Source organism: Chryseobacterium sp. UYP7 (assembly GCF_056279225.1).
The window spans coordinates 1-57,241 of the sequence record NZ_JBWBQW010000010.1; the positions used below are offsets into that span (position 1 = coordinate 1).

The 57,241-nt window shown below is 34.0% G+C and carries 56 protein-coding genes and 1 pseudogene; 35 read left to right on the forward strand and 22 right to left on the reverse strand.

Going from position 1 to position 57,241, the window contains the following annotated elements; genetic code table 11:
• Positions 1-187: 187 nt before the first annotated feature.
• The 4 genes from ACZ9HT_RS16160 to ACZ9HT_RS16175 all read right to left on the reverse strand — a co-directional run bounded on the left by ACZ9HT_RS16160 (position 188) and on the right by ACZ9HT_RS16175 (position 3,682).
• Positions 188-1,927, reverse strand: a complete 1,740-nt coding sequence (locus ACZ9HT_RS16160; protein WP_476041532.1) for a DUF2326 domain-containing protein — start codon at positions 1,925-1,927, stop codon at positions 188-190.
• A complete protein-coding gene (locus ACZ9HT_RS16165) occupies positions 1,920-2,153 on the reverse strand; it encodes an ABC-three component system middle component 6 (RefSeq protein ID WP_476041533.1) in 234 nt (77 codons plus the stop codon). Before ACZ9HT_RS16165 ends, ACZ9HT_RS16160 begins: the two co-directional genes overlap by 8 nt.
• A gap of 1 nt (position 2,154) precedes the next feature.
• Complete coding sequence (locus tag ACZ9HT_RS16170; protein WP_476041534.1) at positions 2,155-3,108, reverse strand: SMEK domain-containing protein; 954 nt, start codon at positions 3,106-3,108, stop codon at positions 2,155-2,157.
• Between the two features lie 166 nt (positions 3,109-3,274).
• Positions 3,275-3,682, reverse strand: coding sequence for a helix-turn-helix domain-containing protein (locus ACZ9HT_RS16175; RefSeq protein ID WP_476041535.1), 408 nt, complete (start codon positions 3,680-3,682; stop codon positions 3,275-3,277).
• 170 nt (positions 3,683-3,852) lie between these two features.
• On the opposite strand from ACZ9HT_RS16175, the gene ACZ9HT_RS16180 reads away from it, so the two are divergent.
• From ACZ9HT_RS16180 to ACZ9HT_RS16215, 8 genes and pseudogenes are all read left to right on the forward strand, one after another.
• Complete coding sequence (locus tag ACZ9HT_RS16180) at positions 3,853-4,389, forward strand: hypothetical protein (RefSeq protein ID WP_476041536.1); 537 nt, start codon at positions 3,853-3,855, stop codon at positions 4,387-4,389.
• Positions 4,390-4,498: 109 nt separating this feature from the next.
• Complete coding sequence (locus tag ACZ9HT_RS16185; protein WP_476041537.1) at positions 4,499-5,032, forward strand: hypothetical protein; 534 nt, start codon at positions 4,499-4,501, stop codon at positions 5,030-5,032.
• Between the two features lie 100 nt (positions 5,033-5,132).
• Positions 5,133-5,657, forward strand: a complete 525-nt coding sequence (locus tag ACZ9HT_RS16190) for a hypothetical protein (RefSeq protein ID WP_476041538.1) — start codon at positions 5,133-5,135, stop codon at positions 5,655-5,657.
• 252 nt (positions 5,658-5,909) lie between these two features.
• Positions 5,910-6,254 carry a DUF3024 domain-containing protein gene (locus ACZ9HT_RS16195; RefSeq protein ID WP_476041539.1) on the forward strand — a complete coding sequence of 115 codons (345 nt, stop codon included), beginning with the start codon at positions 5,910-5,912 and terminating at the stop codon, positions 6,252-6,254.
• 117 nt (positions 6,255-6,371) lie between these two features.
• A complete protein-coding gene (locus ACZ9HT_RS16200; protein WP_476041540.1) occupies positions 6,372-7,814 on the forward strand; it encodes an ATP-binding protein in 1,443 nt (480 codons plus the stop codon).
• 1,052 nt (positions 7,815-8,866) lie between these two features.
• The gene (gene rhuM / locus ACZ9HT_RS16205) at positions 8,867-9,088 is read left to right on the forward strand and encodes a RhuM family protein (protein ID WP_476041585.1); all 222 of its coding nucleotides are present in this window, start codon (positions 8,867-8,869) and stop codon (positions 9,086-9,088) included.
• Between the two features lie 150 nt (positions 9,089-9,238).
• A pseudogene (locus ACZ9HT_RS16210) lies at positions 9,239-9,421 on the forward strand (AAA family ATPase); the annotation flags it as partial.
• A 562-nt stretch (positions 9,422-9,983) separates the two neighbouring features.
• Positions 9,984-10,670, forward strand: a complete 687-nt coding sequence (locus ACZ9HT_RS16215; protein ID WP_476041541.1) for a hypothetical protein — start codon at positions 9,984-9,986, stop codon at positions 10,668-10,670.
• A gap of 1 nt (position 10,671) precedes the next feature.
• On the opposite strand, the gene ACZ9HT_RS16220 is transcribed toward ACZ9HT_RS16215, so the two are convergent.
• Positions 10,672-11,223: a WG repeat-containing protein gene (locus ACZ9HT_RS16220; protein WP_476041542.1), complete on the reverse strand. Its 552-nt coding sequence runs from the start codon at positions 11,221-11,223 to the stop codon at positions 10,672-10,674.
• A gap of 131 nt (positions 11,224-11,354) precedes the next feature.
• Between ACZ9HT_RS16220 and ACZ9HT_RS16225 the strand changes: the two genes are divergently transcribed.
• The 3 genes from ACZ9HT_RS16225 to ACZ9HT_RS16235 all read left to right on the forward strand — a co-directional run bounded on the left by ACZ9HT_RS16225 (position 11,355) and on the right by ACZ9HT_RS16235 (position 12,865).
• Positions 11,355-11,585, forward strand: a complete 231-nt coding sequence (locus ACZ9HT_RS16225) for a beta propeller repeat protein (RefSeq protein ID WP_476041543.1) — start codon at positions 11,355-11,357, stop codon at positions 11,583-11,585.
• Positions 11,586-11,600: 15 nt separating this feature from the next.
• Positions 11,601-11,867 carry a hypothetical protein gene (locus ACZ9HT_RS16230; RefSeq protein WP_476041544.1) on the forward strand — a complete coding sequence of 89 codons (267 nt, stop codon included), beginning with the start codon at positions 11,601-11,603 and terminating at the stop codon, positions 11,865-11,867.
• Positions 11,868-11,965: 98 nt separating this feature from the next.
• Positions 11,966-12,865 (forward strand): WYL domain-containing protein, encoded by a 900-nt coding sequence (locus ACZ9HT_RS16235; RefSeq protein ID WP_476041545.1) that lies wholly within the window; start codon positions 11,966-11,968, stop codon positions 12,863-12,865.
• Between the two features lie 30 nt (positions 12,866-12,895).
• On the opposite strand, the gene ACZ9HT_RS16240 is transcribed toward ACZ9HT_RS16235, so the two are convergent.
• The 3 genes from ACZ9HT_RS16240 to ACZ9HT_RS16250 are packed head-to-tail and all read right to left on the reverse strand — an operon-like array spanning position 12,896 to position 15,803.
• The gene (locus ACZ9HT_RS16240; protein ID WP_476041546.1) at positions 12,896-13,933 is read right to left on the reverse strand and encodes a hypothetical protein; all 1,038 of its coding nucleotides are present in this window, start codon (positions 13,931-13,933) and stop codon (positions 12,896-12,898) included.
• 47 nt (positions 13,934-13,980) lie between these two features.
• Positions 13,981-14,841 (reverse strand): ATP-binding protein, encoded by an 861-nt coding sequence (locus ACZ9HT_RS16245; RefSeq protein ID WP_476041547.1) that lies wholly within the window; start codon positions 14,839-14,841, stop codon positions 13,981-13,983.
• A gap of 11 nt (positions 14,842-14,852) precedes the next feature.
• Positions 14,853-15,803: a hypothetical protein gene (locus tag ACZ9HT_RS16250; protein ID WP_476041548.1), complete on the reverse strand. Its 951-nt coding sequence runs from the start codon at positions 15,801-15,803 to the stop codon at positions 14,853-14,855.
• Positions 15,804-16,012: 209 nt separating this feature from the next.
• Between ACZ9HT_RS16250 and ACZ9HT_RS16255 the strand changes: the two genes are divergently transcribed.
• The 6 genes from ACZ9HT_RS16255 (at position 16,013) to ACZ9HT_RS16280 (ending at position 20,875) form a co-directional block, all read left to right on the forward strand.
• Positions 16,013-16,933, forward strand: a complete 921-nt coding sequence (locus ACZ9HT_RS16255) for a helix-turn-helix transcriptional regulator (RefSeq protein ID WP_476041549.1) — start codon at positions 16,013-16,015, stop codon at positions 16,931-16,933.
• Between the two features lie 7 nt (positions 16,934-16,940).
• On the forward strand, positions 16,941-17,174 hold the full coding sequence (locus ACZ9HT_RS16260) for a hypothetical protein (RefSeq protein ID WP_476041550.1): 234 nt from the start codon (positions 16,941-16,943) through the stop codon (positions 17,172-17,174).
• 60 nt (positions 17,175-17,234) lie between these two features.
• Entirely contained in the window at positions 17,235-18,428 is a 1,194-nt protein-coding gene (locus ACZ9HT_RS16265) for a DUF2779 domain-containing protein (RefSeq protein WP_476041551.1), read from the forward strand.
• Positions 18,429-18,468: 40 nt separating this feature from the next.
• The gene (locus ACZ9HT_RS16270) at positions 18,469-19,440 is read left to right on the forward strand and encodes a virulence RhuM family protein/type II toxin-antitoxin system death-on-curing family toxin (RefSeq protein ID WP_476041552.1); all 972 of its coding nucleotides are present in this window, start codon (positions 18,469-18,471) and stop codon (positions 19,438-19,440) included.
• A 296-nt stretch (positions 19,441-19,736) separates the two neighbouring features.
• A complete protein-coding gene (locus ACZ9HT_RS16275) occupies positions 19,737-19,949 on the forward strand; it encodes a helix-turn-helix domain-containing protein (protein ID WP_476041553.1) in 213 nt (70 codons plus the stop codon).
• A 407-nt stretch (positions 19,950-20,356) separates the two neighbouring features.
• Complete coding sequence (locus ACZ9HT_RS16280; RefSeq protein WP_476041554.1) at positions 20,357-20,875, forward strand: thioredoxin family protein; 519 nt, start codon at positions 20,357-20,359, stop codon at positions 20,873-20,875.
• A 109-nt stretch (positions 20,876-20,984) separates the two neighbouring features.
• On the opposite strand, the gene ACZ9HT_RS16285 is transcribed toward ACZ9HT_RS16280, so the two are convergent.
• Positions 20,985-21,551 carry a tetratricopeptide repeat protein gene (locus tag ACZ9HT_RS16285; protein ID WP_476041555.1) on the reverse strand — a complete coding sequence of 189 codons (567 nt, stop codon included), beginning with the start codon at positions 21,549-21,551 and terminating at the stop codon, positions 20,985-20,987.
• Positions 21,552-21,749: 198 nt separating this feature from the next.
• Between ACZ9HT_RS16285 and ACZ9HT_RS16290 the strand changes: the two genes are divergently transcribed.
• The 5 genes from ACZ9HT_RS16290 (at position 21,750) to ACZ9HT_RS16310 (ending at position 27,231) form a co-directional block, all read left to right on the forward strand.
• Positions 21,750-22,766, forward strand: a complete 1,017-nt coding sequence (locus tag ACZ9HT_RS16290) for a nucleoid-associated protein (protein ID WP_476041556.1) — start codon at positions 21,750-21,752, stop codon at positions 22,764-22,766.
• 44 nt (positions 22,767-22,810) lie between these two features.
• Positions 22,811-25,000 (forward strand): ATP-binding protein, encoded by a 2,190-nt coding sequence (locus tag ACZ9HT_RS16295; RefSeq protein WP_476041557.1) that lies wholly within the window; start codon positions 22,811-22,813, stop codon positions 24,998-25,000.
• A 6-nt stretch (positions 25,001-25,006) separates the two neighbouring features.
• Entirely contained in the window at positions 25,007-25,555 is a 549-nt protein-coding gene (locus ACZ9HT_RS16300) for a biliverdin-producing heme oxygenase (RefSeq protein WP_476041558.1), read from the forward strand.
• A 70-nt stretch (positions 25,556-25,625) separates the two neighbouring features.
• Positions 25,626-26,294, forward strand: coding sequence for a phosphatase PAP2 family protein (locus tag ACZ9HT_RS16305; protein WP_476041559.1), 669 nt, complete (start codon positions 25,626-25,628; stop codon positions 26,292-26,294).
• Positions 26,295-26,496: 202 nt separating this feature from the next.
• On the forward strand, positions 26,497-27,231 hold the full coding sequence (locus ACZ9HT_RS16310) for a DNA-formamidopyrimidine glycosylase family protein (RefSeq protein WP_476041560.1): 735 nt from the start codon (positions 26,497-26,499) through the stop codon (positions 27,229-27,231).
• Positions 27,232-27,452: 221 nt separating this feature from the next.
• Here the strand turns inward: ACZ9HT_RS16310 and cysK are convergent, their stop codons facing one another.
• Both cysK and epsC read right to left on the reverse strand, forming a co-directional pair.
• On the reverse strand, positions 27,453-28,385 hold the full coding sequence (gene cysK, locus ACZ9HT_RS16315) for a cysteine synthase A (RefSeq protein ID WP_476041561.1): 933 nt from the start codon (positions 28,383-28,385) through the stop codon (positions 27,453-27,455).
• A 93-nt stretch (positions 28,386-28,478) separates the two neighbouring features.
• Complete coding sequence (gene epsC / locus ACZ9HT_RS16320; protein ID WP_476041562.1) at positions 28,479-29,294, reverse strand: serine O-acetyltransferase EpsC; 816 nt, start codon at positions 29,292-29,294, stop codon at positions 28,479-28,481.
• A gap of 432 nt (positions 29,295-29,726) precedes the next feature.
• On the opposite strand from epsC, the gene ACZ9HT_RS16325 reads away from it, so the two are divergent.
• Positions 29,727-30,653 (forward strand): malate dehydrogenase, encoded by a 927-nt coding sequence (locus ACZ9HT_RS16325; RefSeq protein ID WP_476041563.1) that lies wholly within the window; start codon positions 29,727-29,729, stop codon positions 30,651-30,653.
• Positions 30,654-31,133: 480 nt separating this feature from the next.
• Positions 31,134-32,774 carry an alkaline phosphatase PafA gene (gene pafA, locus ACZ9HT_RS16330; protein ID WP_476041565.1) on the forward strand — a complete coding sequence of 547 codons (1,641 nt, stop codon included), beginning with the start codon at positions 31,134-31,136 and terminating at the stop codon, positions 32,772-32,774.
• Between the two features lie 897 nt (positions 32,775-33,671).
• Here pafA and ACZ9HT_RS16335 read toward each other — a convergent pair.
• Both ACZ9HT_RS16335 and ACZ9HT_RS16340 read right to left on the reverse strand, forming a co-directional pair.
• Positions 33,672-34,205 carry a DUF4136 domain-containing protein gene (locus ACZ9HT_RS16335; RefSeq protein ID WP_476041566.1) on the reverse strand — a complete coding sequence of 178 codons (534 nt, stop codon included), beginning with the start codon at positions 34,203-34,205 and terminating at the stop codon, positions 33,672-33,674.
• Positions 34,206-34,276: 71 nt separating this feature from the next.
• On the reverse strand, positions 34,277-34,477 hold the full coding sequence (locus tag ACZ9HT_RS16340) for a DUF5522 domain-containing protein (RefSeq protein ID WP_476041567.1): 201 nt from the start codon (positions 34,475-34,477) through the stop codon (positions 34,277-34,279).
• A 39-nt stretch (positions 34,478-34,516) separates the two neighbouring features.
• On the opposite strand from ACZ9HT_RS16340, the gene ACZ9HT_RS16345 reads away from it, so the two are divergent.
• On the forward strand, positions 34,517-34,849 hold the full coding sequence (locus ACZ9HT_RS16345) for a hypothetical protein (protein WP_476041568.1): 333 nt from the start codon (positions 34,517-34,519) through the stop codon (positions 34,847-34,849).
• A gap of 237 nt (positions 34,850-35,086) precedes the next feature.
• On the opposite strand, the gene ACZ9HT_RS16350 is transcribed toward ACZ9HT_RS16345, so the two are convergent.
• Together ACZ9HT_RS16350 and ACZ9HT_RS16355 are read right to left on the reverse strand one after the other, a co-directional pair.
• On the reverse strand, positions 35,087-36,640 hold the full coding sequence (locus ACZ9HT_RS16350; RefSeq protein ID WP_476041569.1) for a tetratricopeptide repeat protein: 1,554 nt from the start codon (positions 36,638-36,640) through the stop codon (positions 35,087-35,089).
• Complete coding sequence (locus ACZ9HT_RS16355) at positions 36,633-37,694, reverse strand: protein kinase domain-containing protein (protein ID WP_476041570.1); 1,062 nt, start codon at positions 37,692-37,694, stop codon at positions 36,633-36,635. The genes ACZ9HT_RS16350 and ACZ9HT_RS16355 overlap by 8 nt, the downstream gene beginning before the upstream one ends.
• A 152-nt stretch (positions 37,695-37,846) precedes the next feature.
• On the opposite strand from ACZ9HT_RS16355, the gene ACZ9HT_RS16360 reads away from it, so the two are divergent.
• From ACZ9HT_RS16360 to hemL, 3 genes are all read left to right on the forward strand, one after another.
• Complete coding sequence (locus tag ACZ9HT_RS16360; RefSeq protein ID WP_476041571.1) at positions 37,847-38,752, forward strand: 1-aminocyclopropane-1-carboxylate deaminase/D-cysteine desulfhydrase; 906 nt, start codon at positions 37,847-37,849, stop codon at positions 38,750-38,752.
• 174 nt (positions 38,753-38,926) lie between these two features.
• Positions 38,927-39,976 (forward strand): glucosaminidase domain-containing protein, encoded by a 1,050-nt coding sequence (locus ACZ9HT_RS16365; protein WP_476041572.1) that lies wholly within the window; start codon positions 38,927-38,929, stop codon positions 39,974-39,976.
• 103 nt (positions 39,977-40,079) lie between these two features.
• Complete coding sequence (gene hemL, locus ACZ9HT_RS16370) at positions 40,080-41,363, forward strand: glutamate-1-semialdehyde 2,1-aminomutase (protein ID WP_476041586.1); 1,284 nt, start codon at positions 40,080-40,082, stop codon at positions 41,361-41,363.
• 153 nt (positions 41,364-41,516) lie between these two features.
• Here hemL and namA read toward each other — a convergent pair whose 3' ends face one another.
• Positions 41,517-42,563, reverse strand: coding sequence for an NADPH dehydrogenase NamA (gene namA, locus ACZ9HT_RS16375; RefSeq protein WP_476041587.1), 1,047 nt, complete (start codon positions 42,561-42,563; stop codon positions 41,517-41,519).
• Positions 42,564-42,769: 206 nt separating this feature from the next.
• Between namA and ACZ9HT_RS16380 the strand changes: the two genes are divergently transcribed.
• Positions 42,770-44,605 carry an FAD/NAD(P)-binding protein gene (locus ACZ9HT_RS16380; RefSeq protein ID WP_476041573.1) on the forward strand — a complete coding sequence of 612 codons (1,836 nt, stop codon included), beginning with the start codon at positions 42,770-42,772 and terminating at the stop codon, positions 44,603-44,605.
• A gap of 57 nt (positions 44,606-44,662) precedes the next feature.
• On the opposite strand, the gene ACZ9HT_RS16385 is transcribed toward ACZ9HT_RS16380, so the two are convergent.
• The 3 genes from ACZ9HT_RS16385 to ACZ9HT_RS16395 form a co-directional block, all read right to left on the reverse strand.
• A complete protein-coding gene (locus ACZ9HT_RS16385) occupies positions 44,663-46,801 on the reverse strand; it encodes a catalase (RefSeq protein WP_476041574.1) in 2,139 nt (712 codons plus the stop codon).
• A gap of 29 nt (positions 46,802-46,830) precedes the next feature.
• The gene (locus tag ACZ9HT_RS16390; protein WP_476041575.1) at positions 46,831-47,397 is read right to left on the reverse strand and encodes a YciE/YciF ferroxidase family protein; all 567 of its coding nucleotides are present in this window, start codon (positions 47,395-47,397) and stop codon (positions 46,831-46,833) included.
• A 561-nt stretch (positions 47,398-47,958) separates the two neighbouring features.
• Positions 47,959-48,516, reverse strand: a complete 558-nt coding sequence (locus ACZ9HT_RS16395) for a YciE/YciF ferroxidase family protein (protein ID WP_476041576.1) — start codon at positions 48,514-48,516, stop codon at positions 47,959-47,961.
• 360 nt (positions 48,517-48,876) lie between these two features.
• Between ACZ9HT_RS16395 and ACZ9HT_RS16400 the strand changes: the two genes are divergently transcribed.
• Positions 48,877-49,356: a cytidine deaminase gene (locus ACZ9HT_RS16400; RefSeq protein ID WP_476041577.1), complete on the forward strand. Its 480-nt coding sequence runs from the start codon at positions 48,877-48,879 to the stop codon at positions 49,354-49,356.
• A gap of 20 nt (positions 49,357-49,376) precedes the next feature.
• A complete protein-coding gene (locus ACZ9HT_RS16405; protein WP_476041578.1) occupies positions 49,377-50,261 on the forward strand; it encodes a Ppx/GppA phosphatase family protein in 885 nt (294 codons plus the stop codon).
• 11 nt (positions 50,262-50,272) lie between these two features.
• On the opposite strand, the gene ACZ9HT_RS16410 is transcribed toward ACZ9HT_RS16405, so the two are convergent.
• Both ACZ9HT_RS16410 and ACZ9HT_RS16415 read right to left on the reverse strand, forming a co-directional pair.
• Entirely contained in the window at positions 50,273-50,746 is a 474-nt protein-coding gene (locus ACZ9HT_RS16410; RefSeq protein WP_476041579.1) for a hypothetical protein, read from the reverse strand.
• A 274-nt stretch (positions 50,747-51,020) separates the two neighbouring features.
• Positions 51,021-51,512 carry a metallophosphoesterase family protein gene (locus ACZ9HT_RS16415; RefSeq protein WP_476041580.1) on the reverse strand — a complete coding sequence of 164 codons (492 nt, stop codon included), beginning with the start codon at positions 51,510-51,512 and terminating at the stop codon, positions 51,021-51,023.
• Between the two features lie 404 nt (positions 51,513-51,916).
• Between ACZ9HT_RS16415 and truA the strand changes: the two genes are divergently transcribed.
• Positions 51,917-52,648 (forward strand): tRNA pseudouridine(38-40) synthase TruA, encoded by a 732-nt coding sequence (gene truA, locus ACZ9HT_RS16420; protein WP_476041581.1) that lies wholly within the window; start codon positions 51,917-51,919, stop codon positions 52,646-52,648.
• A gap of 89 nt (positions 52,649-52,737) precedes the next feature.
• Positions 52,738-54,483, forward strand: coding sequence for an ABC transporter ATP-binding protein (locus tag ACZ9HT_RS16425; RefSeq protein WP_476041582.1), 1,746 nt, complete (start codon positions 52,738-52,740; stop codon positions 54,481-54,483).
• Between the two features lie 57 nt (positions 54,484-54,540).
• On the opposite strand, the gene ACZ9HT_RS16430 is transcribed toward ACZ9HT_RS16425, so the two are convergent.
• Positions 54,541-55,827: an aldehyde dehydrogenase family protein gene (locus ACZ9HT_RS16430; RefSeq protein WP_476041583.1), complete on the reverse strand. Its 1,287-nt coding sequence runs from the start codon at positions 55,825-55,827 to the stop codon at positions 54,541-54,543.
• Positions 55,828-56,076: 249 nt separating this feature from the next.
• On the opposite strand from ACZ9HT_RS16430, the gene gcvH reads away from it, so the two are divergent.
• Both gcvH and ACZ9HT_RS16440 read left to right on the forward strand, forming a co-directional pair.
• Positions 56,077-56,454 (forward strand): glycine cleavage system protein GcvH, encoded by a 378-nt coding sequence (gene gcvH / locus ACZ9HT_RS16435; RefSeq protein ID WP_476041584.1) that lies wholly within the window; start codon positions 56,077-56,079, stop codon positions 56,452-56,454.
• Positions 56,455-56,509: 55 nt separating this feature from the next.
• Positions 56,510-56,806 (forward strand): VanZ family protein, encoded by a 297-nt coding sequence (locus ACZ9HT_RS16440; protein WP_476041588.1) that lies wholly within the window; start codon positions 56,510-56,512, stop codon positions 56,804-56,806.
• Positions 56,807-57,241: the final 435 nt, after the last annotated feature.

Below are 57,241 nucleotides of genomic sequence, written 5' to 3' on the forward strand. Positions count from 1 at the left end.
CAGGACTGAAAATGCTTTTTTTCATGATAATAATTACGATTTAAAGTTAATAATTTTTATACTTTTGAATCGTACTGTTTTCGGGGGAGCTTACATAAGTTTATAAATTTGGAGAAGGGCACAAGATTATTAATATTGCCCTTAAGTTTTTCATCTTCTATATTTGCTTAAATAATGTTTGATGTCTTTATAATTGTATTTCAGAATATTTATCTCCTATAATAAATCTATTTGTCTTAGTAAATATAGCTCTAGCAAAATCGTGAATATCAAAATCGAGACTTTGGGTTGCTTCTTTATTCTCAAATTTATCACTATTTAAAGTGAGTATATATTGAAATGAGTCTTGGTTTTCTAAAGAATATAAATAGTTTAAACTTCTGAAAAGTGTATCTTGGTCAACATCAAATATATTATCGTGTATTAAAAAATTAGGGTGTTTTTGTTTTGTATTTTCATTAAATAATAATGCTAAATCGTAAATGAAAACTTTGATTCGCTCTACACTATGGCTACCACCATAATCTATACTCATATTAAATTTAACAACATCTTTGTAAGTATCTTTGTTTACGGTTACAATATCAAACGAACATGTTTTGTTTCCCATTATAAATTCATGAATGTCTGATATAGAATTATTGAAACTTTCAATTTTTTTGTCATTTTCAACAATTAATGTATCAATTCTAGTTACAAGAGAAGACTTAACTGATTTTAATCTATTCTTCTCTTTTATATTTGCATCATAACTTTTCAATTGGGTTCTAGCTAAACTTGATTCTTCACTTTTTTGGTGATATATCGCTAAACTCTGTTTTAAATCTTTAAAAATGCCGTCCTTATCAAATGTATTTAAAATTTTAGATCTTTCGTCATCTAGCGTTTTAATATCTGAACTGACTTTTTTTTGTCGGGCAATTAAATTTTTGAGTTTTTCATTAACAATATAATTTTGAAAATTTTCAATTTTATTTTTAAAACTATTTACTTCTTCAAAAGTTTTCTTTAGCTGATTTCCAAGACCTTCCTTAAATTGTTCATATACAAACAACACATCTTCCTCATTTATTGTTTCAATTTCAGGAAGTGAGCGAATCTTATGAATGCTTAATTTTAAGAAAGAATTTTCAGTCCTAAGCTTATCTAACTCTGAATCAATATCAACAAGTTGATTTTGAATTACGTCAAAAGATTCAAAAGTTTTTAATTCCTCTAATTCATCTTCAAGTTTTTTTAACTCTCCTTCAGATGAATTTACATTCGCACGAACATCACTTAAATTTCTGGTATTATTGTGTGTTAGGCTATTTTTCAAATTACTAATTACTGATGAAATTTTATCTACTTCTTTAATTGTCGTTTTTGCAAGACGATACACTGCTACATCAAAGCCTATCATATACAGCGTTGGCATGTGATCAGAAGGTATTCTTTTTTTTGTATCGAAATAACTAACGATATCTTTAAATTCAGATCTTTCGTCCCTTATAGATGGATTTACTAACTCACGAAATGAAGGGTTTAAATTAATTACTGATTTGTTAGTATAATACAGATCGTTTAAATAATGTAAAGCATTTTCTGCACTGTCAAAAATTACTTTATTTCCCTTATTAGTAATAATTTCTGGATTATCTGCGTTTTTTAATGATCTTAATATAGTAATTTCATAATCGTTAATAACTAGATCCAAACATATTAAAGTTTCAGGTGGTAGCACATTACTTGGTATTTTTGCTACTCTACTTGATTCAATTCTTGTGAGTAGGCAAAAATTAATAAATTCTATTGACATCGATTTACCAACACCATTAGTTTTTTGTGATGAACCGTCACGCTCACCCAAAATAAAATTAAGACCATTTTTAAAAATGATCGGCTTTGTAATTTCAGGAAATGTATATAACCTTTTTAATCTAATCATTGAGAAAAATATACGGTTCTTCAAAATCAATAATACCTGCGGAATATAAAAACATTAAAGAGTAATTAAATTGTTCACTAATTAATAAGTTATTCTTTTTTAAAATTGTAGCAATTTCATAGATAGAAATTCTCCTATTCTTTTTTAAACTTATTTCCTTTAGTATAATGTAACCAATGTATACTATCGAATGTTTAATATTTTCATCTTTTGATATTAGTCCCATATTAATTTGGAAAAACGTTACATTTTATTAACTGATGAATTAGATAGAATTTTATTGCCATTTCATCAAAGGCTTTACCATCAGAAACAAATATACATTTAAAAAAATCACACAAATTGTCCAATGCTTCTTCAGGATTATTTTGACTGCTTTTTAAATATTTATTACTTATATCTTTTAGATAAATACCAATCTTTCTAATTTTCACTGAGGAAACCTCCATACTATTTTCGGTTAATCCTAAAGCATATGCATAGTCAATATATAGATCCGTATATAGATTTTTTAAATATGGTGCATAATCTGCAAATCTTTTTTCAATCTTGTGTTCTGGATCTGGTGCATTTTCACTTTCATATTCTTTATGATTATCTTCATTACTTATAAAATCAATAAGTGTGATAAAAGTTAAAATTTCGTTTGGTTTAGATCGTTCTTTACTTTTGTAATATTTTTGAACCAATTCATTACTAAGCCATCTTTCAATTTCTTCTAATCTATCGTAATCATCAATATTAGAAATTGCCTTTAAAATATAATTAACGTCGATTACATCACTATTCATATCAAAAGAAAAATTGTCGTACTGGATAATGTCTTTTCTATCAATTTTATCTTTTATGATTAAAATTTTAAGTTTGTCATATTCTTTATATAATTCTTTTTTTTCGAAGGCTTGAACAGTTTCTAATATTTTTTTTTTAGTATTGTTTGAGGTTACTTGAATAGCTTGCCTTTTTTTGCTGTCAGCCAAATCTATTACAGCAACATTTTGAGCAACGATATTTATGTTTTCTAAATTGTAGTTGAAAATTTTATTTAAAAGAATTTTAAAGAATTGTTCTGCATGAACATTTATATCCTGCAAATTTAAAGTACTTCTTAAAGTAACCTCCGTCTTTAGTATTGCAAAATGGCTGATAATACTATTAATAATAGATTGTCGGTTTCTCATCTAAAATTTGCTTATTTTTCTGGATGTTGGGATTAAATTATTATAAATACTTTGTTTCTAATAATTTTTAATTTATTGGAAATACTATGAGTGAATTTATAAAAAAAGAGCTAGAATCTTGTGAGTTTTCCTGTCTCTTTTTATTTACTTTTTAGAATGATTGAAACTATTTGGTAATTAATTTCTCCAATCTAACCATCATCTCATCTTTCTCCTTAAGCATCCTTTCATATAAAGCAATCTTTTCTTCGTGCAATTGAATAAGTTTCTCCACAGGATTAACATTAAAGGTACCCGTATGTCCGGTATTTAAGAAAGCACCATTGTCAAAAGTATTAGAAATAATATTAATAGCCTGCTCCTCATCAAAATTCTGAAAAGCCTCCACTGGGATTTTCAATACCTCAGATATTTTAGCCAACAAAGGATCTTCAATCAACTCCTTTTGCTCCAACAAAGAAATTTTCTTTTGGTTCCATTCTTCGCCAAGGTCAAAAGCCAAAGCTTCCTGCTTAATACCGAGCATTTCTCTGAATCGTTTTACGTTGCGTCCCTGATGTATTTTCTGTTCCATGTCTGCTTAGTTTTTTTCCGCCGTAAAGATACAGCCATTCTCTTAAAAATCTGAAAAGTAAAGTTAATTATTATCTCTTAAATATCCTATTCTAGGGATATATTATTCCCTTTGAGAATAGAGTAGACACTATTCTTTTCGCTACTTCGCACTACCATAAATTTAAAACGATGAAAAACAAAAAAATTCCTTTAGAACCCGGCTTTTGGACAGCCGACTGTATCACAAGTCCATTTGAACTGATCGATGCTTTTTTCGATTATGCGCATCATGATGCTTACCGCAAAGTATTATCTGAAATGATGTCAGTGATGTACAAAAAAGAAATCATACGCAAAGAATATCCCGGTCAGATATTTGTGTTTTATACCGCCTTCCGTTCATTTATTCGTGCTTGTTACAGATTACAGTTTAAAACACACCAATGGCAAGTAAAAGCAGATGAAACCCCACAGAACTATTCAAAATTGTGCCTTGGTTCTTTAACTGAAGAGGAATTTCAAAATCCATTTACTGTTTTTGAAAAAGCATTTACAGAGAAAAGTTTAGAAGAATATGATTTTTTTCTCTGCGAAATCGTGCATCTTTCATTATGTCCCTGCCCTGATGTTTCTGATTGGGATGTGATGACCCCCTTCACTTATTTAACAAAAATGTTAGATGCTGCTCAACTTATGCGAGAAAGAGGGCTTGAGAAAATAAAATGATAGAACTGCCCACCTATTAACTATTCAAAACCACGGATATCATATCCTTATTTAAAATAGAATAGCTGGTCACAATTCCGCTACTTCGTACCACAGTAAATTTGATGTGATGAAAACCAAGAAAATAGATTTTGAAGCTGAGTTTTGGGATTGCCACACAAAGCATTCATGTTTGACACTGATCGATGCATTTTTCAAAATGGATGATCTCACCGCTGTTAAAGATCAATTATTTGAGGTGATGAACTATTCCGTAAAACCTCAGGTCTTGCTGAAAGAAGATCCTGCATTGATTTTTAATTTTTACTTGTGTCTTCTTTCATTGATTAGGGCAAGTTCTGTTTTACCCCTCAAAACAAAAAAATGGAAAGTGAATGACGCTCCTGTATATTGCTCGAAATCATTGCAAAGTTCGCTTTCAGCTGACGAATATAAAAATCCTTTGCTCGTATTCCAAAAAGCGTTTACAGAATTTAGCTTAAAGGAATTTGAGTATTTTATCAAGGAAATCATTTATTTCTCTTTAAGTTCCTATGCTAATGACGCTGAATCGACTACGATCACATTTTTTATTCATTTAATAAAAATGCTGGATGCCGCCCAACTGATTCGGGAAAGAGGAATGGAGAAAATAGTAGAATAGCTCATCGTAAATTATTTGAAACCGCGGTTATTTTATCCCTTTTCAGAATAGAATAGCTATTCACTATTCTACAACTTCGTATCAAATTAAATATAATGTTATGAAAAAACAGAAAATAGATTTTGAAGCCAGATTTTGGGCAAGCTACTCAGGAACCTGCCCATTAAGAGTAATTGATGAATTATTCAAGAGCGATACCTTAAGTGATACTAAAAATCGGTTATATGAACTCATGCATTTTGCGATGAAACCAGAAGTATTCTTACCCAATAACCCATCCCTTGTTTTCCATTTTTATACCTCACTAAAATCATTTTTGCGTGCGGCTTACGTCTTCAATTTAAAGTCCAAAAACCTTAAATTGAATGAACATCCTGATTATGTTTCTCACGTCATGCAAGGTTCATTGTACGACGATGAATTCAATGATCCGTTTTTTGTATTTGAAAGAGCTTTTGAGAACTATTCTCTTCAGCAATTCGAAGATTTTTTAACCGAGGTGACCTATTATGCCTTGGGTCCACACAGTGATCATCCAGAAGGAAATATCATCTCCCCATTTTTACATCTTCAAAAAATGCTCGATGCGGCACGGATCATCAAAGAAAGACAAATCGAAACGTAATACCACAGAACGGTCACCACTAATGGTACAAAAACTCAGATATTGGATCTCTTCCGGGATAGAATAACTGCTCGCAGTTCTTCAATATCGCATCCAGATCAACCAACGAGCAGTAAACAGCCATACTATTGAACCGAAAAGGGACAAAACCCATGAATACACCGAATCTAAAATAGAATATTATATCTGTCACAAATATTTAGTAAATTTATAATAATTTCATTTTTAAAGAGTAACATTGAAAAAACAGAAATGGAGAAAAAAAATACAGCTATTCAGAATCAATATTTAAAAACGTTTGTAGAAACATTGCGTCCAGAAGATGCCGAAATCCGTAAGCAAGTCGACATCGGTTATACCTGGGAAAACAATACGGCTATTCTATTTGAGATTCGCCCAAAATGGGATCATCCAGAAGAGTTGCTCCATACAGAATTTGCAAAAATCCGCTACACAAAAACCCAAAAGGAATATAAATTATATTGGATGCGCAGCAGTGGAAAATGGGAAATTTATGAACCTTTTCCGACCGCCACTAATTTACAGGATTTATTAAACGAAATAAAAGAAGACACCCATTCGTGCTTTTTTGGATAAAGATAATTTAAATAAAGCTAAATTATACATTAAAATATCTTATTTGCTTTAATAATGAGTAAATAGGCACATTGTAATCTATCTATTTTGTATATATTTGTATAAATAAACAAAATAATGAATAATCCACGTCTTATTCCCACAGAAAAAATCATCGAACGATTGCGTTACGAAAATCCCTGGTGGATAACACAAGAGATTCCATCAGTCTATAAAGAAATGTCCAGACGTTTATATTTTGATTTATTTTATCCTTTCGTCATCGAAAAAGAAATTCGAAGAGCGGTAGTTTTAATGGGACCGAGACGGGTAGGAAAAACAGTAATGATGTTTCATACGATTGATCATTTGATTGGAATTGACAAAGTAAATCCACAGCGCATATTCTTTGTGGGAATTGATAATCCTATTTATATACACCTCAGTTTGCAGGAAATTTTAGATTTGTGCAAAGAAGCTTTAAAAGTAGAAAACCTAAATGGTTGTTATGTTTTTTTTGATGAAATACAATATTTGAAAGATTGGGAAAGACACTTAAAAGTATTGGTAGATTCGTATCCTGAAATCAAGTTTGTGGTTTCTGGTTCTGCTGCCGCCGCTTTGAAGTGGCATAGTACAGAAAGTGGAGCTGGACGATTTACTGATTTTATGTTGCCACCTTTGACTTTTCAAGAATTCATTCATTTAAAAAATAGAAATCATTTGATTCACAATGGTTTTATACAATATGGAAAAAAAAATATCCCTTATCGTGTGACTCACGATATTGTTGAATTGAATAAAGAGTTTTTGCAGTACTTAAATTTTGGTGGATATCCTGAAGTTGTTTTGTCAGAAAAAATTCAAGGTGATATGGGACGATACGTAAAAAATGATATTGTGGACAAAGTTCTTTTGCGAGATTTACCAAGTTTGTACGGTATAAAAGATGTTCAGGAACTCAATCGTTTTTTCACCTACATCGCCTACAATACAGGGAACGAATTTTCTTATGAAACTATGTCAAAGGAAAGCGGAATACAAAAAGAAACTTTAAAAAAATATTTAGAATATTTAGAAGCGGCTTTTTTAATTAAAGTATTAAATAAAGTAGATGTAAACGCCAAAAGGCTTAAAAGAATTACCAGTTTTAAAGTTTATCTCACTAATCCTTCGCTGCGAACGGCTTTGTTTTCGCCTATTAAAGAAACAGATAGTGAAATGGGAAATATGGTAGAAACAGCTATACTGTCCCAATGGATGCACCGTGAGAACTTGGATTTAGCGTATTCTCGGTGGAAAGATGGTGAAGTAGATTTGGTTTTGGTTGATGATAAGAAATTTAAACCAGTTTGGGGTGTAGAAATTAAATGGAGCAATCGCTACTTTGAGATGCCTCAGGATCTTAGCAGTCTTATGCAGTTTTGTAAGTCGAACGAATTTGAAAATGCTTTGGTAACTACGATTGATAAGCAAGGAACAAAACAGGTGAGTGATTTAAACTTTACGTTTGTACCTGCATCTGTTTATGCTTACAACATTGGCGAAAATACTTTACGAATGAAATCAACAAATTATTAGGATAGAAAAAACTGAAATCGTAAAAAGCCATTCTCGCATTAATTTGTCAAAATCAATTATTTCCTTTCCTTACAATATTTGGAAAGTTTCGGGAAAGTTTTGATAAATGAAATTACCAAGAATTATAAAAGAGATCGTCCTCGATCCAAATATATTAGATTAGAAAAAGGAATGTTGTTTCATGTGGCTGATTATTTTGGTAGATCATTATTTTGAACCGGAGATAGAATTGCTCTTGACAAGATTTCAATTAGATCTGAATTTATCTCCATGTTATTTTAGGATGGGTCAGGCAGGTTGCTCATCTAAAAATTGGCAGAGGATCCTTCCGGGAAACGGATCAAATACGCTAAAATACGTTTTACCGGCAAAATTCTAAATACAAGTCAATTTCTTAAAGAAAAATACAGCAATTGTTTATCAGAAATTTCAATAACTAGATTGAGGATACAATCTCAGGTTTGTGAACTTGATACCCTTGCAATGGTGATGCTTTACGAACATTTAAGATATGCTTTTTAATATTTTTTGAACAATTCATTTAAAATTAAGTCGGTAACACTGAGCATTAATTATCTATTTAGTCTTATAAAAGCTGTGTTGTAGAAGTTATTTATACGAATCTCCCCTAAGATAAAAATGCAAAAGTGGTATGTCGGGATTTCCGACTCGTCACATAATATTTTTGCTACAAAAGGAAAATGACGGTTGTTTCAACTTGTGCAAAAACCCCACAAGTTCGAAAGTTGGAATAGAATCTTCTTCTGTACTTTTTATGAATTGAAGAAAACCGATATTTACATTGCGTTTTTTAGATTATGGACATTAAAAACCAAATAGAAATTTATCAAACTAATTACAGCACTTCTCAAATAAATGCACAACTTGAATAAGAAACAGTTTGGCTTAAGCAAGCACAAATTGGAGAGTTTTTTGAGACTTCACCTCAAAATATTACGATGCACTTGAAAGGTATTTTGAAAGAAGAAGAACTTAACGAAAGATCAACTTGTAAGGAGCTTTTACAAGTTCGAAAAGATTGAACGAGAACTATAAAAAGAAAAGAATTGCACTACAATTTAGATGCGATTATTTCAGTAGGGTATAGAGTAAAATCAGTAAGACCAACCCAATTCCGTATTTGGGCAAATAGTATTCTAAAAGAATATCTAGTAAAAGCTTATTCCATCAACGAAAAATCATTAGCGCAAAAAAAACAGGAATTCCAACTCCTAAAAAATGGACTTCAGATTCTAAGCAGCGAACTTTTTTAACCGTCACATTTCGGCGTGTTGGTTTTCCATCTTTGTGAAAATAAATTTCAAAACATGGAAACAAAAATCACTCTCAACGTTTTAGAATGCATCTGAATATTCCGCTGTTAACTACACCACACAGAAAGTGTATATTAATTAGCAAAAAATTCTGGATGGAATATTTTTAAAGTTGATATTTCCGAAACCAAAAGCATGTGGTTTGGCGAAAGTCAGAAATTAATAAAGAAAATTTTCACGCAATATAAATACATGAAAATAACAGAAAAATTGTGTCCCATGTTGCTCTTCAATGAAGCAGATGCCAATATTGGCAAACGAAAATCTTTGTAGAAATTCCAGGTGCAGAATAGAATGTAGAAAGAAAACTTGAGTGGAGAATGTTCCTTCCAAAATCTACGGATGTGATAGAATTAGCATTGTTAAAAGGACTCTTGCTTTTCTTCCGTATACTTTTGGTGTTATTTTTCATCCGTTGTAATTGCTGTGCTATTCAAAATATTATGAAAAATCATCTATAACTTCTAAAATATAATTCGGTCACAAATAATTTATATCGGAATTAAGTTTATAAAAGTATCATCCGAAAATCCTTATCAATTACTAATTTCTGACAATGCAGGGATTTCTTGGAGTCTTGTTTTTAATGGTTCAGAAGTTTTAGGAGAGTTCTTCGAATTAGGAAAAAGAGATCTCACCGTTTTTGCCAAAAATTCAAAAGGTAAATTTCGTTCCATTTCGGAAGTGAAAGAATGGTCGAAAATAAATTACTGAAAGTGTAGAAGAGAAAGAAAAAATACCTTCTATCATATCAAAAATATATCAAAGAATAATTAGAAATTGAATGGTGTAGTATTTAGTTAATAAATGTATTTTTAAGAAAAAATTGATAAATATGAGTTTAGACTTATTTAAATTGGCAGAAGAAGAAAATGACCAACTTTTTGCAGGTGAAAATGTGATTTTTGACGGCATTGTTGATTATGAACAATACAGTAATGCATCCCCTAAAATTCTTTGGATTTTGAAAGAAGCAAATAGTGAGGATTCTGATTGGACAATGCGAGAAGCGATTAGAGATTTAAAAAATAAATCTGGTAAAGGACTTAAAAATGGTTGGGCAAATACTTTTACGTCAATTGTATATGCTACAAACGGTATTTTTACTGGCGAAGATTGGGGTTCTATGGGAAACTTTAATGAAGATCAATCAATTATTGACGTGATGGAAAAAGTAGCATATATCAACGTAAAAAAAATTCCGGGTGGAAGTGAAGCAGATTGGAATTTGATTAAGGGTTATTATTCCGAAAATAAAATTGCATTACATAAACAAATAAAATTAATTAATCCCGAAATCATAATTTTTGGAGGGACTTATAATTTTTTTGATGATGATTTTTTTGAATTTTTCGGTGAATTAGAGACAAACGTAGAAAATAACTCATTACATATTTATCAAAATAATAAGCATTTGCTTCTCAACGCTTATCACCCTAATAATCGTGTAATAAAGCATGAGACTTATTGTAACTTAATTTTGGATGCAGTTAAAAATTGGCAATTAAAATACAGAAAGTAAATCACAACCTAAGCCACTCTCGAAGTGGCTTTCTTCTTTTCAAAAGCAAAAGTACAACTTCGGTAAAAGTAGGAATTTCATTAAATTGGAATGGAACAATGACCTCATTTTGCAGGTTGATAATTCCATATTTCACTTTTCCTTGAATATCTTTTCCCACAGCAAAAAATATATTTCCCAAATGTTTACCTTTTAGATATTCTGCTGGAATTTTAAAATTTTCATTTCGGTCGATGAATCCGAAAGTAATTCCGTTTTTACTCACACAAGCGAATCCATTATAGAATGACGCAACTTCTTTGAAATGCATTGAATTATTTTCAACATTTTTAAAATTATAAAGTTTCCATTTTTTATTTTTTCTTCCCCAAAAGTGAAATGTAAATGCAGGAATGATTTCATCATAAATCGGAGGAATAATGGTTTGGAATTCGTCTGTAATTAAACCAAATAATCCATTTGAAGCATATGTAAAAACATCGTCAATTACGAATATTTTTGTTCTTTCCGATTCAAAATTCAATCTTTCAATTTTTAAAACAGAGTATTTCATTTTTCTTCAAAATTAACCGGTGAAGCGGACAAAATAAGTCATTCAACTATTGCTGAAATTTATATTTTTAAGTGTCTCAGTTTGTCTTAATCACAGTTTAAATTTGCTAAATAATTTAAAACAATATCAACATGAGTACAATGATTAACTATGAAAAAGAATTAATTCGAATCAGTCCAAAAGATTCTAAGAAAATTGAAGTTTCAACAAATGATGGACGAACTTGGAATTCGCGTTATGGTGGTTCTTCAATACAAGGAAACTTTCAAGATTTAACAGGCAATGGCAAAGAAATCTTAGCAACGACTGAAAAAGGATTGTTTGTCTCAAAAAACGCAGGAAGAACCTGGAATAAAAGATAAGCTAAAATCTTTTTTATGCCACAATTAATAGAATTTAAAAACCATTTTATTAGAATCTGTCCTACGAATTCTTCACATTTATTGCAATCAAAAGATCGTGGAAAATCGTGGGAATTTCTTTTTGATGGCTCAGTTTTAATGGGTGAAATAATGAATATCGCAGCAGATAGTAACCTTATTCTTGTAGATACTTGGAAAGGTTTTTTTATCTCAAGTTGCGGTGTTTTTTGGACGAAGATTGAAAACTTAAAACAACTTGAAGATTTGAAAGTGAAATATTAATTTTATTTGGAGATGTTCCAAAAATATTAAAAGGAAAGCTTTCAAGTTTTTTGTCTTGCAGCATCTTTTATGTTTAATTTTGTTTAAAATGAAAAAGAATGAGTAAGAAGTTTTTGCGAATGATTATTTTAGTGCGGACAATTTTAAATGATAATGGTAAACTTACTGCTGCTGAAATTAAAACTAAAGTTGAAAATCAATTTAAATCTTATCAGGATATTAAGAGTTTAAAGATGGATAAATATTCTGATACTACTTTTAGTACTGATAAAACTGCAATTAAAGATGTTTGGAAAATAGATTTAGAATGTGATAACTTTAATCGATATTCGATCAACGCCAATTTTGAAGGCCTTTTTCAAAATGATTTACTCAATTCTGTCATCTTTTTATCTTCTTTAAATTCCGATTTGTTGCTTCCAGGGTTTGTAATTCCTGAAACCAGAAAGAATACGGGTCTGGAGCATTTCTTTAATATTTCTAAAGCAATTGAAGAAAATTCGGAACTAAAAATTTCTTATTTCGATTATGTTTCGGAGCGAGAAAAAAATAAAACTATTCAACCGTATCGTTTGAGGCAGAAAGATTTTAAATGGTATGTTTTAGCCACAGATTCTACGGAAGTTCCGTTTAAAAGTTATGCTTTAGAAAGAATTCGGGACATAGAAGTCTTAGGAAAATTTAAGCCGAAAAAAATTGATTTTGAAACCCCGTTTCAAAATGCAATCGGAATGTTCACTAATCATGACGCTGTAAAAGTGGTTTTGGAATTCGACCATCGAGACGGACATTATTTGAAAGCGAACCCAGTTCATCATTCCCAAAAAGTATTTTCTGAAAATAAAGAAACCATTCAGTTTGAATTTTTCGTAAAACCTACTTTAGATTTTATCATGGAAATCATGAAACGAACTTGGTCGTTAAAAGTTATTGAACCAGAGTTTTTGAAGGAGAAGTTTTTGGGTTATTGGAAAGATGCGATTGAGAAGAATAAATAGAAAAGCCACTTTTTTGGAGTGGCTTTTTGATTAAATTTTTGCTCTTTTGAAATTATTATGTTTTTTATGCATTAATTCTAATTGCATTTTGTTGATAATCATCTCAAACTCAATTTTCAATTGATTTTCATTAATTTCTTTAATCAAAATTATATTTTCTGAGTATTTTGTTCCTCTTGCGATTAGTTTTTTGTAAGTTATAGGATTGTTTAAACCTTTTTTAAGCAATTTTGAAATTTTTAATAATTCAGGAAAGTCTTCTGGTTCTTTTTTTATTTTTTTTAAAATTGAATCCATTGGTTCTGTATGATCAATGGCAATCTCGGATAAAGATTGAACGTTCATAATTGAATATTTACTTTCTTTTAGATCATGTGAAAATATGTTTTTTCCATTAATCAAAACATCATTATTTTCACTAATTATCAAATAATTTAAACTCTTTAGAGTTGAGAATTCATTTCCTTTGTCATTGATTTTGAAAGTAATATTTTCGATTTGGGTATTAATTATATCATTAAAATATTTCTTGTTGTTGGTTTTATAAAAATATTGCTTCAAGAAAGAAATTGGGTAGAAAACTCCACATTTGTTAAATCTATTTTGTGTAATTAACCTCAGAAAAAATATTTCTTTAATTTTTTCATATGAAAATTCATAATTAGAATTTGAAAAAATACATTCGATATCAGGCTCAATTAATTGGTCTGCAGTTTTTTCATCTTCAATTTCATCACTCAAAAAAACATCATTTATTTGATTTGTAAAATTAAGCAACATTTTTTCACGGATAAAATCAATATATTTATTAAAGCCAGCTTTGTATTTTTCTTTTGATTTTTTATCCGAAGAAATAATAATTTCATTTGCATTAATTTTTAAATAATCCAACTTTTCAATGTCATTATCTACAAATATATTTTCAATTATTTCAAATAAATTATTGTTTAAAATTATATTGCAGTTTTTTACATAATTAATATAATCACTTATATTCTTATCTTTTTTTATATTATTTTTTTTACAATATTTCTTAAATTCTTTTTCTAAATAAATAGTTTCGTTCATAGTTTGTTTCTTTACTTCAAATATACATTTTAACTTAAAGTTTTCTACTACAAGCAATTCTTATCCATATCCAAAACATTCCCAAGTAAGTTTCGGTAGTAGTAATGACCATTGTAGAAGCAATCAGTTACAGATTTGTTGATAATGATTTCTAAAAACTGACAACCCAATAAATTTCGTTTATTAAAGGTGAATTGATGCTTCTCTTTGTCAAAGGTTGAAGTCAAAAGTTTTTCTATAATAAAACCGTTATCCTCTTTTTGAAATAGACTGTTTTTAAACTCCATATTTTGATTTTGACCAAAAATTATTTTGCCTCCGGCCGTATTCAAAAACGCACATGCACTTTCTAAAAGTCGTTCTACACTTTCTGTTTGATTCTCATAATCTATAAATTCAATTTTACTAGTTGGTTGATTTTTGAGTTTATTAATTTCTGCAAGTTGCTCTAATCTTTTGCCCGTAGTTGCGATGGTAATCTTTGGATCGTGCTCGAATTGTAATTTTAGTAATTTAAAATATTTTCTCTCCGTATTTTCTCCGCTTTCTAGTCGTTTTCGATCTCGACCTAAAAGATTGTAATGTGCTTTTATCAGATATTTAGTATCTGCTTTATCTGTAATTCCAAACTTATTTACGTCTTCATTAATTCGTAGATAAATTCCAATCCCTTGATCGTAGTTTTCAGGATTTTTATAAATAATTTTGCCAGAATGATCATCTTTTACAATTTCACCTTCGTGTTCCAAAATATGAATTGCAGCATTGTAATATTCAACAGCGTTCTTACGTGCATTCACAATGTTTTCATCGGTAAATACTTTTTGATAAAGTGTTTTCAATCCAGCATTATTGGTAACATATTGTGTTTTTACAACATAACTAATTAATGGTTTTTGGGTCTTCATAATTTTAAATTTTAAATGATTTTGATAATATTTTTTAACTCTTGGTCGTTTGTTTTGATTTCTATAATGTCAGAAAAAGTAGTGTGTTCGTCAACTTCTATCACTCCATTAAAATCTCTTATAAACAGTTTTCCGGTTTTCGAATAAGTTAGTGAGCAAGAAATATTTTCGTGGGTATAAACATAGAAATGAATTCCCTCTATTTCTAAATCAGTAAAAAACTCAAATTTATTTTCAGTTGAATAAGTTTGAACCAACAGGTCTATAATCTCAATTGAATATTTTTGGTAATCTTTTGAAATAAAAAGATATTTTGTAATGAAGAACGTATTTTGAATGGAGAGAAAAATCTTTTCAAATTCTAAAAAACAATCTGTATTTAGTATCTCTTTTTGATAGTTATTTTCTTTATCAAAATAGAGTTCTTTAGCTTCCTGTATTTTCAGTTTTTCAAAATAATTTAATTGATAATTTTCTTTCGCTCTGCGAGCCAACGAATTTCTGTTACTACCTTTTTCTTCATTTTTAATTTTGAACACAACTGATTTAATATGTCTGTCAGATTGACTTGCTGCTAAGGCAAAAAACCCGTAAGAATCTAATCTCTCTTTGGCGCTCCCATGAATATGCTGATTAAAGACTGCGTTTTTTCTAATGTACTTATTAAAGGTATATTTAATTTGACATTGTAGAATTCTCTCAAAATTTAGATTTCCATTTTCTTCTGTATAAATGGACTGATTCAGATTTGTAATTTTTTCCAATTCTGAAGACTGATCATTCTCAAAATCCCAAATTTCCATCACTTCTTTTTCGACTGCTCTTCTCAATACTTCTGATAGGTAGCAAAGTGCTTGTTCTTTTGCAACTTCATGATTTTCATTACTGAAGTTTTTTGTTTCCAATTCTAATAGTAAATAATGAATTGGTGGTATTTCTACGGTGTAAATTGTTGTTGACATAATTTTGTTTTTAATATTCTTGTGCAAAGAAAAGCGGAGCGACTTCCAAAAACAGAAAGTCGGAAAAATAACTTTGATAATTTTTAAGTCTAAATAATCTATTGATTTTTATTTCACTTTATTTAATTGTAGTAGTTACTGTTAAAGTCTTTTAAAACGTCACATAATGGCGTTCAACTTAGGTACCTTTACGTCCTAAAGAAAACCCAATGGCTAAAAAAGAACAAATGCTTCGCTTGAAATTTATTGAAGAATTTTTAAGAAGAAGAAAAGATCGAGGTGCATCTTTCGAGGAAATTAACGAATATCTTGAAAATAAATATCAAGATCGTGGATTGGAACTTGACGATTTAAAATTTACAAAACGCACTTTTCTTCGCGATAAAGAAGCTATTTTTGAAGTCTTTGGCGTCCTTATTATTTACAAAAGATCAACTAACTCTTATGTCATTGATGCTGATGAAATAGACGAATATCACGAAGATGTTTTTGATAATTTGTTACTCGTTGAAGCATACAGAGAAGTGAAGGGCAAGAAAAATGTGATGTTTTTTGAGCAGCGAAAATCCCGTGGATTGCATTGGTTAAATGGTTTGGTTCACGCAATTACGCATCAAAAAATTATTACTTTAAATTATACGAAATTCTGGGAAGGTGTTTCTCATCAAAAAACGCTAGAACCTTATGCCTTAAAAGAATTTCGGAATCGATGGTATTTACTAGCGTATGAAAAAACTGGTAAAGATTTTTATTTAAAGACTTTTGGCTTAGATCGAATTTCTGATTTAGAAATATCAAACTCCACTTTTAAACCACAAAAAATTGATATCGAAAAGTATTTTATTAACTCTTTTGGTATTATTTATTCCGAAGATGAACAGCCAGAAGAAATCGTCTTATCATTTGATTCGGAACAAGGGCAATACATAAAGACGCTTCCTATGCATCATTCTCAAAAGGTTTTAATTGATAACGATAAAGAATACAGAATTCAATTGACCTTGTTTCCGACTTACGATTTTGAAAGAGAAGTGCTTTCACACGGAGAAAGAGTGAAGGTGATTTCGCCTAAAAGTTTTAGAGATCATTTGCAAAATGAAGTGAAAAACATGTTGAAGAATTATAAATAAATTACAAATGAAATCAATTTCCAAATCACGTTTTCTTTCTGGAGTGCAATGTTCCAAGAAAATCTATTTTGAATATTTTAGAAAAGATTTGAAACTTCCTGTAAGTCCATCAACACAACAGATTTTTGATTTGGGACATACTGTTGGTAATTTAGCGCAAAAGAGTTTTCCCAATGGAAAAGATGCAACACCAGAAGATTTCTCTGATTTTTCGAAATCACTTGAACAAACCAAACAATGAATTGCTGAAGAAACAGAAACTATTTACGAAGCAACATTTGCAACGGAAAATACTTTGGTAATGCTCGATATTTTACACCGAAAAGATGATGAAATTTGGGCAATTGAAGTTAAAAGCAGCACTTCTGTAAAGGATTATCATTTCACAGATGCATCTTTTCAATTTAATGTGATGTCAAAATCTGGTTGCGTTCCAGATCGATTTTTCTTAATGCATATTAATAATCAATATTTTAAAAATGGCGAACTTACTTCAGAATTATTTCACTTAGAAGACATTACAAAAGATATAATAGATATGCAACCTTGGGTTGAGGAAAATTTTCATAATTTATTGAAAGTTCTCGAGCTTAAAGAAGAGCCTATTGTAGAAATTGGCGCACATTGTAGCAGTCCTTTTGAATGTGAATTTACTCATCATTGTTGGAAACATGTTCCTGAAAATTCAGTTTTTGGATTGACGAGAGCTGGAAAAAGATCATGGCAACTGTATGAGGAGGGAATTTTAAAATTGGAAGATATTCCAGAAGATTATCATCTTACTTTTTCTCAGCAATTGCAGGTGAATGGAATCAAAAATAATGAATCATATAAAGATTTACCAGCCATTCGAGATTTCTTACATACGTGGAAATATCCACTTCATTTTTTCGATTTTGAAACCATATTTGCGGCAATACCAGTTTTAGATGGAACAAGACCTTATCAACAAGTGCCTTTTCAATATTCTTTGCATATTTTTAATGGTGAAAATATTATTTCTCATAAAGAATTTCTTGCCGATCCAAGAGATTTTATCAATTTAGAGATGGATCCGAGAAAAAAAATGATTGAGCAAATGAAATTGGATTTTTTGGATTGTGGAAGTATTGTTACTTATAATAAGAGTTTTGAAGTTGGAAGATTGAGGGAATTAGCTAAAGATTTCCCGGAAGACGCTGAATTTCTTTTCGGTTTAATTTCAAGAATTGTAGATTTATTGGTCGTTTTTAATAAACGATGGTATTATTTACCTGAAATGGGAAATTCCGCTTCCATTAAATCTGTACTTCCAGCAATTGCACCGGAATTTTCTTACATCGATTTGGAAATTAGTGATGGTGGAAGTGCAAGTACATTATTTCATGCAAGTATTTTAGTCGATACCCAAAATACGCCTGAATTAAGGGAAAACCTTTTACAGTATTGCGAAAGAGATACTTATGGAATGGTAGTGATTTTTCAGTTTTTAAAACTTGAATTGGATAAGTGTTAATTTTAAAATTTTCCGACCTTTACATTGTATATTATAAACTATGGAAATTAAAGACCAAATAGAAATTTATCAAGCGACTGATGGTTCAACTCAAATCAATGTGCAATTTGAGCAGGATACTGTTTGGCTTACACAAGCGCAGATGGCAGAACTGTTTGGCAAAGGCAGAACTACAATTACTGAACATATTAATAATGTATTTTCGGAAAATGAATTGGTTAAAGAATCAACATGTCGGAAATTCCGACATGTTCGAACCGAAGGGAATAGAACCATCGAAAGAGAAATAGAACATTATAATTTAGACGTCATAATTTCTGTTGGGTACAGAGTGAAATCCAAGCAAGGAACACAATTCCGTATCTGGGCAAATAAAATTTTGAAAGAATATTTGCTAAAAGGTTATTCCCTGAACGAAAAAAGATTAGCTCAAAAAGAACAGGAAGTTCAACTTTTGAAAAATGGTATTCAGATTCTAAGCAGAGCTATTGAAGAGAAATCTGAAGAAAATGAATGGCTATCGATTTTTTCAAAAGGATTGCAATTATTAGATGATTATGATCACGAAGAGCTGGATGCTAGTGGTTTAACTAAAAAACAAGCAATTTATCCGACCAAGGCTGATTATCAAGAACTCATTAATCAAATGGTTGTTGATTTTGATTCGCAAGTATTTGGAAAAGAAAAGGATCAAAACTTTGAAAGTTCCATCGCTCAAATAGAAAAAGGTTTTGGAGAAAACGATTTTTATCCAACATTGGAAGAGAAATCCACGATGCTTTTGTATCTCGTGGTGAAAAATCATTCTTTCGTAGATGGCAACAAAAGAATTGCTGCAGCATGTTTTCTCAAGTTTTTACAATCCAATGAAATGCTTTTCAACGCTCAACGGGAATTAATTATTGGCAATGATACTTTAGCAAGTTTAACGCTCTTCATTGCTTCGAGTAAACCAGATGAAATGGAAACCGTGAAACGGTTAGTAATTAGTGTACTAAATAGAAATAAATAGACAACTATACTGCTCCAACTAAGATTAGCACATAGTACCTCTGTCGCAAATATATCCTAAATTTGCGACAGAATAAATAGAAAGTAGTAACGTAAAGTTTTGATAATAAAATAGTTGAAAAATTTAAAAAAGCGAGTAGGGGTTCGCTATTTTATACTGAATATTTTTTAAAACTTACTCTAATATTTTCTGTATTTTATATCACCTCACATATAAACATGCTTTAAAATTTTTAATATATGTAATTGCATATATTTTTCTATATTTGCTGTAAATACTTGCAAAAGCATATAACAATGTATAAAAATTTAGCCCAATTTACCAAAGATAAACGCAAAGAAGCAAAACTTACACAGAAGGAGTTTGCTGAAAGAGCTGGTGTTGCTTTGACGGTGGTTCGGAAAATAGAGCAGGGAAAGGATAACTTAAGTTTAGCAAAAGTGAATCACGTACTACTAATGTTTGGCAATAAATTAGTTCCGGCATCATTAAGGGAAATTGAGAAATAAGAATGATGGATCTTTACTCGTCATCCCGATACTAGAGAAATATTAATTTTAACTCCAGAAAATGATAAAAATTATAAAGTTTTGATTATTAGTCGATTAGACATTTTTAGATAGAAATACACCTATTATTCAATACCTTATTTGTACCATTAAATTATAACTATTTGATTTTCAGTACCTGTTATTTTCGAAGAAGTGAAATAATCACTTAGTCAAACAATACTTATATTAGAAATTCCCCGGGTGAAAACCTGGGGAATTTTTCATTAATAAACTATTTTTTCTTCTTGCGAGTTCTCCGGAATCTTAACTTCGAGGCGAAGATTTTTCAAAGCTAATATTTATAATTTCTCTTTAATAACATCACCATTCTCAAAAAACCTATTTTTACCTTAAATAATAAACAAATGAATTTCACAAAGATCTTAATATTCACATTGGCTTTTGGTTTCATGCAAAATTTTGCGGCTCAGGAAAAAGCTGAAGTAGTGATTGCAAAAGCCCAAAAGAAAGCCAAAGCAGAAAATAAAAATGTCCTGGTTTTCTTTCATGCATCCTGGTGCAGTTGGTGTCGGTTAATGGACAAAAAAATGAATTTACCCGAAACAAAAAATCTTTTCGACAGTAATTATGTTTTAGCTTCTCTGGATGTGCAGGAACACGGTGAAAAAGAAAAATTAGAAAATCCAGATGGCGAAGCGTGGATGGCAAAATATGGAGGAAAGGACGCAGGTTTACCCTATTTTGTTTTCATTAACAGCAAAGGCAAAGTGCTGGAGAATTCTCTAACGGATAAAAATGAGAATTTAGGCTGTCCATCTACAGCAGCAGAAGTTGCCTCCTTTATTGGGAAATTAAAGAAAACTTCTAAATTAACTGTTGAGCAATTAAGCGTCATTAAAAAAGTTTTTGAAGAAAGATTGTAAACGCTTTGTTTATTGCGCACAAAGTATTGTGATTGTCAAAGTAACTGCGATTAACGATCAAAACAAAAACAGAATTAATTCAAAAATAATGCCTCTTTCGAGGCATTTACTATTTATTGATAAATTCACTTACTTTAAGTGCATCTGCGTTCATCGGATCATATTCCAGTGATTTTGCAATATGCATTTTTGCCTGCTCTTTATCGGTTTCCTGAAGTTGGTAAGCGATGAAGAAATGAGCGTAAGCCAGATTCTTTTTATTGGCTTCTAATTCTGTAGGTTTTACAGCAGCAATATATTTTTCGTACATCGCTTTCGCATTTGCATCATCTTTCATGTTTTGATAAACATAACCCAGGCTGTAATAAGAAGGAGCCCAATCCGGGAGTAATGTCGACATTTGATTCCAGGTGGCTAAAGCATTAGTCCAGTCTTTCGCGTCCTGATAAGCAGTTGCCAGTTTTACGATGGCATCGGTATCTTTTGGATTGGCTTCGATCTGTTTTTTCAACGCGTCAATCGCCGGATCTTGTTGAGGTGTAACCACTTGTGCCGTTGCAGTTCCTATAGTTTGCGTCGCAGTAGTTTTTTCCTGCGCGTATCCTAAACTCACAGCCCCGAAAAAGAAGGCAGCGATCACCGCTTTCTTCGTGTTAATCACTATTTCCTTTTTCATATTCAATTTTTTGATTAATATTTAATTGCGGTTGTGACTAGCAATAATAACTCCACGATTTAGGAAATTTTGAAACTTTAGCACTATTTATAAGAAGTTAACTTTTAACAGATCTATTAATAAATTAAGATTTTTCTTCAAAAATTTCCTGCTTCAATCTTTTAAAAATTATCTTTGCACCCACAAAAAAATTCAAAAATGCTCTCTAAAATCATCGTTCATAAAGTCGGAAATAAAATCAATCAGGAAAATCTTTTTCTCTCAGAAACAGAGTTGCAGTTAGAGGAGGATATGAAAGAAATTTTAACCGATTATTTCCTTAACGCTTTTAAATCCGAAGAACAGTTTCAGTTTTACAGCGATTCTTACCTTTCTCTAAATCCGATTTATTCTTCCGCTTCAGAGATTTTTGAAGACAAAGATAAATTCCGTTTCGAATCCGAAAATATTGCGAAACATCTTTTTGAGATCAGCGATAATCCCCGAATTCAGGGCGGCGAAATTTTTGTGGTTTACTTTGAAGGCGGCATTACAGAAGAAGGAAATCAGATTGATTCCATCGGAATTTTCAAAACTGAAAATAAAAATCCTTTCCTCAAAATATTACCCATCGACGAAAATTACGAGATCCAGAAAGATTACGGAATTTCCCTTTCAAAACTCGACAAAGGATGTTTGATCTATAACACCGACAAAGAATCGGGTTTTGCGATTTCTGTGGTCGATAATAATAAGAATGGCGACGCCGATTATTGGTTTGAAGATTTTTTGAAAGTAAGACAGCGCGACGATGAATATTTTCACACGCAGGAAACGCTTTCTGTGTTCAAAGATTTCGTGATTAAACAGTTGCCACAAGAATTTGATGTCAACAAACCGGATCAGGCAGATTTTTTAACCAAATCGCTCACTTTCTTCAAGGAAAAAGAAACGTTTGATTTCGATGAATTTACGAATGAAGTGTTAGCGGATAAAAACGTGATCGAAAGTTTTGTCAATTTCAAAACAGATTATGAGCAGGAAATGCAGGTTTCTATTTCCGAGGAATTTCCGATTAACCAAACTGCAGTGAAAAAAAACCAGCGTTATTTTAAAAGCATTATTAAATTAGATAAGAATTTCAGCATTTATGTTCATGGCGACCGAAAAATGATCGAGCAGGGACAGGATGAAAATGGCAAGTATTACCGACTGTATTTTGAGGAAGAAAAATAAATTATGTTAAATAAAAACTTATCTTTGAACCTTTGAAATTTCAAATGGATAAAGATTTTGTCGCCTGCCACGAAGAAAAGATTCATATTCCCGGTCACATTCAAGATTTTGGATATTTGCTCGGTTTAGATTCTGTAACGAAAAAAATAAAATTTCTGAGCGAAAATCTTTCAGAAATTTTTAACGTAAACGCCCCCCTCTTTGGCGCGGGGATGGACGATTTTCCAGAAATTTTTGCACCCGTTCTTTCTTCCGAAAACTATAGAAATCTGAATGAGATTTCTGTCGAGGAAAACGCCTTTGCTTTAGAGCAGATCACACTTCACAGCAATGCTTATCATTTTACAGCTTTTCGTACGGGAGAAAATATTTTTCTGCAATTCGAAAAAGTAAAGGTGATCGTGCATCAAAAAAATTATGTTTCCCACATTTACGAAAGCATCAATAATTCTAAGACAGAAAGCGATGTTTGGACTAATCTACTTAATGCCTTTGGTGATACGATCAGTTATGACCGAATGATGGTTTATCAATTTTTAGAAGATGGAAGCGGAGTCGTTGTTGCAGAAAAAAAGAAGGAGGATATCGAAAGTTATCTCCATCTTCATTATCCCGAAAGCGACATTCCACAACAAGCGAGAGCACTCTATTTAAAGAATAGAAAAAGGATTCTAAGCAACGCAGATTCAATCCCAGTCGCAATTTTAAGCAACACGGAGGAAAAAATAGATCTTACTTTTTCCAGTTTACGCGCGATGTCTCCGGTCCATGCTCAATATTTAAAAAACGGAAATGCGATCTCCAGTTTCAGCACGTCTATTATTGTTAATGATAAATTATGGGGTTTGTTGACCTGTCAAAATATCACCAGCAAACATATTGATCTGCTCAGCCGGATCAGAGCAGAAGTTTTTACCATTCTTGCCGCAAACACTTACACGGCCTTACAAGCCAAACATAACTTAAGGCTCAGCATTGCTTTCGATAAAAAAAATGCTTTACTCATGCAAAAGCTCCTTCAGTTTGACGATCTGGATGTTGCGCTATATGAAAATATCGAGGAGATCTGCGGATATCCCGATGCAGATGGTCTTGCCATTGTAATTGGTGACAAGGTTGTAACGGCAGGTCTGGTTCCGGATGAAGAAAATATTCTGAAGATCAGAGATTGGGTACAAGCAGAAACGAAAGAAAATTACTTCTCCAGCAACGAGTTTCGTAATAAGTACTTCCCCGAAATGGAAAATGCAGCTGGAATGAGCATGGTTTATTTAGACAGTACCAAGAAAGAACTGTTGATCTGGTTTCGTCAGGAATTTGAAAAGGATATTCTTTGGGCAGGAAATCCAGAAAAAACCTTTGAAGCAGTTATTCAGAATGGACAGGAAAAAATGATGATCTCGCCCCGCAAATCTTTTGCGATCTATAAAGAGAGCGTTAAAGGAAAATCTGCGCCGTGGCAAATGAAAGATTTCCTGGCCATGAAAAAGATCACCGAGATCGTTTTAGAAGCTTCTCACAATCAATTTGTAAAAGTAAAAGAACTGATGGCAGAATTGAAGGAGGTTAACGAGGAGTTAGACAGTTTCTCTTATTCTATTTCTCATGATCTGGGCACGCCTCTAACCGTGATGAAACTGAATGCACAAATGCTTTTATCAAAAAATAGAGACAATGCAGATCTTCAGAAAAAATTGACGGGAATCGTGAATGAGATCGACGATATGGCGAATATGATGCGCGATGTATTGCAATTAAGTCGTGCAAAATCGATCGAAATTGTATTGAACAAAATACCGACTAAAAATATTATCGAGAAGATCAACAGTGACGCAAAAATGACTTACGGGACATCGCAAACTCAGATGTTAGTGAAAGATTGTCCCGATGTTTTCGCCGATAAAACGCTGGTTCATCAGGTATTTCAGAATGTGATCACGAACGCCGTAAAATATTCTTCGCAACATGAAAATCCAGTCGTAGAAATAGCTGGAGAAGTAGTAGATGATGCGGTGGTTTATCGAGTTTCAGACAACGGAATAGGAATTCTAAAAGGCCAGGAAGACAAAATGTTTAAGATCTTTAACAGAATGGATAATGCGAAAGGTTTTAAAGGAAATGGAGTAGGTTTGTCTATTGCAAGCAGAATTATGAAAAGACTCGGCGGCGATATTTCTTATGAAAGCGTTCCAATGAGTGGAACGACCTTTATTCTTACCTTCCAAAAGCCTTAATTTTATATGATCGCGATCCTTTTAAAACAGCAGACCCAAACATTACATGATTTTGTAGAAGAAAAACTGCAGTCTGCCAAAATAATGGATAAAAGTTTTACTTTAAAAGAGTATCACCAGATTCTTCGCTACAACTACTCCTTTATTCATCATTTTGAAAACTCGGTCTTTTCTAAAATTTCTGCAAAAAATGCTCAAAAATTAAATCTTGAGCACCGAAGGAAATTACCTTTCATTCAAAAAGATCTTTCGGAATTTCAGGATATTCAATCTGAAACCCTCGAAAGCTTAGAAATTATAAGTGAAGTTGAGGCTCTGGGAATTCTATATGTGATGGAAGGCGCAACGTTGGGCGGCAATGTGATCGCGAAAAATCTTTCTAAAAAACCTGATTTTGTGGGAATGACATTTAATTATTTCGGATGTTATGGCGATCAAACCGGTATTCTCTGGAAAAATTTCCGGGAAGTTATCGAAGAAGAAGCAAACGCTTCTAATTCTGAAGATTTTTTAATTGGGGCGAAAAGAGCCTATCAATTCTTATTAGATCTGTAAAAATCGATAACTTTGATTCAGTTTTAAATGACTTTGGAAACTGAATAACAGATCAAGATTTTTATACCCTATGAAAATTCAATTTTTTAAAAACTTTTACGTCAATAATTCAGCGAAACTTTTGCTGTCTTTACTGTTTCTGATCTTAGCCTTGATCGTGCTCGCCGCAATTACAGATGAAATGATTCTCGAAAAAGAAAATAATATTGATTTTGTGATCTTTAAATTCTTCGATGAACATTTTGTCAGAGAGCGTTTCACGGGATTTATGTATATGATTACGCAATTTTCTTCAACCCCGTTCATTAAAATTGCTTATCCTTCTGTCATTATCATTTTACTTCTGTTTAAATTTTACAGAAAAGCTATTTTTACTTTCGCAGCCGGCGTTGGCGGTTTGCTTTTGATTTATGGAATGAAAATGTTTTTTGCCAGACCAAGACCTGCGAATCCCTTATTGTATAAAGAAGAAACCTTTAGTTTTCCCAGTGGACATGCTACTTTCAGCTTTATTTTTTATGGAACTTTGGCTTATTTTATCTGGCTCACCGATTTGCCAAAAGTCTGGAAGTATATCGCAATGACATTTTTAATCGCCTTATCTCTCACCATCGGGTTTAGCCGTGTTTATCTGCGCGTTCATTATCCAAGTGATGTTATCGGAGGATTTTGTCTGGGTTATTCCTGGTTATTTCTAATGATCTTTGCTTTTCGGAGATGGCTACCTTTAAATAGATAACTTCCTTTTTAAAATTTATCAAATGAGTTACTTTGATTATTTCTGAATGAATTTAGCTTTACTATTATAGGAATAAAGTCTGCAACCTTTGTTTACATGTCTCACAATTTGTAAATTTGAAAAAGCCTGAAATTTCAGTCCTAATGATCATCTTTTTTGATGATTTATCCTCCTTATTAAATTCACTTATAAATAAATTCAAATGCCAGAAGGTCCATCCATACTTTTTTTGAAAAATAAACTGCAGCGTTACAAAGGCAAAACCGTTTCCGAAGCTTCCGGCTATGGCGAAATGGATAAATCTGCCATCGTCGATATTAAACTTATTGATATTGAAACCTACGGTAAAAATTTACTTTTCGTTTTCAAGGATTTCTTTGTGGGCGTTCATTTGGGGCTTTTTGGAAGCATGTTGGTGAATAAACGTAAGAAAGTGAATGCGAGTTTCTCTTTACATTTTACGGAAGGTGAGATCAATTTTTATGTTGCTAAAACGAAATTGTACAAGGGTAAACCTGCGGATCATTTCAATTTTAAAACCGATATTTTAAAACCGGAATTTGATCCGGAATTTATTTTGAAGGAACTGCAGTCTGAACATGCAGAGGCAATGATCGGCGATGTTTTAATGGATCAGCATCTTTTCGCGGGTGTTGGTAATATCATTAGAATCGAAACGTTGTACCACGCCAAGATCCATCCGGATAGTCTGGTGAAAGCGATTCCGGAAAAGAAATTAATTTTCCTGCTGAAAATGGTCGTAGATTATGCAGAAGAATTTCTATCCTTACTAAAAACCGACGGTGTAAAAGAAGCTGCTTTGATTTACAGTAAAAAAATCTGCCCGAAAGATAAAACCGAATTGGTCATCGAGGAAATGGGAAAAGTAAAACGCAAAACTTATGTTTGCGAAAAATGCCAGAAACTTTATCAATAAAAAAAATCCTGCATCGCTGCAGGATTTATTTTATTGATGTAAGAGTTTAATTCAATCTTCATGGTAACACTAAGATATTATCAAATAATTTAGACTATTTAAAATCGCATCGGTAACTACGATCTTTCACTCTTCTTCATGATCTTAACGCCTCGTATTTTCAAGAAAAAACTTTGTGACTTTTTTGGTTCAAAAACCATCAAAAATAGCTTAAGGAAATTCTAACCGTTATAAACATTCTCTTCAAAAAGTCCATCTACAGACCAGTATCTTTCGCCCGTATCATAATTGAAAGTCAGAACAACAGAGCCTTTTGGAATATCACCTAACTTTTTATTAATCGCAGCAAGAGAAGATCCCGTGGAGATTCCGGCTAAAATTCCCTCTTCGCTCGCCAGTATTTTCGTAAATTCAAAAGCCTCTGCCTTTTCTACGGCAATTGTTCCGTCTAAAAGATCGGTGTGCAAATTTTTCGGCACAAATCCCGCTCCAATTCCCTGTAAAGGATGCGGTCCAGGTTTTCCGCCAGAAATTACGGGTGAATCGGCAGGTTCAACCGCAAAACTTTTCATATTCGGGAATTTCTTTTTCAAAACTTCCGTCACTCCGGTAATGTGACCGCCAGTTCCAACTCCCGTGATCAGATAATCAATCCCGTTTGGGAAGTCATTTAGAATTTCCTGTGCTGTAGTTTCTGCATGAATTTCCGGATTTGCCGGATTTTCAAATTGTTGTGGAATCCAGGAGTTTTCAATTTCCTCCGACATTTGCAGGGCTTTTTTGATGGCTCCGGAAGTTCCTTCTTCTTTCGGCGTTAGCACAAAGGATGCTCCGTAAGAACTCATCAGTTTCCGTCTCTCAACGCTCATGCTTTCCGGCATCACCAAAACCAGTTTGTACCCTTTTACCGCACAAACCATGGCCAAACCAACGCCCGTATTTCCGGAAGTCGGCTCGATGATCAAAGTGTCTTTATTAATTGTACCGTCCTGCTCCGCTTTTTCGATCATTGCCAGAGCGATTCGGTCTTTCAAACTTCCTCCGGGATTTTGTTTTTCCAGTTTCATCCAGACTTCTACATCGCTGGAGAAAATTTTATTGATTTTTACGACCGGCGTATTTCCGATGGCTTCTAATATGGTATTCAATTTCATAATATGAATTTTTAAATTTGTTAATTTATTTGGTGCAGTCTCGTTCTTAAATCGAGAAGCTCCATTCAGTTCGGGCTGCGAGAAATTCCGTTTCTAAATGCTAAAAATGATGGGTTCATTGCCGGGGAATTTATTTTTGACCGTGACTTGACCTTTATGAAAAACTACAGAGTTAGGTGCTACACTTTCTGTGATCCAGACGTTCCCGCCAATTAATGCATTTTCCCCGATTACCGTATCTCCACCTAAAATTGTGGCGTTCGCATAAATAACAACGCCGTCTTTAATGGTTGGATGTCGCTTTATATTCTGTAAATTTTTTGCAACCGAATGCGCTCCTAAAGTTACGCCTTGATAAATTTTTACGTTGTTTCCGATGATCGTGGTTTCTCCAATCACAATTCCCGTGCCGTGATCTATAAAGAAATATTCCCCAATTTGAGCGCCTGGATTAATATCAATTCCGGTTTTACTGTGCGCAAATTCTGTCCAAATTCTCGGGATGAGCGGAATGTTGCTTTTATAAAGTTCGTGTGCAAACCTATAAACGGCGATGGCGAAAAATCCGGGATAAGAGAACATTACTTCTTCTATGCTTTTTGCAGCCGGATCATTTTCTACAATTGTTTGCGCGTCGTTTTCCAGCTTTTTATAGATCGTCGGGAAACTTTCGAAAAAAAGATCGGTTTTAAAATTGTTTTTTTCATCATTTACAGAAAGTAAGATTTCTTTAAACTCCGCTTTAAAATGGTTCAGGCGAATCTCGATATCACTGGGATCTGAACATCGCTGGAATTCCAGAAAAAAAATGAAACGAAAAAAACGATCGATGAAATCTTCAATTTTCTTTTTATCGATGTCATACTTTCGGTTAGAATAACCCTCGTGCAATCGTTTGGCAAACTCCATGATCTATCTAATTTAAAACAAATTTACTATTAAAATTAACCGGCACGCATTGATGTAAGGTAAATAACAGAAATTTTGTTGAGAAAACTTCTTCATTCGAATGAACCTAAGACTTTTAATAAAACTTTAGTAATTCTATAATTGCCCAAAACTTTAACATTTCGTAAATTTGGGATTATTGATTTAGAAGATTGAATTAAGAATTTTTATTGAACCGCTTCGAAATCTTTGAAACCGTTGAGTTGTCGTGATCACGAAATCGCAGCCCGACCTGAGCGGAAATCCTTTTTTTGCAGCGGCGAAAGCACAGGCAAAAAAGATTGGGAGTGGAGGGCGGAAATGTCTGCCCAAAATTAAATCGAAAAATAGCAATACATAAATATGAAACCGCAAGGTTTTAAATCACCATTAAAATAAATAAATAAAATAAATATGAAAGTTACCGTAGTTGGAGCAGGAGCAGTTGGCGCAAGTTGCGCAGAATACATCGCGATGAAAGATTTCGCCGCAGAAGTTGTTTTAGTTGACATTAAAGAAGGTTTTGCCGAAGGTAAAGCGATGGATTTAATGCAAACCGCTTCTTTAAATGGTTTTGATACCAAAATTACAGGAACAACCGGAGATTACAGCAAAACTGCTGGATCAAAAGTAGCCGTAATTACTTCTGGAATTCCAAGAAAACCTGGAATGACTCGTGAAGAATTGATCGGAATCAATGCCGGAATTGTGAAAGATGTAACAGCAAACCTGGTAAAACATTCACCGGATGTGATCATCATCGTAGTTTCTAACCCAATGGATACGATGGCTTATTTGGTGCACAAAACTTCCGGACTTCCGAAAAATCAGATTATTGGAATGGGTGGAGCTTTAGATTCTGCACGTTTTAAATACCGCTTGGCAGAAGCTTTGGAATGTCCAATTTCCGACGTTGATGGAATGGTGATTGCTGCTCACAGTGATACTGGAATGTTGCCTTTGATGAGCAAAGCAACCAGAAATGGAGTTCCGGTAACTGAATTCTTAGATGAAGCAAAACAAGATCACGTTGCCGAAGAAACTAAAGTTGGTGGTGCAACCTTAACAAAATTATTGGGGACATCCGCTTGGTATGCGCCGGGTGCAGCAGTTTCTGTAATGGTACAATCCATTCTTTGCGATCATAAAAAAATGATTCCGTGTTCATTAATGTTAGATGGCGAATACGGACAAAGCGATATTTGTTTAGGCGTTCCTGCAATTATTGGCGCTAATGGTGTCGAAAGAATTGTAGAGATCAGTTTAACAGACGCGGAAAAAGAAAAGTTCGCTACCGCTGCAAAAGCTGTGAGAGAGGTAAACGGTGATTTGAAATTCTAAAGGATTAGACCACGAATTCACGAGTAATTTACGATTGTTTGATCATTTGGGAAATGGTTTTAAATTTAGATTAACGGGTTCCAAGCCACGAAGTGGCGAAATCAACAGCAAAGGGTGAAGCCCTTTGAAAATTCCAATATCGATTTTAACAAATCAATATCAAAATCAACATCAATATAGAAACGCATCTTTTCGAAGGTGCGTTTTTTTTGGAGCAACAAGATTTATTCTTTCGTTGAAGATCCGTCCCGCTTTCCATTACAATCTTTTTTGTTATTGCGAAAAAAGTGAAGCAATCCTTAGAAAAACTTCGCAATCGCAATAGCAAAAAAGGATTTTCATTACGATCGGGGACTAAAAATTAAGATGGTTTTGTTTTTCATCACTTGTCTACAATTGTTCATTAAAAGTTCATTCTTGTTTTTAGAATTAAACCCTTAAATTTGTCTCTAAAATTCAAACATCAGTAAATTTTTAATTATGTTGAAAAATATTTCTATCGTTTTTTTAGCCCTTCTTTCGACGGGTTTTTCTGCTCAAAAAAATAAATCTTCCCAAATCGAAAGACCGAAACTCGTTGTGGGTTTAGTCGTAGATCAAATGCGATGGGATTACCTTTATCGTTATTACGAAAAATACCAGAATGATGGTTTTAAAAGACTATTAAAAGAAGGGTATTCTTTAAACAATGTTCATATTAATTATGTTCCAACGTACACAGCGGTTGGACATACGACTATTTATACAGGTTCCGTTCCTGCGATTCATGGGATTGCCGGAAATGACTGGTTCGATAAAACGACCGGAAAAAATGTTTACTGTACAACTGATGAAACCGTAAACCCAGTCGGAACAGTTGATGCGAAAGTGGGCAGTCATTCTCCTAATAATTTGTGGTCGACTACGATTACTGATGAACTTCGTCTAGCAACTAATTTTCAGGCAAAAGTGGTCGGAGTCTCTTTAAAAGATCGGGCATCCATTCTTCCGGCAGGTCATAATCCGACAGGAGCGTATTGGTTTGATGACACGACGGGAAATTTCATCACGAGTTCTTATTATATGAATCAACTTCCAAAATGGGTTAATGATTTTAATAGTCAGAAAATTCCAGATCAATTAGTGAAAAACGGTTGGAATACTTTATTACCTATCAATCAATACACCGAGAGTTCACCAGACAATTCGAAGTGGGAAGGACTTTTGGGAAGTGCAAAAACACCTACTTTTCCTTACAATAATCTCGCTGCAGATTATCAGTTGAAAAGAGATAACATCCGTTCCACCCCTTTTGGAAATACCTTAACGCTGAAAATTGCAGAAGCTGCCATTAAAGGAGAAAATTTAGGAGCCGATGCAATTACTGATTTTTTAGCTGTTAATTTGGCTTCAACCGATTACGCCGGACATAAATTCGGACCTAATTCTATCGAAGTCGAAGATGTTTATTTAAGACTGGACCGCGACTTGGCTGAGTTTTTTAAATATTTAGATCAGTCAGTTGGTAAAGATCAATATACCGTTTTTCTTTCTGCAGACCATGGTGGAGCGCATTCTGAAGGTTTTATGGAAGAACATAAAATGCCAACAGGTTTTTATGGTGAAGACAATAAAGAATTTAATGTGATGCTGAAAGAGAAATTTAATGTTGATAAATTAATTTCTAAAATAACGAACAGTCAGGTTTATTTAGATGACAAATTGATGACTGACAATAAATTAGATTCCGATCAGGTGAAACAATATTTGATCGATATTTTGAACAAAGATAAATCGGTATTGTTTGCAGTGGATATGAAAAAAGCAGGTTCATCATCAATTCCAGAACCGATCAGAACTAGAATTATGAATGGTTACAACTGGCAAAGAAGTGGAGATATCCAAGTTATTTATCATGATTCCTGGTTGCCAAGTTATTCAAAACTGGGAACGACTCATGGCGCATGGAATTCTTACGATTCGCATATTCCTTTAATCTTTATGGGTTGGGGAATTAAAAGCGGCGAGAGCAACAAAGATTACAACATGACCGATATTGCACCGACCCTTTCTGCATTGTTGCATATTCAATTCCCGAGCGGAAATATTGGAAATCCAATTGTTGAAGTTGTTGGGAAATAAATTTTAAATAAAATTTACAAATTCACATCTTATAAAAACTGTTTTGGGGCAGTTTTTTTATTGAAAGAATTATAGTCGATTTAATAAACTTTTTCAAAAGGCATCGAAATGGTTGGCATCAAGAAAAATTTTTAGGAAACCTCCAAAAAATTTCTTTGTGTGAAGTCTCGTTCTGGTGACGAGAAAAATTTCAGAGATTTCAGGTTTATCAATAGATTTCCAACCGAAGTTTGCCAAGTCTCGAACTTTTGATCCGTTTGCTGATAGAAGGATAAGAAAGAATAAATTGAAGTTTGTTTTGCGGTCCGGATAAGAATTGTATATTCTTTTTAACGCAAAGACGCAAGAATATTTAAATGTGAATGCTGTTTAGAAATAGTGCAAGAGCGTTTCACTTAACAAAGGGTGGTTATTTCAAGAAGACGCTTTTAAACACGAACTGCACAAATATTTTCACAAATAGCACAAGAGTGAAGTATTGTCAAGATTCAATCAAGATCTTATTTAATTAAATCCTAAACTATGATACGTAAAAGCTAATGTGTTCTTTGAATCAGCCTAAAAAACTCAGGTGACTAATGTGTTAAAAAAAACACCAAATGAGGCTCTGACTACTTTGTGGTTTAAAATTGTTGCCGATTTTTTCGCTATTAAGATTTTGTCTGTTTTTATTTTCATTAAGAAAAACCAGTAGATTTTTGTCATTAAGATATTTAAGGTTTAGTTGCTGATACAATTACAACAGCTTCATGATTTTTTGTAATTCTGTAAAAGCATGAAGCTTTTGCAAATTTACCTCATTTATTTATTCCTGTTTTTAAGGAATAAGTGAACCTCCGATTTGTTATAAAACAAAAAAAGACCGCATCACTGCAGTCTTCCGTATTTTTTAAAAAATTATTTCATTTTATTTGGCGGATAATTCGCCATGATCTCCGCAACAATTTCCGGAATCTGTTTCTGTTTGGATTTAGGTCGGTCTACCGAAATTCCGCTTCCCACACCTTGCCAAACCAATTTCTGGGTTTTCGCGTCAATCAAGTCCAGAATCAAAGCACCTTCATTATAGTTGGATGTCCAGGTTCTGTTCATTCCAACGCCCCAACCAAAAGGTCCGCCCCAACCGTACATTCCGTAAGGTCTGTTACTTTGTACATCCTGAACCTTCTTGTGATTTGCTTTCACATTCACAATAAGATCCGGATTATTAGAAACGCTCAAACCTTTCATCTGTAGCTGTTTCGAAAGTTCGTTCAGCACGCGATCCTGATCAATGTCGTTCATTTTCAGGTCATCAACGCGTAATTTGTAGGTCTTATATTCATTGAAGTTTGCAGTTTCTGCATAATCAGATTTAATCTGAAACGGGCTGCAAGAAGCAAGTCCCAAAGTAGCCGAAGCCAATAAAAGAATGATATATTTTTTGCTCATGATTTGGTAAATTATATTGTTGTGTGTATTTAAATATTGACTGCTAAATCTATTAACTCCTTGTCACTCATTTATCTGTCTGCATTGGGCTTCGTCTCGGGTCTCACCGTCTTTTTAAAAGTATCGGTCTTTTTATCATAGCCGTACGGACAATGTTTACAACCACTTTTGCAGCAATGGCCGCGTTTCAAGTGGTAGGCTTCTGTAAAAACTTTATAGCCTTGCTCGTTATAATAAAAGTCTTCGTGTTCTTTGATGATTTTCTGGTACATAAGTTAAATCAGATTTCCTGAAATTAATATCTTTGTTTCATGATCCTGATTTGCCAAAGACTTCTCAAAAATACAAAAATTTCAGGGATCACGCTCTTTCCATTCATCCTCCTTCGCAAGCCGGAAGATCTTCAAAATAAAACGTTGATCAACCACGAGAAAATTCATTTGCGGCAACAGCTGGAGCTGCTGATTATTTTCTTTTATATGTGGTATGTTTTAGAATATTATTACCACTATTTCAAATTAAAAGATTCTTTCCTCGCCTACAAATCCATCTCTTTCGAGTGCGAAGCTTACGCCATGGAAGATGATTTAAACTATCTCACCAAAAGAAAATTCTGGAGTTTCTGGAAATATATTTTAGATTAATTTTTTGAGGCGCACATTTGACTTTGTCGAATAGGAAATTATTTTTTCTTGGGCGCCTATTTCCGTCTGAGTTTATCCTGAGCTTGTCGAAGGATTCCCGCTTTTTTAATTGCTGACTTCGACAAACTCAGTCAACAATTAAAAAGAACTCCACTCAGGTCGGGGCTTAGATTCAGGCTAAATTGATTTCTATTCCCGCAAAAGTGTCTGCGTTCTTTTCAAAAATCTTGGTGTTAATTACAGTATGAAAGTTGTCAAAATATTTTCGACGTGTTTTTTTTGTAAGATTAAATCTTGATCTTCAGTTTTGATCTTTTTAAATATCTCCAAATAAGTGGGAAGCTCGCTATCTTTTAAATAATACAGTTCTCTTGTGAAATTTATGAGGGCTTGGTTATAGAAGTAATCATTTTTTAGAATTAACGAATTTTCCATAGCTGTCTTATAGTATTGTTTACCTTCAGAAATATTATTTGTTCTTATAAAGAATAGTCCAATTGTAGCCTGTAAACTTATTTTCAATTCATTCGAGGACAAAGATTCAGCTGTTAATTTATTTAAATGTTGCTTTAAAAACTTTTCAGCATTTTCCAAATCATTATTGAGACAATAATTATATATTAGATTATTAATAAATCCAAGTTCATTAATGTCGTACTTTAAGCCTAATAAACATAAAAAGATTGCTTTGTCGTGTTGCTGTAATATTGTTGCGATATATGATGCGAATATTAACGGTCTTTTGGAGAATGGAATATCTAAAAACCAATCGATACAATTACGAAATGATTCTTCGAAATTTCCAACTTTAAAATTTTCAAATGCAAATGCTTCAAAAGGATTTTTTACATTTTCAAAATTATTTGGATTGAAAATTAATCTTTCATCTTTTTTACTTAGCCACTCAAATTGTGCTAAACTATTATCATTAGCTTTTTTAATTGAAAGCTCCAAAAAAGGTTTCGCTTTTTTAAAAGTACTATTTTCTAATTCTAGCGAACCTAATGAACTTGATAATTCAGTGATATCGTAATCGGAATAATGCTTTGAATTTATTAAAGCAAAACCATTTTTAATAAAAGGTGAATATCTCCCTAGCAAATTTGATGATGCAATGTGCGCGGAAATTAACCAAGGATCATGCTTTATGCTTGTTGCTTTCTTGAGATAAAATATTGCTTTCTCCTCTTGTTCAACATGTATATAGAATCTCGTTGCTGACCTTAAGACAAAACGGTTATCTGGAGCAAGGTTTAATCCAATTGTTATACATCGTTCGGCCTGCTTTAGTTGACTTTTAATAGTGTAAAGTCTTGCTAATTCAATCCAATAAATTGCATTGTCCAAATGATTTTTAGTTAAATTTTTAGTCTGAGATATTAGTCTGTTTATAAGCTTATTATCAAATAGTGCATCAAATTCTGCAAAGGTTTCAATTTTTTTTTCCAAAATTTTCGTTGAATAATCTTGAATAGGATTGAGTTCTTCTTTAATTTTCTTAATGAGTAATGTAAGAGAATTAGATGAATGATTCTCGTTTCTTTCCACTAACAAAATGGCATCTGCTAATTCTTTGGAATGCAGATCGTTAGAAATGAATGAATTGTTTATGAGATCTGCCGCTACTCCAATTGTAGGATTGTTCAACCAATCTAATTTTATAGCCGAATTATCATTAATAGGAAGTTTTGTAATTTTATTTGAGCCTAATTCTCCTATTTTAACTGTTCTTCTAAAGTCTCTCCAATTTGGAACTAGTAATCTTTTTTCTAATTCGTATATTTTAGTCATTATTGTAGGCTTTTAATTCAGCTCTCCTCTTTATTAAATCAAGCTTTGAAATTACTCGTTTAAAACTAAATTGATTTCCGATACTATTAATATTTTTTACGTGACCTCTTTTTTCTGGAATTGGATAACAGCAATATGCAATAATTTCAATAATATCTTTTGAAAATTCTTTATTCTCTAAAGTTGAAGAAATTTCATCAATACATTTTGCATAACTGTTTATCAAATAGCTACTAGCATCATCAAAAGTACCATCAAAATTTGTCCATCTAAATCTTTCATTTAAATGTTTAGCAAGTAATGCAGTCATATTTACACCTAAAAAGTAATAAGTAATAAGGCTTCCGAATAGATACATATCAGTGGCATTTACTCGAGTATTCCAGTCGGGTATAATATAGCCATATAGAAACTCAGGTGGCGAATAATTCATTTGCCCGGTAAAGTTGCCATCATCATGAGGCGCTGGGATTGATGAACAAAGTGATCTACCAAGATCGCCAACCTTTGAAATCTTTGAATGATCAAATAATAGGATGTTTGATGGTTTTAAATCTTGGTGCGCAATTTCTACGCTATGAAGTTGTTCCAAAGCAATTGCGACATCATGTAAGGATTTTATTTTCCATACTAGATCAATATTATTTGAAAATTTTATATTAGAACGAATATCTCCCTCTGCAATTTCGAAAATGAGATATGGAACATTTCCTATAGTATAACCGTCAATAATCTCTTCGCCTTCATCAATAATCATGGAAACTTTAGTTAGTCTATTGTTTCTGCACTTTAATAAAAGTTTTTTTTCGAATTCAAATGCATTAGTTTGTTCCTGTAAAATCTTTACAATACTTTGACCCGGAAACATTTGAAAAAACGAATTAAAATTCAAAGCTTTTAAAAATGCTTTTTTACCATCTTTTTCTACTAAGTAACAAACACTAAAAAATCCACCAGTAGCTCCGTCTCCCGGTTCAATCTTTCTTGTAACCATCCATTCATTTGAAAGTGTTCTTCCGAGTAAATTATGTGCGGCTATATCGTGTTGACTCATGTGTTTTTAAATAAGATTCTCATGTTATTTTTATAATTTTCAAATATAGTTAGAATAAATAGAAGATCGATATGATATTCTCATTGTTATAGTTGAATATTAATGTAGTTCGCAAAATATTGTTTATTAAATTATTCCCGAACTTCACCCCAATGAAAATCCCCACCATTTCAATTCCCATCATCCAAATCCCTCTTCAGAAAAACATTCAGCTTTTTCTGAAAAGAGAAGATCTCATTCATCCCCAAATTTCAGGGAACAAATACTGGAAACTCTTTTATAATATCAATTCATATTTAAAACAAAATCCAGCAAATTCATTACTTATAACTTTTGGTGGCGCTTTTTCCAATCATATCGCCGCAACTGCAGCTTTGGGAAAAGAATTTCAATTGAAAACTATAGGAATTATTCGGGGAGAGGAACTTCAAAACAAATGGCAGGAAAATCCAACCTTAAAACTAGCGCACCAAAACGGAATGAACTTTCGGTTTATAACACGCGAAAAATATCGGAATAAAGAATCTTTAAGCCAACTTTTAGCAAATGAATTTCCCGAAGCTTTGATCATTCCGGAAGGTGGAACCAACCCAAACGCCGTGGAAGGCATTCAGTTTATGCTCAATTCTGATACAAAAAGTTTTGATTATCTTTGCACCGCAGTTGGAACCGGTGGAACGATCGCCGGAATTTCCAAGTTTGCAGAGGAGAATCAAAAGGTTTTAGGTTTTAAAGTGGTAAACGATGACTCCTTATATAATAAGGTGACAGAACTTTCAAAAAGAAATAACTTTGAACTTATTGAAGCACATGATGGAGGTTACGGTAAAATAAGTGACGATAATATCCGTTTTATCAATGACTTTAAAGAAAAATACGGTATTAAGCTCGATCCGATTTATACTGGAAAGATGATGAAGAAAATTTTTGAAATGATCGAAGAGGATTATTTTCCGGAAGGAACAAAGATTCTGGCTTTTCACACAGGTGGTTTACAGGGAATTTCCGGAGCCAATGAAATGCTGAAAAAACAAAACCGAGAATTGATTAAAATTTAGAGCACAGAATCATAAAGATAATTGTGATAGTAGGGATTAACGATTCTCGCAGATTTAAAAGATGACGCCGATCTGATGCAATTATTCATCTGCTTAATGCACTTAATCTGCGAGAAGTTTGAATTGAAATATGATATGAAACTTTACTGGTTTTAAGATCATTAAATAAAATTTATGAATAGAATATTTTTTGCATTTGCACTTCTTATTATAGCAAAATTTCACGCTCAAACCTGGAAAACAGATGAGCAATACATCCAAAAATTCGCGCCATATGCCGTAGAGGAAATGGAGAAATATAAAATCCCGGCTTCTATCACTTTAGCACAGGGACTTTTGGAAACTGGTGGAGGACAAAGCCGTTTGGCACAACAGGGGAATAACCATTTCGGCATCAAATGTAAGGAAGACTGGACCGGAAAAACAATGACCCACACTGACGATGCTCCGAATGAGTGTTTTCGAGTTTACAACGATCCACGACAATCTTACGAAGACCATTCAAAATTTCTTGCTTATCGATCTTATTACGTGAATCTTTTCAAACTCAACATGATGGATTACAAAGCCTGGGCACACGGTTTAAAAAAAGCCGGCTACGCGACAAATCCGAAATACGCCTACATTCTCATCGATAAAATTGAAAAGAACAAATTATATGAGTACGACAAAACGAATTCTGGCGAAGTGCTTTATGCCGTTTTGAAAATGTATCCCGATTTAAAGAATGACCGTATTTTTATGGCGCAGCTGGATCAAAGCAGATCTTCCTCAAAACCAGTAACTGTAAAAGTTCCATACGAACAGGTTTCTTACGCAAAACAGCAGAAAAATGTAGATAAGATCGTGACCAAAGCAGAAACGCTGAATTCGATTTTAATCAAAAGTCATCCGAATGGTGGTAAAAAATTCGTTATTATTCCGGATGATGTTGACTTAGCAGCGATTTCTAAAAAGTTCCAGATCACAGAAAGTGCTTTGATGAAATGGAATGAACTCGACGGAACACAACTGAAAAGAAATGATATTCTCTTCTTAGAATCCAAATCTTCAAATGGAAACGTCGCGACGTATAAAGCTCAGGCTGGCGAATCAATGCACGATATTTCTCAGAAATTCGGAATCAAACTGAAAAAACTCTATTCTAAAAATAGAATGGATTTTGGTCAGCAAGCAAAAGCCGGACAACTCGTTTACCTTCAGAAGAAAAAACCCCGAAAATAATCCCATATTTTTAACTGAAGATCTGTTGAATACCTTTAACTCATCCATCATCCATCATCCATCATCCAACATCCAACGTCTGACATCCATCATCAACAATATTATGAATTACCAAAGAAGTTCAGCTTTATTTGACGAAGCGTACCAATATATTCCGGGCGGCGTAAATTCTCCCGTGCGTGCTTTTAAATCCGTAGGCGGTGTTCCAATTTTTATGAAATCTGCAAAAGGCGCTTACATGACCGATGCAGACGATAATCAATACATCGAATATATTAATTCTTGGGGTCCCGCAATTCTCGGACATACGCATCCCGAAGTTTTAGAAGCTATAAAAAAGCAGGCAGAAAAAGGTTTTTCTTACGGAACTCCGACCGAACTTGAAACCGAGATCGCAAAATATATTGTAGAAAACGTGCCGAATATTGATCAGATCAGAATGGTCTCTTCCGGAACTGAAGCTTGCATGAGCGCAATTCGTTTGGCACGAGGTTTTACAAAACGTGATAAATTCATTAAGTTTGAAGGTTGCTATCACGGACATTCCGATTCTTTTTTAATTAAAGCCGGAAGTGGAATGGCGACTTTTGGAAATCCAAGTTCTCCAGGTGTAACAACTGGGACGGCGAAAGACACTTTGCTTGCAAAATACAACGACATCGAACAGGTTGAAGATCTTTTTCGACATAATCAAGGCGAAATTGCCGCGATCATCGTAGAACCGGTTGCCGGAAATATGGGTTGCGTTTTGCCGGAAAATAATTTCCTTCAAAAATTAAGAAAACTGTGTGATGAAAATGGCGCGCTTTTAATTTTCGACGAGGTAATGACCGGATTTCGTCTGGCCTTTGGTGGCGCTCAGGAAATGTATAATGTGAAAGCAGATATCGTAACTTTTGGAAAAGTAATTGGTGGTGGACTTCCGGTTGGTGCTTTTGCAGCGAGAAATGAGATCATGGATCAATTGGCGCCAAAAGGTGCAGTTTACCAGGCCGGAACTTTAAGCGGAAATCCTTTAGCGATGAGAGCAGGTTTAACGACTTTGCAACTCATTAAAAGTGATGAAAACTTTTACCAAAACCTGAGTAAAACAACTGAAACTTTAGATTTTGAGATCGGAAAGATCTTAAACGAAAAATCAATTGCGCACCGAATTAACCGAAAAGGCTCGATGATGAGTATTTTCTTCCACATTAATGCGGTTTCTAATTTTGACGAAGCGGCTCAGGCAAATCATGCTTTATTTAACAATTTCTTCCATCAGTTGTTGGAGAAAGGAATTTATTTGCCACCAAGTGGTTATGAAACCTGGTTCATTTCTGATGCCATCAAAGAGACGGAAATTGATAAAACTTTAGAAGTTATTCGAAAGTTTCAATATTCTTAAAGTTTTCACGGCTTATTACACGCTTATTTCACGCAAAGCCGCGAAGGAATTCACGCAAAGAGCGCGATGATTTCCTTCAATTTTTACACATAAAGAGACCGCAATAATTAAACATTGCGGTCTTTGCGTTTCTCTTTGCACCTTTGCGTGGAATTAAATTTTCGCCCGATCGTATTGATGCGGGAAGAAACAATCTCCTTTTCCTTCAAAAGAATTTTCAACTGCCAAGTAAGGGTTTCTCAAAATTTCTCTCGCTACAAAAATTAAATCCGCTTCTTGTTTTTCTAAAATTTCTTCTGCAAGTTCTGCAGTTTTGATTAAACCAACAGCGCCCGTTTTCATTCCGGTTTCCGTTTTAATTTGTGCTGCGAGCGGAACCTGATAACCATCAAATAAAGGAATTTTAGCACCAGCAATATTTCCACCACTAGAAACATCCATCAAATCGACCTTTTTAGTTTTTAAAACTTCAGCCAGTTTTACGCTTTCTTCAATATCCCAACCGTTTTCAGCATATTCCGTTCCGGAGATTCTCACAAAAAGTGGATGATCTTCATCAAGTAATTCATTTACTGCATCTACAATTTCCAAAAGGAAACGCATTCTGTTTTCGAAACTTCCACCGTATTCATCGGTTCTCACGTTAGATAAAGGAGACATAAACTGATGAATCAAATATCCGTGTGCAGCGTGAATTTCAATGAGATCAAAACCTGCATCGAGTGATCTTTTAGCCGCATCTTTAAAAGCCTGAACAAGATCTTTGATTTCTTTGACGGTTAATTCGTGTGGAACTCTTTCTCCTTCTGCATAAGGGATTTTTGACGGAGCTACCGTTTCCCAGCCTTCTTCTAAAGAGATCTGCTTTCCATTCCAGGTTGAAGCTTTTCTGCCGGCGTGACCCAATTGAATCCCAATTTTACTGTCTGAATTCTGGTGAACAAAATCCACAATTTTTTTTAAACTTTCTTTCTGCTCGTCGTTCCAAAGTCCCATGCATTTATTGGTAATACGACCTTCGGGAACAACTCCGGTTGCTTCTACCATCAATAAACCAGTTCCACCTTGAGCACGACTTCCGTAATGAACATAGTGAAAATCGGTTGCAACACCGTTATTGCTGGAATACATACACATTGGGGACATCACCCAACGGTTTTTAAGTTCGAGATTTCTAAATTTAATCGGCGAATATAAAATCATAAATATTTTTTTTAATTAAGAAGGCAAATTTACGAAAAGTGGAGTGGAGCGGCACATTTTTAGCCATTCAAAAAAACGATGAAAGAGAAAGGTTTTTTATTACAAGATTTTTTTTAATGATAAATTTCTTCAAACAATACTTTTATCTTTATTGAACTTTTTGAACTTCAACAATTAACTTTGACTGATTTAAAATTATATTTATGACTAAAACTAATATCCCGGATAGTGATCTATCGAATATCGCCATTATTGGAAGCGGCCCAACCGCGCTATTTCTGCTCAAATATATTTGGGAAAATATTGACATTTTAAGATCGAAAATTAAAAAGATCACTATTTTCGAAAAAGAAGAACTTCTGGGAATTGGAATGCCTTATAATTCTAAAACAACCGATATTTTTAATTTAGCCAATATATCTTCCGAAGAAATTCCGATGCTGCAGGAATCTTTCGCAGACTGGCTCCGTAAACAAAGTCCGGAATTATTAGAAAAATTAAATGTGAAGGATTTTCCAATCGATGATTCTGAAGTTTACAGCCGGATTTCGCTCGGCCATTACTTTGAAGATCAATTTAAACAATTAATATCGGCTTTGGAATCGAAAGAAATTGAAGTCATTCAAAAAGTGAGCTGTGAAGTTGCAGATATTTCAAAGGAGGCAGAATCTCAATTAACCGTCACCGATTGTCATCAGGAGAAAGCTCAGTTTTCTACGGTAATCATCGCAAATGGCCATGAATGGAGAGGCGAAGATAAACCTGAATCCGGATATTTTGCGTCACCCTGGCCAATTCATAAATTAATTCCGGAAAGTAATGAAGGTAATAATTTTCCAGTCGGAACTTTAGGTGCTTCTCTAAGTGCGTTTGATGTCGTGACTTCTCTATCGCATCGCGCTGGAATTTTCAAAAAAGAAAACGGAAAATTAAGTTTCAAAAAAAATAAAGCAAATCCAGATTTTAAGATCGTTTTACATTCCGCAGATGGTTGGTTGCCGCATTTGCAGTACGAACAAAAGGAGCCAATTCGGGAAATCTATCGACATTTTAACCGCAATCAAATTTTAGAAATAATTGATGAGGACGGTTTTTTGCGGATTGAGATTTATTTCGATCACTTATGCAGACCTGCTTTAATAGAAGCTTTTCGGAAAGATAAATTAGAAGACGTGGTGAAAAAATTGGCTGATCCTTCTTTCAGTTTCAAAGATCTGGTCGCTTTAATGTCTAAAAAACACGATTATATCAATTCATTTGAAGGAATGAAAAAAGAAATGATCACCGCGAAAAATTCCGTTGAAAATAAAATTCCGATTTACTGGATGGAAACTTTGGACGATTTGATGTACAGTCTGAATTATCATGCAGAACTTTTGCCGGCAGAAGATCACCTATTTTTTAACAAAGAAATAATGTCATTTTTGATGAATGTCATCGCTGCTTTACCGCTACAATCTGCAAATATTCTTTTGGCCTTATACGATGCAGATTCCATAGAACTGAAAGCCGGTTTTGTAAATTTCCCGGAAGATGCTTTTTCGAATGGTAAAACTAAAATCACGGTAAAATCTGAAGATGGAACAGAGGAGGAAATGGAATATCAGTTATTCGTGAATTGCGGTGGAGCGAAAAAACTGGAATTGGAGGATTATCCTTTTCAAACTTTAGTAAAACAAGGCATTGTTCGATCTGCCACTGCAAAATGTGCGGACGACAATTACCTAAAAGAAGAATCGAAAAAATTAGATAAAATTAATTTGGTTCAAACTGATGGTTTAGCAATGAAATTATCAGGGATTCAAATTGATTCAAGTTATCGAACGATCAATAAAGAAAATAAAGAAAATGATTTTCTGTATGACATTAACTTTACACATGCAAATGGCTTACGACCGTATTCTTACGGACTTCAAGCGTGTAGCGCGACAAGTCTGATCGTAGTACAATCCTGGTTGGCGGAAATTGTTGAAGATAAAAATGTGAGTCAAGAAATTGAAACCATCACGGAATTGTACGAAGATGTCGACGGGTTATAAAAAATAAAAAAAAAGAAAGGCTCCAATGACGGAGCCTGTTCTATTTAAGTCAAAATATTAAGCAGGTACAACTGGATTTTTTTCGCGTTCCCAGAATCTGTGCTGTTGAATATTTTTTACAAAATCTTCCAAACTTCCATTGGTAGAAACTCCTTTTGCTGGTAGTTTAATTTCTGGAATTGCTTTTTGTAAGAATTGTTTAGCATCTGAATCACAAGCAATCGGTTTGCAATGTTTAAAGGCTTCCGCAACAAAATGAAGCGCATCGGGATTTGATAGAAGCGTTTTCAGATCATCACCACCTGCGACATAAACTGCATCAAAAACAACAGAAGCAGCCGTTAACAAACTTTCATCGATCGGATATTGGTCGCCGGATTTCGTTGTGACAAAACCATGTTTCGGTGCAATTACTGCAACCATCGCATCCAGGTCACACAGTCCTTTTTTAATTTTGGTGAAGGCTTCATCATTGACGCCATCTGCGGTGATCAAAGCAATTCTTCGTGCTTTAATATCTGTGGGTAATTTATTAGACATGCTCAAAGACGGTGCATCTTTGATTGGAAGTTTCTCTTTTAAGGAATGATAATGTTCCAGATCTCCATCTGCAGGAATACTTCCCGTGATTGGTTGTGGTAATTTTTTCGGAATCAATCCTAAATTATCGGCCACGATTTTTGCCAATCCTTCATTAATTTCCAAAAGCATATTCACCATTCTTTGGCGGATCGGAACAATTTTAACTTTTCCTAATTCAAAAGAAAAGGCATTTTGGATGTGTCTTTTTTCATCCTCGGTCATACTTTGATAGAATAAATCCGGCTGACTGAAATGATCGAAGAAACTTTTGCTTCTCATTCTGATTTTTTTCGAATCAATGCGTTCTTCAAAAGAGGCAAAACCACCTTCCGCAATTTTTGCCTGGAACGGACAACCTCCACCCATAGAATTTGGGTTATAGGCGACTCTACCTTTATTAATTTGCATTCTGTGCATTCCGTCGCGTTGATTATTCGTCACTTCCGGAATTGATTTATTGATCGGAATTTCATGAAAATTCGGTCCACCTAATCTTGAGATTTGGGTATCGGTGTAAGAAAATAATCTTCCCTGCAATAAAGGATCGTTCGAAAAATCAATTCCTGGAACTAAATGTCCGGGATGAAAAGCAACCTGTTCCGTTTCTGCAAAGAAATTGTCTGGATTTCTATTCAAAGTCATCTTGCCGATGATTTCTACAGGAACCATTTCTTCCGGAATTAGTTTCGTCGGATCCAACAAATCGAACGGATATTTATGTTCATCTTCTTGCGGAACGATCTGAACTCCTAATTCCCATTCCGGAAAATGTCCTTCATCAATGGCTTCCCACAAATCTCTTCTATGGAAATCGGTATCTTTTCCGGCAATTCTCTGCGCTTCGTCCCAAGCCAAACCTAAAACTCCCTGTTTTGGTTTCCAGTGGAATTTTACAAAATGAGATTTGCCTTCGTCATTAATAAAACGGAAAGTGTGGATTCCAAAACCTTCCATCATTCTTAAACTTCTCGGAATTGCGCGGTCGCTCATGAGCCACATTACATTGTGCATTGCTTCGGGCATCAAAGAAATAAAATCCCAAAAAGTATCGTGTGCAGAGGCTGCCTGTGGAATTTCATTATGCGGTTCCGGTTTTACAGCGTGAACTAAATCGGGGAATTTTGTGGCGTCCTGAATAAAAAACACAGGCATATTATTTCCCACCAAATCGTAATTTCCTTCTTCAGTATAAAATTTCACGGCAAAACCACGAACATCTCTTGGAACATCCGTTGAACCTCGGAAACCAGCAACGGTTGAAAATCTAGCAAAGACCGGAGTTTTTATGGAAGTATTATTGAGGAATTTTGCTTTCGTATATTTTCCCATAGGTTTATACAATTCAAAAACTCCATGCGCGCCGGAACCTCTGGCGTGAACAATTCTTTCCGGGATTCTTTCGTGGTCAAAATGCGTAATTTTTTCCCGAAGAATAAAATCTTCCAATAAAGTTGCGCCTCTTTCGCCTGTTTTTAAAGAGTTTTGATCGTCATTTATTTTTAAACCTTGATCGGTCGTTAAAAATTCGCCTTGATTATCGGTGGTGAATTTCCCTAATTGTTCCTGTTTTGGATTCGCGCCATTTTCAAACGGTTCGCTTTCGTTTATTTTCATAGTAGTATTTCTAATGTTGGTGATTTATTTTAAACGGCATTTAAATCTTTAGACTGAAGTTTTCCATCAACCGCCTGAGAATTTAAATTCGTGTCTGCGATTGTACTGAGTAGACAGTCGGATTTTTTTTCTTCGCCCAGCGTTTTTAATAATAGATCGAGCGCGGTTCTTTCATTTAAAGTTTTTGCAAAAGCGGCTAAAGTTCCATAAGTCGCAATCTCATAATGTTCTACTTTCTGCGCACTTGCAATAATTCCGGCATCACGAACTGGACCTTCTGCGGTTTCCTCCATAATTTCCTCGCCTTCTTTAATGATTCCGTCCATGGCAAGACATTTTTTTCCTTCCGCTTTCAAGCCCATCGATTCGAAAACTTTCTCCAGTCTTACGACTTGTTCTTTGGTTTGAGCCAAATGATCTTTAATGGCGGTTTTTAGTTTCTGATCTGTCGCCTGATCGAACATTTTAGGTAAAGTTTTTACCAAAGCATTTTCTGCCCAGTAAATATCCTTCAGACCATCGATGAAAAATTCTTTCAAAGTTGTTGCAATTGCTTTTCCTTCTTTTTTTGAAGGTTTTGATTTTTTAGCATCCATTTTAATAGGTTTTATATTTAATAATTTTAGTGATTCGAGTTGACTTTTAACTCAAAGCTTAAAGAAAATTTAAGAGTTAATTGATAATTTTTAGGCACTGTTTTTTTTAAATTAATAATTTAAAAACAATGTATTCATTTACTAATAAGGGTTTTAAGTGAAAATTGGAATCAACTTTTAAACCAAATTATCAAAGATTGTCGAAAGATTTTAATCTTTTTTGTACTCGTTAAAAAGTTAAATAAGGAGGAATGGCAAGTAAAAATTTAGCAATTGCTAAGGAGGATTAAATTGAAATCTAAATTTAAGAACGAAAAAAAGTATAGAGAAAATTTGTTTCGATTTAAGTTTTGCGCTGCCGAATTCCGGAAAGATGGAATTATTTCTGTTTTGACTTACAGAAAACGTTCAATCCAAAAAAGAATGATTCGCAAAGTATGGGAAAGGTAGCAAAAGCGACGGTTGAAAACTAGTTTATTTTAGTCATAAGCCATAAGGAGAACGGAGAAAATCCAGCAATTTCTTTAAACAACGATTTAGAATTTTTCAGAAAGAAAAAATTTAACTTTTATAACCTTCGACATGAGACGCCAAAAAAGCATCAAATAATCCATTGATTTTGTTTGATACGAACTCGTCTTCCGCCTGAGCGCTAACGGCTAAAAGGGTGGCAGCCTGGTGGTAATTTAAATTAATAGCGACATGAGCTAATCCACCGTAAGAGGCTATTTTATTGTAAGAAAACTTTTGCGACACCAGAATAAGGGCTATTTCCCAGTTTGCAATATCATCTGAAAAAATAGAAAAATGACTTTTCGCTTCGGCAACTAAAACATCTACCATTCTGCAATTTTTTGTCTTTATCGTTTCATTTCTCAATTTAAAAATTTTTTCTAACCGCTCTTTATGCTTTAAGTGAATGGAATAGTGAATTTCGAGAATCTCCTTTAATTTAGGAGTTATAATATGATCTTTAATATTCCCGAATTCCTTTGTGATCGTATTTTCTGCGTAATACATTTCTTGTAAAGAATCAATAAAAAAAGATTCTAAGTCAGACCTTGATCGTTGCAGGTCTTCTTCATCGGTGGATGGATTTGGTTTATCTGAATTTTTCATAAGTCTTCTTTAATTGGTTTCTAACGGTAAAGACCTGGAAATTGGTTTAGTAAAATTAAGGCTAAAGTTTCATTCATGATGCCTTATTTGCACCGTGATAACACCTATTCTGCTATTGATTCAGCAAGTGAAATCGAAAAATCACTTCTCGTTCTTGTTTTAGGAGCTTTATCTTTTTAAAATAAAAGGGGAAAACGATAATTAATTATAAGCACCTAAAAAAAGATCAAACGGAGTTTGTATTTCAATCAGATCCTTGGTCGTTACAAAATAAAGTTAAACCAATATCAGACCCTTCTTTTCCTCCTGCTATGCTCTTGTTTCAAAAAAAGCTATATCTTTACTCCCCATTTTTAATACATGCAAAAACAATTTACCACTAGTTTTGAATCCATCGAGAGTTATAACGATCTTGATGATACTGAAAAAAAACTATTCGATACCGCCCAAAAATTTCGTGATATTGCGTATGCTCCTTATTCTAACTTTACTGTTGGGTGTGCAATTTTACTGGAGAATGGCGAAATAATTTCCGGGAGTAATCAGGAAAATGCAGCTTATCCTTCAGGTTTATGTGCAGAAAGAACAACGATTTTCTGGATCGGTGCTAATTTTCCGGATGTAAAAATTAAGAAACTGTTCGTTATTGGCGCACCAAGAGAAGCTTTAAGCTCGGTTCCAATTCCACCCTGTGGAGCTTGCCGACAGTCAATCCTAGAATATGAAGCCAAACAGGTAGATCCGATAGAAATTTATTTCGCATCTATTGGTGGCGCGATTTATAAAACAAAATCGATCCGCGATCTGGTTCCTTTTTCTTTTGATGCTTCGTATCTTTAAATCAAATTAATTCTGAAATAATGAGAATTGCAGCCATAGATATTGGTAGTAATGCAGCACGCTTGCTGATCAATGAAGTATCGGAACCTAAAAAAGGAAAACCGCAGTTCACCAAACTTAATTTACTTCGTATTCCGCTTCGTTTAGGGATGGATGTTTTTACGAAAGGAGAAATTGGTGCCGAGAGGGTTCAAATGGTTCTGGATTCTATGATCGTTTTCAGCAATTTGATGAAGATATATAAAGTGGAGCATTACCGAGCCTGTGCTACGAGCGCGATGCGCGATGCAAAAAATGGTCAGGATATTATTAAACAGGTTAAGATAAATTCCGGGATCGATATCGAAATTATAACGGGCGATCAGGAAGCATCGCTGGTTTTTGAAAATCATATTGCAGAAGGACTTGATAAAAGTCAGGATTATCTTTACATTGATGTTGGAGGTGGCTCTACAGAATTAACTTTTTATGAAGATGGCCACAAAAAATACCAGAAATCAATCAATATTGGAACAATCCGTTTGTTGAATGGATTGGTGAAAGACGATCTGTGGAAGGAAATGAAGGAGGAGATCCGTAAAAACATCAACAGTAAAAAACCGGTTGTGGCAATTGGTTCAGGCGGAAACATCAATAAAATATTTTCGATGAGCAAAACAAAAGACGGCAAACCAATGTCGAGTGCTTTTTTGAAAAAATATTATAAGGATATGAATGGATTAACGGTTGCCGAGCGAATGAGCAAATTCAATCTTCGAGAAGACCGTGCTGATGTATTGGTTCCGGCCTTAGAAATTTTCAATAATATCATGACGTGGAGTGATATTCAGCAGATCTTTGTTCCAAAAATTTCAGTGGCTGATGGATTGATCCACAGCATTTACGAAGGTTTGCAAAAAAAATAGATCAGATCCAACTAGAATTCATCATCTCCATCTTCCTCTAAAAAATTTAATTCGTCATCGCGCTGCACGTAATCCTGCGGAATATTGGGTGGATTAAAAAGTCCCCAATCATCGACAATGAAATGTTTCGGATTAAAATCAGCGACCCAATCTCTAAAAAGAAGACGAAATTCCTCGAGTTGTCTGCTTACAATTTTATAATATTCCACTTCCTCGAAACCAAACATTTTTAAATTGTGGTACAACACCACTAATTCGCGGGAGCTTTTTCTGATGATCGCTGCATTTTCCATTTTTACGTCCCACAGTTTTACGGCTTCAGCACCAGCAAGTTTGGCCTGAATGGTATAAATATTTTCAAGAATATGTTGTTTGGTGAACTCTAAGTTTTTATTATCCTCTGGAATGAGATCGGTGATGGTTAATAAGGTGTGGAGTATTTCATCGGACTTTTTAAAAATTGGAGTATCGCGGTATTTTTTCATGACTTATTTTTGAGATTACATTTAAATGATATTGTTAGGATTTATTAAACACTTGCTTAAAGTAGAAAGTTTCGACAGGCTCAACTTGACAACTTCAAGAGATTGCAACTACAGTATTAACGGTCATGCTGAGCTTGTCGAAGTATCATTAAATTCTTCTAGTATAAGTAGAAATTCTCGGCAGGCTCAACTTAACATTGATAAATAGTGATTGTCATGCTGAGCTTGTCGAAGCACCTTACCTGTGTTCAATAAAATAATAGCAGACAACATCCTATTTCTTGCCTAATTCAATCACTTCTAAATTTTCAATCTGGTCTCCATTAATTTCAAAACGCATCATGGTTCGCTTTTGGTGCCACCCAACTTTTCCTATTGCACCCGGATTTAGATGAAGAAGTTTGTTTTTTTGATCATACATAGCTTTCAAAATGTGGGAATGTCCGGAAATGAAGAGTTTCGGTGTTATTTCTTCGATTTCTTTTTTAGCCAAAGGCGTATATTTTCCGGGATATCCGCCGATGTGGATCATCAGAACTTCTACTTCTTCACATTTAAACCGTAAAACTTCGGGAAATATTTTACGGATCTCAGTACCATCGATATTTCCGTAAACACCACGCAATGGTTTTATTTTTTCCAGTTTCTCTACAACTTCCATGTTTCCGAAATCGCCGCAATGCCAGATTTCGTCTGCTTTCCCGGCGTAATCTAGAATACGGTCGTCGATATAAGAGTGGGAATCGGAGAGTAGGAGTATTTTCATTTGATAAATTTCTTACTTTTTTTTAAAACTACAAAGTTGCAGCGTTATATTCGACTTACTTTGATGGTAATTTTTTTGACACTGAAGTCACATACGTTTAAGCTATTATTTTCTCTATAAATTTCACTTTAGTCATTTGGATTCTTAATTTTCATGGGGAATTTTTATTTCTTTATTTAATGTTGAAAATGTTTTTCGCAGATGTTGCAGATTTAGCAGATTTTTCTTTGAAAGTGTTCTGAAAAATTCTGGAAGAAGAAATGGTTTTTATTTTAGTCCCGATTGAACGGCATGTTTGAGCTCTCCCAATGCATTTGATTGGGAAGCGAGTAGTGAAAGCGGGTAATACTTTTGAAAGAGAACCAACTTTTCTGGCTTTTAAAAAATCAGTAAATTTGCAGCCGATGAGGTATTTTATTGAGTTTTCTTATTCCGGTAAAAATTATTTTGGGTATCAGATCCAGCCCAACGAGATTTCTGTGCAGGAAGTTTTAGAGAAGGCGCTGTCTACGATCCTGCAGGAAAAAATTAAAACGACAGGAGCGGGGAGAACCGACACCGGTGTTCACGCGAAGAAAATTTTTGCCCATTTCGATACAGAAAAAATGTTGCCGGAAAATCTACAGTATCAACTGAACAGTTTTTTACCTTCCGATATTTCTATCGCCAGAATTTTTGAAGTTACAGCTGATTTTCACGCTCGTTTTGATGCTACTTTCCGAACTTATGAATATTATATTTCTCTTGATAAAAATCCCTTCACGCAAGATTCTTCCTGGCAAATCTGGAAACGGGAACTGAATATTGACTTGATGAATGAAGCGTGCAAGATCCTTTTTGATTACGAAGATTTCACGAGTTTTTCTAAGTTGCATACTGGAAATAAAACCAATAACTGCAAAATTTACAAAGCGTTTTGGGAACAGAATGGCTCCGAATTAAAGTTTACGATTTCTGCAGACCGCTTCCTTAGAAACATGGTTCGCGCAATTGTGGGAACACTGGTTGAGATCGGGAACGGAAAAATTGAACCTTCCGCCTTACGGAAAATCATAGAAGATAAAAACCGAAATTCTGCCGGTACTTCCGCACCCGCACAGGGTTTGTTTTTGGTTGATGTAGGTTACGATTTTTGATCATCGATTAAAGTAATTATAAAACTCAATCTTTCGGCCTACTTCATCCTTACAAAATTCCTTATTTTTGCAGAGAATTTTACATAAATATGAAGCAACAATCGACTTGGGATATTATTAAACGCCTGTTTTTCATCGGGATGAAATTTCGGTCGTGGTTCATTGTTACCCTGATCATTTCTATTTTCCTGGCCTTGGTTTCTACCTATCGACCGTACCTCACGATGCTTATTGTGGATACCGATATTATTCAGCTTCGCGACAAGGAGTTGATGATGAAGCATATTTACATCCTGGTCGCCCTGGTTTTTGGGGAAACATTTCTGAATTTTTTCCTCGTTTATTTTTCCAATTATATTTCGCAAAATGTAATTCGGGATATTCGCGAACGGCTGTACCACAAACTGATTTATTTTAGAACTTCATTTTTCGATAAAACAGCGATCGGGCAATTGGTAACAAGAGCTGTTGGCGATGTAGAAACGATTGCAACGGTTTATACGGATGGTTTCCTGATGGTTTTCGGGGATATTTTGCGAATCGCGTTTGTTCTGGTTGCCATGTTTCAGGTTGATGTGCATTTGAGTTATATCTCGCTTGCGATTCTTCCTTTAATGGTGTTTATCACCAGATTTTTTCAGAAAAGATTAAAAAAAGCTTTTACCGATGAACGGGTCTGGACCTCTAATCAAAATTCATTTGTACAGGAACGACTTTCCGGGATGTCTTTGATCCAGGTCTTTAACCGGCAGAAAGCGGAATTTCAGAAATTCGATGACATTAATATTACATTAAAATCAGCGCTTCTTCGCACGGTTTTCATTTTCTCTCTCTTTTTTCCTGTTGTTGAATTAATTTCTTCTTTATTTATTGGATTTATTTTATTTTATGGTGGATTTATTACCATTAAAGCGGGTGCGGTGATCGCCTTTATTCAATATATATCGATGTTGATTAGACCTTTGAGACAAATTGCGGATCGGTTTAATAACATCCAGAGAGGAATTGTTGGTGCAGAACGAGTTTTGGGGGTGATGGATGAAGATTTTGCCTTGCCGAATCAAGGTAAAATTATCAAGGACCATTTCGATGGGAAAATCGAATTTAAGAATGTTCATTTTGCTTACGACGATAAACAGGAAGTTTTAAAGGGAATCAGCTTCAAAGTAAATCCGGGCGAAACCGTTGCAATTGTAGGCGCGACCGGTGCTGGGAAATCCACGATCATTAGTTTGATCACAAGATTGTATGATATTAATTCCGGAAAAATTTTGTTGGATGATGTTGAATTAAAAGAATATGAACTCTATAATCTTAGAAGTCATATCGGCGTGGTACTTCAGGATGTATTTCTTTTCCACGGCAGTATTTTTGAAAATCTTTCTTTCGGCGATGAAACGGTGACTTTAGAAAAGATTAAAAGTGTTGCGAAAGATATTGAGGTTGATGAGTTTATCGAAAGTCTTCCGGGCGGCTACGAATATGTGGTTCGCGAAAGAGGTTCTTCCATTTCGTTAGGACAAAGGCAATTATTATCTTTTTTGAGAGCGTACCTCTCAGATCCAAAAATTCTGATTTTAGATGAAGCAACGTCGTCCATCGATCATGACAGTGAAAAATTAATTCAAAGAGCTACAGAAAAAATTACTAGGAACCGAACTTCTATTATAATCGCTCACCGACTTTCGACCATCGAAAAAGCAGATAAGATCATTGTGATGGAGCATGGCAAAATTGTGGAGGAAGGCAGGCATCTCGAACTTCTGGATCGGAATGGTTATTATTCCAGACTTTATAAAGCACAATTAAAGCACGAAGTTCAGGAAAGTGAATAGACAAAAAAGCCTTCAAATTTAAGAATTTTGAAGGCTTTTTAATTTTAAATATCAAGGTTAATTCCCGACGATCGTTTTGACATTTACGAATTCTTTCAAAGCGTGAAGCGATAATTCTGTTCCATAGCCAGAAGATTTTGCGCCACCAAATGGCAATCTTGGATCCGAACTCGATTCTTTGTTTAAACTTACCGTTCCGGATTCCAGTTGATCGATAAAAAACTGCTGTCTTTTTTTGTCTTTCGTCCAAACTGAATTCGATAAACCAAAAGGAATATCGTTCGCCAGTTTCAACGCTTCTGCGTCATTTTTCGCGATCATCACCATTCCAAGCGGACCAAAAAGTTCCTCCTGTAAAATTGGATTACCAGCTTTTACTTTGATGAGCCCCGGAATAAACTCATTTTTTGAAATTCGTTCTAAGGGCAGAATAATTTCTGCGCCGTATTTGATCGCTTTTTTATATTGGTTCTCCAGTTCATCAGCCAGATCCGGACGAGCCATTCCGCCGATCAGTGTTTCTTTTTTCATCGGATCTCCCGGAATATACTTTTGATATTCTTTAACGAATAGGGGTATAAATTCCTTTTCAATATTTTTCTGAATGATGAATCTTTTTCCCGCGTTGCAGGCTTGTCCACAATTTTGAAGTCTTGCTTTTGCGCCGCTGGCTGCGGCTTTACTTAAGTTAGAATCATCTAAAACGATAAAAGCATCACTTCCACCTAATTCCAGTAAAGATTTTTTTATGTTTTTTCCGGCGGTAGAGGCGACTTCTGCACCCGCTTTTTCACTTCCGGTTAAACTTACTCCTTTAATAACAGGATTTTCTAAAACCGTTTTCACTTCCGCATGGCCGATCTCTAGATTTTGAAAAACTCCTTTTGGAAAACCAGCTTTTAAAAATAATTTCTCAATGATGTTTCCACTTTCAAAACAAATTGAGGCATGTTTCAAAACAACGGTATTCCCTGCCAATATCGCGGGAACGGCAAATCTCAATGCTTGCCAGAAGGGGAAATTCCACGGCATTACCCCCAAAATTGCTCCTTTGGGAACATAATGGATTTCTGATACCCGGAATTCTGTTTTAATTTTTTCTGGTTTGAAGACATTTTCCGCCTCCGCATAATAACGGCACATTAACGCGCACTTATTAATTTCGGCGATGGATTGCGAAATAGGTTTCTTCATTTCGCGCGTGATATTCTCCCCAAACTTTTCCGCATCTTTCTCTAAAAGATCTGCCAGCTTTTTTAATAATTGTTGTTTTTCTGCTAAAGGAAAAGTCCGCCATTTTTCGAATGCTTTCTGACTTTTTGCTAATTTATTTTCCAAATTCATATTCAAATTTTTTGTTCATATATAAAGAGGTCATATAAACTTCTTTGTCACGAACGTTTCAGTCCAACAAAGATACTAAAAGAAGGAAAAAGTTTTAATTGACATCCTATATTATAATGATAATGAATTACGTTTTTAAACAGACGCGCATTTTTGATTGAAGCAACTATTTTAAAAAATCAAATAATGAGTTTAAACTTGGACGGTCTGAGAATTTTAATTAATTTTGAAAAAATAAAATTTAAGAAAATGAATACACCGTCAGAATTAAAGTATACCAAAGACCACGAATGGGTTATGATTGATGGAAACATCGCCACAATCGGTATTACAGATTTCGCACAGGGAGAATTGGGCGATATTGTTTTTGTAGATGTTGATTCTGTTGACGATGAACTTTCTTCAGGGGATGTTTTCGGAAGTGTAGAAGCAGTGAAAACGGTTTCTGATCTTTTTTTACCTTTATCAGGTACAGTAACCGAGTTTAATGCCGAATTGGAAGATCAGCCAGAACTTTTAAACACCGATCCTTATGGTAAAGGCTGGATCATTAAATTAGATATCGGCGATGCGGCTGATATTTCAGAACTGCTTTCAGCTGAACAATACCAGGAGTCTCTTGGATAAAATTTCGAAAATATTCAGAAAGATTTTGCCCATTTATTGGGCATTTCTTACATATATGCTTCTGCGTCCCGGCTTAGAAAACATGGAGTTTCCCTTTATGTTTAGTGGGATAGATAAGTTATTACATCTAAGCATTTTCGCAATGTTGGGGTTTTGCTTTATGGCAGCGATCCCGCGTATTAAATTTATTTACTTTATTCAGATCATGATCATTTATGGTTTACTTACTGAAATTCTGCAGGATGAGATGCATTGGGGTCGATCTTTAGAAGGGTTGGATCTGGTCGCAGATACGGTTGGAGTTTTAATTGGTTACTTTATATATCAGAAAATTAAAGATATTACTTTCTAATACCTGATCCCATTCGCAAGAGTGGGATTTTTTGCTTTGAATTGAGCTTGTCTTTTTAGTGTTAGAGCAAAAATACGATCAAGTTGAATTTGCTTTCTGCGGTATTCGCTTTCCTTCTTTACTCAATAGGTAACTGAATCAGCTGTTTTCGGGAATAAATTTATGTTTGAGTTCCGTCTGATTCTTGAGGATTAGACTAACAATATACTACTAAGTCGTTCTTATTTGTGAAGTTTAGCTACGATCAGTAGAACAATTGGGATTGATTAAGATAAAGTGGATAACTTTAAGGTTGTTGTAAATTACAGATAATTAATAAGTTAGTTAAAAACTTATACACTTGTTTAAAAAATCGCAAAAAAGATTTGCGAGATAGTTTGAGTCGTATTACATTTGCACCACTTCAAAATAGAAGTAGCATAGTAGGATAATAGG

Excerpts from the sequence above, each read along its gene's own strand:
- ACZ9HT_RS16160 (WP_476041532.1), bottom strand. The coding sequence starts at position 1,927 with ATGATTAGATTAAAAAGGTTATATACATTTCCTGAAATTACAAAGCCG.
- ACZ9HT_RS16165 (WP_476041533.1), bottom strand. The coding sequence starts at position 2,153 with ATGGGACTAATATCAAAAGATGAAAATATTAAACATTCGATAGTATAC.
- ACZ9HT_RS16170 (WP_476041534.1), bottom strand. The coding sequence starts at position 3,108 with ATGAGAAACCGACAATCTATTATTAATAGTATTATCAGCCATTTTGCA.
- ACZ9HT_RS16175 (WP_476041535.1), bottom strand. The coding sequence starts at position 3,682 with ATGGAACAGAAAATACATCAGGGACGCAACGTAAAACGATTCAGAGAA.
- ACZ9HT_RS16180 (WP_476041536.1), top strand. The coding sequence starts at position 3,853 with ATGAAAAACAAAAAAATTCCTTTAGAACCCGGCTTTTGGACAGCCGAC.
- ACZ9HT_RS16185 (WP_476041537.1), top strand. The coding sequence starts at position 4,499 with ATGAAAACCAAGAAAATAGATTTTGAAGCTGAGTTTTGGGATTGCCAC.
- ACZ9HT_RS16190 (WP_476041538.1), top strand. The coding sequence starts at position 5,133 with ATGAAAAAACAGAAAATAGATTTTGAAGCCAGATTTTGGGCAAGCTAC.
- ACZ9HT_RS16195 (WP_476041539.1), top strand. The coding sequence starts at position 5,910 with ATGGAGAAAAAAAATACAGCTATTCAGAATCAATATTTAAAAACGTTT.
- ACZ9HT_RS16200 (WP_476041540.1), top strand. The coding sequence starts at position 6,372 with ATGAATAATCCACGTCTTATTCCCACAGAAAAAATCATCGAACGATTG.
- ACZ9HT_RS16215 (WP_476041541.1), top strand. The coding sequence starts at position 9,984 with ATGAGTTTAGACTTATTTAAATTGGCAGAAGAAGAAAATGACCAACTT.
- ACZ9HT_RS16220 (WP_476041542.1), bottom strand. The coding sequence starts at position 11,223 with ATGAAATACTCTGTTTTAAAAATTGAAAGATTGAATTTTGAATCGGAA.
- ACZ9HT_RS16225 (WP_476041543.1), top strand. The coding sequence starts at position 11,355 with ATGAGTACAATGATTAACTATGAAAAAGAATTAATTCGAATCAGTCCA.
- ACZ9HT_RS16230 (WP_476041544.1), top strand. The coding sequence starts at position 11,601 with ATGCCACAATTAATAGAATTTAAAAACCATTTTATTAGAATCTGTCCT.
- ACZ9HT_RS16235 (WP_476041545.1), top strand. The coding sequence starts at position 11,966 with ATGAGTAAGAAGTTTTTGCGAATGATTATTTTAGTGCGGACAATTTTA.
- ACZ9HT_RS16240 (WP_476041546.1), bottom strand. The coding sequence starts at position 13,933 with ATGAACGAAACTATTTATTTAGAAAAAGAATTTAAGAAATATTGTAAA.
- ACZ9HT_RS16245 (WP_476041547.1), bottom strand. The coding sequence starts at position 14,841 with ATGAAGACCCAAAAACCATTAATTAGTTATGTTGTAAAAACACAATAT.
- ACZ9HT_RS16250 (WP_476041548.1), bottom strand. The coding sequence starts at position 15,803 with ATGTCAACAACAATTTACACCGTAGAAATACCACCAATTCATTATTTA.
- ACZ9HT_RS16255 (WP_476041549.1), top strand. The coding sequence starts at position 16,013 with ATGGCTAAAAAAGAACAAATGCTTCGCTTGAAATTTATTGAAGAATTT.
- ACZ9HT_RS16260 (WP_476041550.1), top strand. The coding sequence starts at position 16,941 with ATGAAATCAATTTCCAAATCACGTTTTCTTTCTGGAGTGCAATGTTCC.
- ACZ9HT_RS16265 (WP_476041551.1), top strand. The coding sequence starts at position 17,235 with ATGCTCGATATTTTACACCGAAAAGATGATGAAATTTGGGCAATTGAA.
- ACZ9HT_RS16270 (WP_476041552.1), top strand. The coding sequence starts at position 18,469 with ATGGAAATTAAAGACCAAATAGAAATTTATCAAGCGACTGATGGTTCA.
- ACZ9HT_RS16275 (WP_476041553.1), top strand. The coding sequence starts at position 19,737 with ATGTATAAAAATTTAGCCCAATTTACCAAAGATAAACGCAAAGAAGCA.
- ACZ9HT_RS16280 (WP_476041554.1), top strand. The coding sequence starts at position 20,357 with ATGAATTTCACAAAGATCTTAATATTCACATTGGCTTTTGGTTTCATG.
- ACZ9HT_RS16285 (WP_476041555.1), bottom strand. The coding sequence starts at position 21,551 with ATGAAAAAGGAAATAGTGATTAACACGAAGAAAGCGGTGATCGCTGCC.
- ACZ9HT_RS16290 (WP_476041556.1), top strand. The coding sequence starts at position 21,750 with ATGCTCTCTAAAATCATCGTTCATAAAGTCGGAAATAAAATCAATCAG.
- ACZ9HT_RS16295 (WP_476041557.1), top strand. The coding sequence starts at position 22,811 with ATGGATAAAGATTTTGTCGCCTGCCACGAAGAAAAGATTCATATTCCC.
- ACZ9HT_RS16300 (WP_476041558.1), top strand. The coding sequence starts at position 25,007 with ATGATCGCGATCCTTTTAAAACAGCAGACCCAAACATTACATGATTTT.
- ACZ9HT_RS16305 (WP_476041559.1), top strand. The coding sequence starts at position 25,626 with ATGAAAATTCAATTTTTTAAAAACTTTTACGTCAATAATTCAGCGAAA.
- ACZ9HT_RS16310 (WP_476041560.1), top strand. The coding sequence starts at position 26,497 with ATGCCAGAAGGTCCATCCATACTTTTTTTGAAAAATAAACTGCAGCGT.
- cysK (WP_476041561.1), bottom strand. The coding sequence starts at position 28,385 with ATGAAATTGAATACCATATTAGAAGCCATCGGAAATACGCCGGTCGTA.
- epsC (WP_476041562.1), bottom strand. The coding sequence starts at position 29,294 with ATGGAGTTTGCCAAACGATTGCACGAGGGTTATTCTAACCGAAAGTAT.
- ACZ9HT_RS16325 (WP_476041563.1), top strand. The coding sequence starts at position 29,727 with ATGAAAGTTACCGTAGTTGGAGCAGGAGCAGTTGGCGCAAGTTGCGCA.
- pafA (WP_476041565.1), top strand. The coding sequence starts at position 31,134 with ATGTTGAAAAATATTTCTATCGTTTTTTTAGCCCTTCTTTCGACGGGT.
- ACZ9HT_RS16335 (WP_476041566.1), bottom strand. The coding sequence starts at position 34,205 with ATGAGCAAAAAATATATCATTCTTTTATTGGCTTCGGCTACTTTGGGA.
- ACZ9HT_RS16340 (WP_476041567.1), bottom strand. The coding sequence starts at position 34,477 with ATGTACCAGAAAATCATCAAAGAACACGAAGACTTTTATTATAACGAG.
- ACZ9HT_RS16345 (WP_476041568.1), top strand. The coding sequence starts at position 34,517 with ATGATCCTGATTTGCCAAAGACTTCTCAAAAATACAAAAATTTCAGGG.
- ACZ9HT_RS16350 (WP_476041569.1), bottom strand. The coding sequence starts at position 36,640 with ATGACTAAAATATACGAATTAGAAAAAAGATTACTAGTTCCAAATTGG.
- ACZ9HT_RS16355 (WP_476041570.1), bottom strand. The coding sequence starts at position 37,694 with ATGAGTCAACACGATATAGCCGCACATAATTTACTCGGAAGAACACTT.
- ACZ9HT_RS16360 (WP_476041571.1), top strand. The coding sequence starts at position 37,847 with ATGAAAATCCCCACCATTTCAATTCCCATCATCCAAATCCCTCTTCAG.
- ACZ9HT_RS16365 (WP_476041572.1), top strand. The coding sequence starts at position 38,927 with ATGAATAGAATATTTTTTGCATTTGCACTTCTTATTATAGCAAAATTT.
- hemL (WP_476041586.1), top strand. The coding sequence starts at position 40,080 with ATGAATTACCAAAGAAGTTCAGCTTTATTTGACGAAGCGTACCAATAT.
- ACZ9HT_RS16380 (WP_476041573.1), top strand. The coding sequence starts at position 42,770 with ATGACTAAAACTAATATCCCGGATAGTGATCTATCGAATATCGCCATT.
- ACZ9HT_RS16385 (WP_476041574.1), bottom strand. The coding sequence starts at position 46,801 with ATGAAAATAAACGAAAGCGAACCGTTTGAAAATGGCGCGAATCCAAAA.
- ACZ9HT_RS16390 (WP_476041575.1), bottom strand. The coding sequence starts at position 47,397 with ATGGATGCTAAAAAATCAAAACCTTCAAAAAAAGAAGGAAAAGCAATT.
- ACZ9HT_RS16395 (WP_476041576.1), bottom strand. The coding sequence starts at position 48,516 with ATGAAAAATTCAGATAAACCAAATCCATCCACCGATGAAGAAGACCTG.
- ACZ9HT_RS16400 (WP_476041577.1), top strand. The coding sequence starts at position 48,877 with ATGCAAAAACAATTTACCACTAGTTTTGAATCCATCGAGAGTTATAAC.
- ACZ9HT_RS16405 (WP_476041578.1), top strand. The coding sequence starts at position 49,377 with ATGAGAATTGCAGCCATAGATATTGGTAGTAATGCAGCACGCTTGCTG.
- ACZ9HT_RS16410 (WP_476041579.1), bottom strand. The coding sequence starts at position 50,746 with ATGAAAAAATACCGCGATACTCCAATTTTTAAAAAGTCCGATGAAATA.
- ACZ9HT_RS16415 (WP_476041580.1), bottom strand. The coding sequence starts at position 51,512 with ATGAAAATACTCCTACTCTCCGATTCCCACTCTTATATCGACGACCGT.
- truA (WP_476041581.1), top strand. The coding sequence starts at position 51,917 with ATGAGGTATTTTATTGAGTTTTCTTATTCCGGTAAAAATTATTTTGGG.
- ACZ9HT_RS16425 (WP_476041582.1), top strand. The coding sequence starts at position 52,738 with ATGAAGCAACAATCGACTTGGGATATTATTAAACGCCTGTTTTTCATC.
- ACZ9HT_RS16430 (WP_476041583.1), bottom strand. The coding sequence starts at position 55,827 with ATGAATTTGGAAAATAAATTAGCAAAAAGTCAGAAAGCATTCGAAAAA.
- gcvH (WP_476041584.1), top strand. The coding sequence starts at position 56,077 with ATGAATACACCGTCAGAATTAAAGTATACCAAAGACCACGAATGGGTT.
- ACZ9HT_RS16440 (WP_476041588.1), top strand. The coding sequence starts at position 56,510 with ATGCTTCTGCGTCCCGGCTTAGAAAACATGGAGTTTCCCTTTATGTTT.